At 67.5% G+C, this 56971-nt stretch carries 53 protein-coding genes, 1 pseudogene and 1 riboswitch (2 of these 55 running past the window's edge); of the genes and pseudogenes, 20 read left to right on the forward strand and 34 right to left on the reverse strand.

The genetic code is table 11. The features are described from left to right. A riboswitch (cyclic di-AMP (ydaO/yuaA leader) is annotated at positions 1 to 151 on the forward strand; it begins 18 nt to the left of the window's first position. 16 nt (positions 152 to 167) lie between these two features. Further along, on the forward strand, positions 168 to 821 hold the full coding sequence (locus IT779_RS19930) for a C40 family peptidase (protein ID WP_332838881.1): 654 nt from the start codon (positions 168 to 170) through the stop codon (positions 819 to 821). A gap of 8 nt (positions 822 to 829) precedes the next feature. After that, positions 830 to 1225: an RNA-binding S4 domain-containing protein gene (locus tag IT779_RS19935; RefSeq protein ID WP_196150880.1), complete on the forward strand. Its 396-nt coding sequence runs from the start codon at positions 830 to 832 to the stop codon at positions 1223 to 1225. Between the two features lie 202 nt (positions 1226 to 1427). Here IT779_RS19935 and IT779_RS19940 read toward each other — a convergent pair whose 3' ends face one another. From IT779_RS19940 to IT779_RS19955, 4 genes are all read right to left on the reverse strand, one after another. Beyond that, positions 1428 to 1817: a hypothetical protein gene (locus tag IT779_RS19940; RefSeq protein WP_196150881.1), complete on the reverse strand. Its 390-nt coding sequence runs from the start codon at positions 1815 to 1817 to the stop codon at positions 1428 to 1430. A gap of 51 nt (positions 1818 to 1868) precedes the next feature. Continuing rightward, entirely contained in the window at positions 1869 to 3563 is a 1695-nt protein-coding gene (locus tag IT779_RS19945; RefSeq protein WP_196150882.1) for a fatty acyl-AMP ligase, read from the reverse strand. 205 nt (positions 3564 to 3768) lie between these two features. After that, entirely contained in the window at positions 3769 to 9390 is a 5622-nt protein-coding gene (locus tag IT779_RS19950; RefSeq protein WP_196150883.1) for a type I polyketide synthase, read from the reverse strand. Continuing rightward, positions 9387 to 9668, reverse strand: a complete 282-nt coding sequence (locus IT779_RS19955; RefSeq protein WP_196150884.1) for an acyl carrier protein — start codon at positions 9666 to 9668, stop codon at positions 9387 to 9389. Before IT779_RS19955 ends, IT779_RS19950 begins: the two co-directional genes overlap by 4 nt. Before the next feature lie 385 nt (positions 9669 to 10053). Here IT779_RS19955 and IT779_RS19960 point away from each other — a divergent pair, with 385 nt between their 5' ends. Then, positions 10054 to 10662 carry a TetR/AcrR family transcriptional regulator gene (locus IT779_RS19960; RefSeq protein ID WP_196150885.1) on the forward strand — a complete coding sequence of 203 codons (609 nt, stop codon included), beginning with the start codon at positions 10054 to 10056 and terminating at the stop codon, positions 10660 to 10662. A gap of 90 nt (positions 10663 to 10752) precedes the next feature. Here the strand turns inward: IT779_RS19960 and IT779_RS19965 are convergent, their stop codons facing one another. Both IT779_RS19965 and fadD5 read right to left on the reverse strand, forming a co-directional pair. Continuing rightward, entirely contained in the window at positions 10753 to 11358 is a 606-nt protein-coding gene (locus tag IT779_RS19965; protein WP_196150886.1) for a cysteine hydrolase, read from the reverse strand. A 96-nt stretch (positions 11359 to 11454) separates the two neighbouring features. Further along, positions 11455 to 13026, reverse strand: coding sequence for a fatty-acid--CoA ligase FadD5 (gene fadD5 / locus IT779_RS19970; protein ID WP_196150887.1), 1572 nt, complete (start codon positions 13024 to 13026; stop codon positions 11455 to 11457). A gap of 391 nt (positions 13027 to 13417) precedes the next feature. On the opposite strand from fadD5, the gene IT779_RS19975 reads away from it, so the two are divergent. After that, positions 13418 to 14395 (forward strand): NAD(P)H-dependent flavin oxidoreductase, encoded by a 978-nt coding sequence (locus IT779_RS19975; RefSeq protein ID WP_196150888.1) that lies wholly within the window; start codon positions 13418 to 13420, stop codon positions 14393 to 14395. A 51-nt stretch (positions 14396 to 14446) separates the two neighbouring features. Here the strand turns inward: IT779_RS19975 and IT779_RS19980 are convergent, their stop codons facing one another. The 4 genes from IT779_RS19980 to IT779_RS19995 form a co-directional block, all read right to left on the reverse strand. Continuing rightward, on the reverse strand, positions 14447 to 16819 hold the full coding sequence (locus IT779_RS19980) for a lysylphosphatidylglycerol synthase transmembrane domain-containing protein (RefSeq protein WP_196150889.1): 2373 nt from the start codon (positions 16817 to 16819) through the stop codon (positions 14447 to 14449). A gap of 239 nt (positions 16820 to 17058) precedes the next feature. Beyond that, on the reverse strand, positions 17059 to 17805 hold the full coding sequence (locus tag IT779_RS19985; RefSeq protein ID WP_196150890.1) for an SDR family NAD(P)-dependent oxidoreductase: 747 nt from the start codon (positions 17803 to 17805) through the stop codon (positions 17059 to 17061). After that, positions 17792 to 18445: a 2OG-Fe(II) oxygenase gene (locus tag IT779_RS19990; protein ID WP_196150891.1), complete on the reverse strand. Its 654-nt coding sequence runs from the start codon at positions 18443 to 18445 to the stop codon at positions 17792 to 17794. The genes IT779_RS19985 and IT779_RS19990 overlap by 14 nt, the downstream gene beginning before the upstream one ends. Before the next feature lie 125 nt (positions 18446 to 18570). Further along, positions 18571 to 20067 carry an ABC1 kinase family protein gene (locus IT779_RS19995; RefSeq protein WP_198428730.1) on the reverse strand — a complete coding sequence of 499 codons (1497 nt, stop codon included), beginning with the start codon at positions 20065 to 20067 and terminating at the stop codon, positions 18571 to 18573. 122 nt (positions 20068 to 20189) lie between these two features. Between IT779_RS19995 and IT779_RS20000 the strand changes: the two genes are divergently transcribed. Further along, on the forward strand, positions 20190 to 20963 hold the full coding sequence (locus IT779_RS20000) for a GntR family transcriptional regulator (RefSeq protein WP_196150892.1): 774 nt from the start codon (positions 20190 to 20192) through the stop codon (positions 20961 to 20963). A gap of 111 nt (positions 20964 to 21074) precedes the next feature. Beyond that, on the forward strand, positions 21075 to 22076 hold the full coding sequence (locus IT779_RS20005) for a DUF5996 family protein (RefSeq protein ID WP_196150893.1): 1002 nt from the start codon (positions 21075 to 21077) through the stop codon (positions 22074 to 22076). Here IT779_RS20005 and IT779_RS20010 read toward each other — a convergent pair. The 4 genes from IT779_RS20010 to IT779_RS20025 all read right to left on the reverse strand — a co-directional run bounded on the left by IT779_RS20010 (position 22063) and on the right by IT779_RS20025 (position 25911). Continuing rightward, positions 22063 to 23184, reverse strand: a complete 1122-nt coding sequence (locus tag IT779_RS20010) for an NAD(P)H-dependent flavin oxidoreductase (protein ID WP_196150894.1) — start codon at positions 23182 to 23184, stop codon at positions 22063 to 22065. The two genes, IT779_RS20005 and IT779_RS20010, sit on opposite strands and share 14 nt — an antisense overlap. 230 nt (positions 23185 to 23414) lie before the next feature. After that, positions 23415 to 24764, reverse strand: coding sequence for a WS/DGAT/MGAT family O-acyltransferase (locus IT779_RS20015; RefSeq protein WP_196150895.1), 1350 nt, complete (start codon positions 24762 to 24764; stop codon positions 23415 to 23417). Positions 24765 to 24829: 65 nt separating this feature from the next. Then, on the reverse strand, positions 24830 to 25444 hold the full coding sequence (locus tag IT779_RS20020) for a class I SAM-dependent methyltransferase (RefSeq protein ID WP_198428731.1): 615 nt from the start codon (positions 25442 to 25444) through the stop codon (positions 24830 to 24832). Between the two features lie 26 nt (positions 25445 to 25470). Continuing rightward, on the reverse strand, positions 25471 to 25911 hold the full coding sequence (locus IT779_RS20025) for a MarR family winged helix-turn-helix transcriptional regulator (protein WP_332838882.1): 441 nt from the start codon (positions 25909 to 25911) through the stop codon (positions 25471 to 25473). Positions 25912 to 25996: 85 nt separating this feature from the next. On the opposite strand from IT779_RS20025, the gene IT779_RS20030 reads away from it, so the two are divergent. Beyond that, entirely contained in the window at positions 25997 to 27217 is a 1221-nt protein-coding gene (locus IT779_RS20030; protein WP_196150897.1) for an epoxide hydrolase family protein, read from the forward strand. 223 nt (positions 27218 to 27440) lie between these two features. Here IT779_RS20030 and IT779_RS38540 read toward each other — a convergent pair whose 3' ends face one another. Together IT779_RS38540 and IT779_RS20035 are read right to left on the reverse strand one after the other, a co-directional pair. Then, entirely contained in the window at positions 27441 to 27575 is a 135-nt protein-coding gene (locus IT779_RS38540; protein ID WP_269781617.1) for a hypothetical protein, read from the reverse strand. Positions 27576 to 27623: 48 nt separating this feature from the next. Further along, positions 27624 to 28004 (reverse strand): hypothetical protein, encoded by a 381-nt coding sequence (locus tag IT779_RS20035; RefSeq protein ID WP_196150898.1) that lies wholly within the window; start codon positions 28002 to 28004, stop codon positions 27624 to 27626. A 205-nt stretch (positions 28005 to 28209) separates the two neighbouring features. Here IT779_RS20035 and IT779_RS20040 point away from each other — a divergent pair, with 205 nt between their 5' ends. The 4 genes from IT779_RS20040 to IT779_RS20055 are packed head-to-tail and all read left to right on the forward strand — an operon-like array spanning position 28210 to position 30637. Continuing rightward, positions 28210 to 28524, forward strand: a complete 315-nt coding sequence (locus IT779_RS20040; RefSeq protein ID WP_196150899.1) for a WXG100 family type VII secretion target — start codon at positions 28210 to 28212, stop codon at positions 28522 to 28524. A 58-nt stretch (positions 28525 to 28582) separates the two neighbouring features. Beyond that, positions 28583 to 28885, forward strand: a complete 303-nt coding sequence (locus IT779_RS20045) for a WXG100 family type VII secretion target (protein WP_196150900.1) — start codon at positions 28583 to 28585, stop codon at positions 28883 to 28885. Positions 28886 to 28891: 6 nt separating this feature from the next. Then, a complete protein-coding gene (locus IT779_RS20050; protein WP_196150901.1) occupies positions 28892 to 30361 on the forward strand; it encodes an ADP-ribosyltransferase in 1470 nt (489 codons plus the stop codon). Positions 30362 to 30370: 9 nt separating this feature from the next. Then, positions 30371 to 30637: a hypothetical protein gene (locus IT779_RS20055; protein ID WP_196150902.1), complete on the forward strand. Its 267-nt coding sequence runs from the start codon at positions 30371 to 30373 to the stop codon at positions 30635 to 30637. Positions 30638 to 31087: 450 nt separating this feature from the next. Here the strand turns inward: IT779_RS20055 and IT779_RS20060 are convergent, their stop codons facing one another. The 3 genes from IT779_RS20060 to IT779_RS20070 all read right to left on the reverse strand — a co-directional run bounded on the left by IT779_RS20060 (position 31088) and on the right by IT779_RS20070 (position 32045). Next, entirely contained in the window at positions 31088 to 31417 is a 330-nt protein-coding gene (locus IT779_RS20060; protein ID WP_196150903.1) for a hypothetical protein, read from the reverse strand. Between the two features lie 114 nt (positions 31418 to 31531). Continuing rightward, complete coding sequence (locus IT779_RS20065; RefSeq protein ID WP_196150904.1) at positions 31532 to 31744, reverse strand: hypothetical protein; 213 nt, start codon at positions 31742 to 31744, stop codon at positions 31532 to 31534. A gap of 133 nt (positions 31745 to 31877) precedes the next feature. Beyond that, positions 31878 to 32045: a hypothetical protein gene (locus tag IT779_RS20070; protein WP_196150905.1), complete on the reverse strand. Its 168-nt coding sequence runs from the start codon at positions 32043 to 32045 to the stop codon at positions 31878 to 31880. Between the two features lie 159 nt (positions 32046 to 32204). On the opposite strand from IT779_RS20070, the gene IT779_RS20075 reads away from it, so the two are divergent. Both IT779_RS20075 and IT779_RS20080 read left to right on the forward strand, forming a co-directional pair. Continuing rightward, positions 32205 to 32540: a hypothetical protein gene (locus tag IT779_RS20075; RefSeq protein WP_196150906.1), complete on the forward strand. Its 336-nt coding sequence runs from the start codon at positions 32205 to 32207 to the stop codon at positions 32538 to 32540. A gap of 871 nt (positions 32541 to 33411) precedes the next feature. After that, a complete protein-coding gene (locus tag IT779_RS20080) occupies positions 33412 to 33981 on the forward strand; it encodes a hypothetical protein (RefSeq protein WP_196150907.1) in 570 nt (189 codons plus the stop codon). Between the two features lie 75 nt (positions 33982 to 34056). On the opposite strand, the gene IT779_RS20085 is transcribed toward IT779_RS20080, so the two are convergent. From IT779_RS20085 to rpsF, 7 genes are all read right to left on the reverse strand, one after another. Then, complete coding sequence (locus IT779_RS20085) at positions 34057 to 34266, reverse strand: hypothetical protein (RefSeq protein WP_196150908.1); 210 nt, start codon at positions 34264 to 34266, stop codon at positions 34057 to 34059. Positions 34267 to 34417: 151 nt separating this feature from the next. Next, positions 34418 to 36181 carry a cutinase family protein gene (locus tag IT779_RS20090; protein WP_196150909.1) on the reverse strand — a complete coding sequence of 588 codons (1764 nt, stop codon included), beginning with the start codon at positions 36179 to 36181 and terminating at the stop codon, positions 34418 to 34420. A gap of 206 nt (positions 36182 to 36387) precedes the next feature. After that, positions 36388 to 38763: a replicative DNA helicase gene (gene dnaB, locus IT779_RS20095; RefSeq protein WP_332838883.1), complete on the reverse strand. Its 2376-nt coding sequence runs from the start codon at positions 38761 to 38763 to the stop codon at positions 36388 to 36390. Positions 38764 to 39459: 696 nt separating this feature from the next. Then, the gene (gene rplI / locus IT779_RS20100) at positions 39460 to 39915 is read right to left on the reverse strand and encodes a 50S ribosomal protein L9 (RefSeq protein WP_196150910.1); all 456 of its coding nucleotides are present in this window, start codon (positions 39913 to 39915) and stop codon (positions 39460 to 39462) included. 17 nt (positions 39916 to 39932) lie between these two features. Continuing rightward, positions 39933 to 40184 carry a 30S ribosomal protein S18 gene (gene rpsR / locus IT779_RS20105; RefSeq protein ID WP_196150911.1) on the reverse strand — a complete coding sequence of 84 codons (252 nt, stop codon included), beginning with the start codon at positions 40182 to 40184 and terminating at the stop codon, positions 39933 to 39935. 58 nt (positions 40185 to 40242) lie between these two features. Next, positions 40243 to 40830 carry a single-stranded DNA-binding protein gene (locus IT779_RS20110; protein ID WP_196150912.1) on the reverse strand — a complete coding sequence of 196 codons (588 nt, stop codon included), beginning with the start codon at positions 40828 to 40830 and terminating at the stop codon, positions 40243 to 40245. A gap of 96 nt (positions 40831 to 40926) precedes the next feature. Further along, positions 40927 to 41214, reverse strand: coding sequence for a 30S ribosomal protein S6 (rpsF, locus tag IT779_RS20115; RefSeq protein WP_196150913.1), 288 nt, complete (start codon positions 41212 to 41214; stop codon positions 40927 to 40929). 135 nt (positions 41215 to 41349) lie between these two features. Here rpsF and IT779_RS20120 point away from each other — a divergent pair, with 135 nt between their 5' ends. Beyond that, positions 41350 to 42849, forward strand: a complete 1500-nt coding sequence (locus IT779_RS20120) for a glycosyltransferase family 87 protein (RefSeq protein WP_232541917.1) — start codon at positions 41350 to 41352, stop codon at positions 42847 to 42849. On the opposite strand, the pseudogene IT779_RS20125 reads toward IT779_RS20120, so the two are convergent. Continuing rightward, positions 42754 to 43230 (reverse strand): annotated as a pseudogene (locus IT779_RS20125) (CGNR zinc finger domain-containing protein); the annotation flags it as partial. The gene IT779_RS20120 and the pseudogene IT779_RS20125 overlap by 96 nt on opposite strands. A 75-nt stretch (positions 43231 to 43305) precedes the next feature. Here IT779_RS20125 and IT779_RS20130 point away from each other — a divergent pair. After that, positions 43306 to 44226: a DMT family transporter gene (locus IT779_RS20130; protein ID WP_196150915.1), complete on the forward strand. Its 921-nt coding sequence runs from the start codon at positions 43306 to 43308 to the stop codon at positions 44224 to 44226. A 47-nt stretch (positions 44227 to 44273) separates the two neighbouring features. Here the strand turns inward: IT779_RS20130 and IT779_RS20135 are convergent, their stop codons facing one another. The 3 genes from IT779_RS20135 to IT779_RS20145 form a co-directional block, all read right to left on the reverse strand. Beyond that, complete coding sequence (locus IT779_RS20135; protein WP_196150916.1) at positions 44274 to 44888, reverse strand: TerD family protein; 615 nt, start codon at positions 44886 to 44888, stop codon at positions 44274 to 44276. Positions 44889 to 45002: 114 nt separating this feature from the next. Then, complete coding sequence (locus tag IT779_RS20140) at positions 45003 to 46103, reverse strand: DUF475 domain-containing protein (RefSeq protein WP_196150917.1); 1101 nt, start codon at positions 46101 to 46103, stop codon at positions 45003 to 45005. A 168-nt stretch (positions 46104 to 46271) separates the two neighbouring features. After that, positions 46272 to 46847 carry a TerD family protein gene (locus IT779_RS20145; RefSeq protein WP_196150918.1) on the reverse strand — a complete coding sequence of 192 codons (576 nt, stop codon included), beginning with the start codon at positions 46845 to 46847 and terminating at the stop codon, positions 46272 to 46274. A gap of 190 nt (positions 46848 to 47037) precedes the next feature. Here IT779_RS20145 and IT779_RS20150 point away from each other — a divergent pair, with 190 nt between their 5' ends. The 5 genes from IT779_RS20150 to IT779_RS20170 all read left to right on the forward strand — a co-directional run bounded on the left by IT779_RS20150 (position 47038) and on the right by IT779_RS20170 (position 52913). After that, complete coding sequence (locus IT779_RS20150; RefSeq protein ID WP_196150919.1) at positions 47038 to 48273, forward strand: hypothetical protein; 1236 nt, start codon at positions 47038 to 47040, stop codon at positions 48271 to 48273. Positions 48274 to 48286: 13 nt separating this feature from the next. Continuing rightward, positions 48287 to 49498 (forward strand): HpcH/HpaI aldolase/citrate lyase family protein, encoded by a 1212-nt coding sequence (locus IT779_RS20155; RefSeq protein ID WP_196150920.1) that lies wholly within the window; start codon positions 48287 to 48289, stop codon positions 49496 to 49498. Then, a complete protein-coding gene (locus tag IT779_RS20160; RefSeq protein ID WP_196150921.1) occupies positions 49495 to 50880 on the forward strand; it encodes a phosphoribosyltransferase family protein in 1386 nt (461 codons plus the stop codon). The genes IT779_RS20155 and IT779_RS20160 overlap by 4 nt, the downstream gene beginning before the upstream one ends. Continuing rightward, the gene (locus IT779_RS20165; protein WP_196150922.1) at positions 50877 to 52025 is read left to right on the forward strand and encodes a cysteine protease StiP family protein; all 1149 of its coding nucleotides are present in this window, start codon (positions 50877 to 50879) and stop codon (positions 52023 to 52025) included. The genes IT779_RS20160 and IT779_RS20165 overlap by 4 nt, the downstream gene beginning before the upstream one ends. A 105-nt stretch (positions 52026 to 52130) precedes the next feature. After that, a complete protein-coding gene (locus IT779_RS20170) occupies positions 52131 to 52913 on the forward strand; it encodes an HAD family hydrolase (protein WP_196151182.1) in 783 nt (260 codons plus the stop codon). Positions 52914 to 52931: 18 nt separating this feature from the next. Here IT779_RS20170 and IT779_RS20175 read toward each other — a convergent pair whose 3' ends face one another. The 4 genes from IT779_RS20175 to IT779_RS20190 form a co-directional block, all read right to left on the reverse strand. Then, positions 52932 to 53981: an alpha/beta hydrolase gene (locus IT779_RS20175; RefSeq protein WP_196150923.1), complete on the reverse strand. Its 1050-nt coding sequence runs from the start codon at positions 53979 to 53981 to the stop codon at positions 52932 to 52934. Positions 53982 to 54080: 99 nt separating this feature from the next. Continuing rightward, the gene (locus IT779_RS20180; RefSeq protein WP_196150924.1) at positions 54081 to 55559 is read right to left on the reverse strand and encodes an NHL repeat-containing protein; all 1479 of its coding nucleotides are present in this window, start codon (positions 55557 to 55559) and stop codon (positions 54081 to 54083) included. Positions 55560 to 55596: 37 nt separating this feature from the next. Next, entirely contained in the window at positions 55597 to 56358 is a 762-nt protein-coding gene (locus tag IT779_RS20185; protein ID WP_196150925.1) for an AIM24 family protein, read from the reverse strand. 2 nt (positions 56359 to 56360) lie between these two features. Beyond that, positions 56361 to 56971, reverse strand: the 3' portion of a protein-coding gene (locus tag IT779_RS20190; protein ID WP_196150926.1) for an AIM24 family protein. It continues 88 nt past the right edge of the window; the window shows 611 of its 699 coding nt (coding positions 89–699); its start codon lies off the right edge, out of view; its stop codon occupies positions 56361 to 56363.

Raw genomic sequence — 56971 nt, forward strand, 5'->3', positions numbered from 1 at the left:
CGGCTGTCGGGGCTAATGTTCCGGCTGTCGAGCCGGGGACCCACAGGTTCGTCTGGGGTGAATCCGCAACGGTATAGTCGCCGGCGCGGTAGGGCCGATCTTCCCGGCCCGAACCCGTCAGCTAACTCGGTCGGCGGGATGAGCAGGAAGATCGGAGACTCAGCTCGGTGGGTAAACACAGCTTGCAGCGGGAATCCCGGCTGTCGAATTCCGTCAAGGGCGCGCTCGTCCTGGGCGCGGCGGCCGCGACGACCGGTGCCATGCCCGCGATCAACGCGACGGCGGCCACCATCAACATCCCCGGCATCGGCGGTATCGACGTTCCGGTTCCCCAGGAATTCGACGCTCCGGTCCAGGAACTGAACAAGCAGCTGGAGCAGGCGCTTTCCGCCGCCCCCGCGATCCCGCCCGCCTCGCTGGGCACGCTGCCCCAGGTCCCGCAGGGTGGCTTGTTCGGCAACGTGCAGGAACACCAGACCCCCGCCGTCAAGGCTCTCGACGCCGCCAGGAGCAAGGTCGGCGCCCAGTACTCCTGGGGCGCCGCGGGTCCCGCGCGATTCGACTGCTCCGGCCTCGTGCAGTGGGCCTACCGCCAGGCCGGTATCGAACTGCCGCGCACAAGCTTCGAGCAGTCCCATGTCGGCGCTCCGGTGGCCTTCCAGAACCTGCAGCCGGGTGACATCGTCATCACCAACGGCGGCGGTCACGTCGGCATCTACGCGGGCGACGGCAAACTGCTCAACGCCGTCCAGTCCGGCACCCCGGTCTCCTACACCACCCTCAGCCCCGACGACGTCGTCACCGCGCGCCGCGTCTCCTGACGGGTTCTTTGGCCGAGCGGGCGTCACCCTCGCAAGCCCGCGTCGATTCGTGGACGTGGTCGGTACGCCTGTTCAAGACGAGGTCGGCTGCCGCCGAGGCGTGCCGTGGCGGACATGTCCGCGTCAACGGCACCGCAGCCAAGCCCGCTCAGCAGGTCAAGCTCGGTGACGAGGTTCGTATTCGGGTGAGCGGTGTGGAACGCATCGTGATCGTGGAGCGGATCGTCACCAAACGGGTCAGCGCCCCCATCGCGGCGCAGTGCCTGATCGATCGGAGCCCGCCTCCGCCGCCGCGTGAGATCCTGGCCGTCATGCCTCGCCGTGATCGTGGCGCCGGGCGACCTACCAAGCGTGAACGTCGCGAGACCGACCGTCTCCTCGGTCGCGACGTGCCGCCGACGTAGTGCCCGGCGTTTCCTGGACCGGCGGGGTTCGAAACGTCGCCGAGCGGCTCGACGCAGGCGCCGCGATTGCGGTTGTCACCGATGCTCCGAGCGCGACTCGTTGTGAACCGACACATGTGATCGGATTCCGACGGTCACGACCCGCCGCTCGACTTGCCGTAGCCAGAAGATTGCCCGACTAACCGGACTGGCGTCGGGAAGGTCATGGCAGGTCGGCGATCTTGGCCGGAATCTCGATGTCCTCGTCGGCCCAGTGGATCGCGCAGACCCGGTGGTACCCGTCCGCGATCACGGTCGGCACGGCCCGCCGGAAGTCTCCGCGCACCAGCAGGACCGGTGACAGCGCCTTCCCATTGTTGATCTTGATGAGATCTCGCCGGACGTGCGGATTGTCGGCGGACAGCAGCTCGAGCCCGGCGGCGCGCAGAATGTCCTTGGCCTTCTTGTGCACGATCGGCGCGTCCCGCAACCGCGCGACCACGGTATCGACCAGTTCCTGGTCGCCGAGCAGTTCGAGGTAGTCGGCGGCGGCCGGATAGTCGTGTTCGTCCGGATGGTTCTTCCAGGTGACGGCGATGGTTTCGGAGGTCATAGCTCATCATCGCCCCCGGGCCGCCTGATCCCGGATACCGACGGCGGCGCGTCAGTCGGGCGCGGCGAGTGGTCGTTTCCCTGCGGTGGCGAGCGCGGGTAGTCGGCCCGCGTCGAACAGCGCGCGGCAGTCGGCGCGGCGCACCTTTCCGCTCGAGGTCCGAGGGATCGCGCCAGGTGCGACCATGACCACGGACTCCGGCATCACCGCGTGCACATCCGCCACCGCGCTGCGCACGCACACCGCGATCGCGGCGGCATCGGCGGCTTCGTCGGCGTTATGCAGTTCGGCGACGATCACCAGACTCTCGCGCACGCCGTCGTCGTGCCCGAACGCCGTGAGATATCCCGCGCGGAGGTGCGCGCCCGCGGCGACGGCGGTCGCCTCGATATCGGCCGGATAGTGATTGCGGCCGTCGACCACGATGAGATCCTTGCGCCGCCCGGTGACGTAGAGGCCGGTCTCGTGGCGGAAACCCAGGTCGCCTGTGCGCAGCCAGTGTCCGTCGTCGCCCGTGAGGACCGCGCCGAACGTGTCCGCGCTCGCCGACGGATTCCCGTGATAACCCGCGCCGACGTTCGGACCCGATACCCAGATCTCGCCGACCGCCCCCTCCGGCAGTTCGACGCGGCGCTCCGGATCGACCACCGCGACCCGCTGTCCCACCGGAAATCCACAGGCAACCAACGTGATACCCGTGTCGGCGGGCACGGCTTCGCCCGCGTTCAGTGCCGTGCGATCGAAGCGCCGCGTGACCGGATCGGCCTCGAGGTCGGCGATGGTGACCGCGAGCGTCGCCTCGGCCAGTCCGTAACCGGGGGTGTGCGCGCGGTGCCGGAATCCGTGGGGGGTGAAGGTATGGGTGAAATCGTTCAGCGCGTCCGCTCGCACGTGTTCCGCGCCGTTCAGAATCGCGTCGAGGCCGGACAGGTCCAACCCGGCGCGTTCCTGTTCGGACGTGCCCGAAACGACCAGAGACAGGCCGAAATTGGGGCTCGCGGTGATTCCCGCGCGATAGTCGGAGCAGGCCCGAGGCCAGCGGATCGGCCGTTTGACGAAATCCTGCGGCGACAGCGTCACCCCGTGCACGCCGCGGAAGAGCGGGAGCGAGAGGCCGAGTACCAAACCCATATCGTGGAAGAAGGGCAACCAGGTCACGATGGGCCGGTCGCCGACGGGAACGGCCGCGTGCAACTGGGTCAGTCCCGCGATCAGGTTGCCGTGCGTGATGCGCACGCCCGCGGGAGATTTAGTCGATCCCGAGGTGTATTGCAGATAGGCGAGGTCGGTGGTCTCGATATCGGGGCGTTCGGCGTGCGCGTCCGGATCGGGAGACAGGATCGCGCTCGCGTGTCCCGCGAGCGCGTCCGCGGTGACGGAGTCCGCCGCCGAAACCAGTAGCAGCCTCGGCCCGGCGTCGGCGAGCGCGCTGTCGATCCTTTCGGTACTGCGAGCCCCGGTGACCTGCGGCAACGGCACCGCGACGCGTCCACTGTAGAGGCAGGCGAGAAAAGCGATCACGTAGTCGAGACCCTGTTCGCACAGAATCGCGACGCGGTCCCCGACCTGGCTTTCCGCGCACAGTCGTCGCGCCAGCGCCGAGGCCGCGCCGTGTAGTCGGGCGTAGGAGAGAGTGTGCGGCGAGCAGGCCGCGCCCCGGTATCGCAGCGCGGTGAACGCCGGATCATCGGGCCTGGTCCGCGCCAACAGCGCGACACGATCGCCCAGCGTTCCCGGTGGATTCACGAGGCGGCGCCGGAGCCGAGGGCGGCCGGACCAGCAGACACTTCCGGTGGTTCCACGAGGTGGCCGATGTCGGCGGTGGCGATCTGATCGTCCAGCGTTCCCGTGGGTTTCATGAGGCGGTGTCGGTGATCGCCCGGCTTCTCCGGTGGTCTCGCGAAGTCGCCGGTGTCGTTCGCGGCCCGATTACTCAGCGTTCCCGGTGGTTTCACGAGGCTGCGCCGGTATCGGTGGCGGCGACCCGTTCGGCGAGTGCTGCGCTGAGCGCCGCGACCGTGGGGTGGCGGAAGAGTTCGGCGGTGGAGATGGCGATGCTCAGCCTGGTCTCCAGTGCGCGGCGCAATTCGATGGCGAGCAGTGAGCTCAGGCCGAGTTCGTTGAAATCGGCGGTGGTTTCGATGGATTCGGTGGGGCGGTCGATGGTGGCGGCGAGTACCCGTCGCACGGTCGCGGTGAGCGGTTCGGGCGTGAGCGGCGGGCGCGTCGCCTCGATCGGTTCGGGTCGGCGGGCGGGCGAATCCCGTTGCGCGGTGAGCAGATTCCGCAGTCGAGCGGCGACCGGGGAGCCGTCGCCGGTCGGCGCGTAGTCGACGGCGAGCAGATAGGGTTCGCTGTGGCACAGTGCGGCGGTGAGCAGTTCCGCACCGCGCCGGGGATCCACGGCGGCGATGCCGGCTCGCCGCAGGTGGATCGCGTCGCCCGCCGCTTCGCTGAGCCCGGATTCCCACACACCCCAGCCGACGCTGACCACCCGGCGCCGCCCGAAGACCTCGGCGGGGAAGGGGTCACCGAACGCGCCCGATGTTCTGCCGGTTCGCGAGATTCCTCGGGGGCCCGCTGTCCAGGCACTCTGCTGTGCGGTCGAGTCCGATCTCCGACCATTCCCGACACCGATTCCCGATGCGACCTCTGCCGCCGGGACAGCCGCTTCGCCTGTCCCGGAACCGGTTTCGGAACCCGCCTGCCAGGCTTGTCGCGCGCCGACTCCCGCTTCGATATCCGCGCCGCGGGCAGCCCTGCCGCCGGATCGCGCTGCGGCTCCGGCCACCGCGTCCATGGCCGCGTTGGCCGCGGCATAGGCGGCCTGTCCCGGTGCGCCGAGCGCGCCGGTGGCCGAGGAGCACAGCAGGAGGAAATCGAGGGGATCGGAGTCGGTGAGTTCGAGCAGGTCGGCGGCCGCGGTGACCTTGGGCGCCGACATGCGCGCCAACTGATCGGGGGTGACCGAGTCGAATGCCGCGTCCTCCAGCGCGCCCGCCGCGTGCACGACACCCCTGATGGTCGAACCGCATTCGCGGATGTCGCGCAACGCGTTGTCCAGGTCACCGCGGTCGGCGGCGTCGCAGCGGACCACGACGATGCGGTCCTCGAGCCCGTCGAGCAGGGCGGGCACCGGGCGCGGCGAGCGGGTGAGCACCACCACATCGCGGGCGCCGCCGTCGAGCAGCCAACGCACCGCGACCGCGCCGACCGCGCCGAGTCCGCCGGTCACCACGTAGGTCCCGTTCGGGTCGATGGGCGGCGCCGCGGTATTCGCCTTCGCGAGGGTGAACCGCCGCACCGCGAGATCGCCGCCGCTGACTCGGATCTCCTCGGGCAGCGCGACTTCGGGGCCCGCGGTGACGAGGTCGGCGAGTATCGCGGTGCTGCCTGCTCGGTGATCGGCCCACGCCAGTCGGATGACGCGCCCCGATTCCAACTGCACCGACCGCACGAGCGCGGCGGTGGCGTGCGCGTTGCGCGAATATCCCTCGGGCAGTACGACGGTCAGCGTCGCGACCGCGTCGTGGGCGCGCACGTGCTGGAGTAGTCGGAGAATCCGGCCGAGCGCGGCTACCGATTCGTCGGCGGAATCCGCGGGCCAGACCAGTGCGACCGCGATCCGCTCGGCGGCGGTGCGGCGCAGCAGCGCCGAGGTCAGGACGGCCGTCGCCGCGTCGGGTTCGCGGGCGACGCGCTCGGTGGGCACGGTCGACTCGAGTGCGCGCGCGAGCCGGACGGCATGCTCGGATTCGCCGACGACGAGCACCCGGCGCGGATATCCCGCGCGCGCGTCGATACCCGCGCCGATCACGTCGGGGTGCAGCGGATGCCAGGTTTCGCGCCGGAAGGCCGGGAGCGCGGTGGTATCGGCGAGGGTGGTCGGCAGGGTGCGGGTGGCGCCGTCGGTGAATCGGATGCGCACGCCGGACATGGCGAGTACCGGCACGCCGTGCTGGTCGGTGCCGACGACGTCGCCGACGAGTCCGGTCGCGGTGCGTTCGGTGACGAGCGCGTGCCCTTCGAGCACCACCCGGTCGGGTTCGCTGGACAGCCAAGCGGATTCGATGCCGATGGGCAGCGGCAGCACGTCGTCGGGCAGGTCGTCGTAGCAGGCCGCGGCGAGCAGGTGCAGGCAGCCGTCGAGGGTCGCGGTGCTGTGCGGGTCGGCGTTCTCGAAGGTGCCGAGCGCCCGGTCCGGCGCGGTCGCGATGCGGCGCAGCGGGCGGAAGCGCGGGCCGTATTCGAGGTGCCGGGCGCGCAGTTGCGCGTAGAAGTAGCCCGCTTCGAGGCGGTGCATCCGGTGGTGGAGTGCGCGATTGGCGTCGGCGAGGCGCATCCACGCGACGATATCGGCGGGTGTCGGACCCGTGCCGAGACGCGCGGATGCCGGTCCGCGGGCACCGTCGGCGAGTACCCGAAGTCGTGCGCCGTCTTCGACGTGGTAGCCGATCCGCGGCAGCGCGCTCACCTCGGTCAACTCGTCGATGACGAAATCACTGATGACAGCGACGGATTCGCCGCGCGCCAGATGCAGCAGCCTGCGCAGCCAGTACACGGCGGGCACGATCGGCACGCCCTGCACGATGTGGTCGTCCAGCGGATCGGTGACGAATTCGTCTGCCGGGGTCGCGGTCTCGGTGGCGGCGACCGGCGCGAAGTAGCGTCGGCGCCATTCGCGGCGGTGCACGGGTCCTTCGAAACGACCGAGCGCCGACCAGTTCGGTGTCCGCCCTTCGGTGTGCAGTCGTGCCACGCAGTCCAGGAACGCGCCGGATTCGTCGTCGCGGGTCGCGCCCGCACGGGTGGATTCGCGGAATTCACCGTATTCGCGGACCGCGGGGACGAGCACCGGATGCGGTGCGATCTCCACCACGCTGGTGAATCCGTCGTCGGCGGCGAGTTCCAGCGCGGCCGCGAGTTCGACGGTGCCCGAGGCATTGTCGGCCCAGTAGTCGGCGGACAGGGTTGAGGTCCGCACCACGAGTCCGCGCCGCGCGGTGGAGTACAGCCGGATCTCAGGGGTGCGCGGCGTGAGATCGGCGAGCGCGTCGACCATTTCCGGCAGCACAGCAGTGACCTGCGGACTGTGCGCGGCGAAATCCACCGCGACCCGGCTGGCGTAGATGTCGCGGCGCCTGGCCCGGCGCACCACGGTCTCCACGTAGCGCGGTTCTCCGGACACCACCACCGAACGCGGCCCGTTCACCGCCGCGATTCCGACGCTGGCCCGCATCGGCTCAACCAGGTATTCGACCTCATGCGGCGCCGCTTCGAGCAACGCCATCGCGCCGTGACCGTCCAGCGAACCGAGGCATCGGCTGCGCCACACCGCGATCCGCGCGGCGTCGGCGAGCGTCAGCGCCCCGCTCACCGCCGCACCCGCGATCTCGCCGAGACTGTGTCCGATAACGGCGTCCGGCCGCACTCCCCAGTCGGCGAACAACTGGGCCAGCGCGACCTGGTAGGCGAAGACCGAAGGCTGCACGACCGCGGTACCCGAATCCGCCCCGAGCTGCCCGAATCCGTGACGCGGGGTCCACACCTTCGGCCCGCCCGCCGCCACGATCGCGTCGGTGGCGGCGGTGAGGGCCCGCGCGAACACCGGATAGCGCGCGGCCAACGCCCGACCCATCCGCGCGTGCTGTCCCCCCTGCCCGGAGAAGAGGAACAGCAGTCCGCCGCGTCGCCGTGACGCGCTCGGCCCGATGATGCCGGGACCGGACTCGCCCGCCGCGAGCCCGCGCAGCCGGTCGACGGCACTGTCGCGATCCTCGGCGAGCACGGCCGCACGCACATGTTCGGGCATGGTCCGCGCGGCCGCCACCGCGACCTGCCGCAATGTCGGTTCGTCCGGCCCACCCATCACATCGGCGCCCCGTCGCGAGGTCGGTTGGTCCGTACCGCTCGGCAGGTCGGCACCTCGTCGCGAGGCTGGTTGATCCGTACCGCTCACCAGGTTGGTGCTCTGTCGCGTTGTCGGTTGGTCCGGCGCGCTCACCAGGTCGGTGTTCCGCGGCGTCGTCGGTTGGTCCGGACCGTTCAGCGGGTCAGCGCCGCGTTGCGAGGTTGGTCGGTCCGTACCGCTGAACGGGTCGGCACCCTGTCGCGTGGTTGGTTCGTTCGGCGCGCTCAGCAGGTTGGTGCCCCGTCGCGTCGTCGGTTGGTTCGGCGCGCTCAGCGGTTCGGCGTCGCGCCGCGAGGTTGGTTCATCGGGTCCACTCAACAGGTCGGCGAGTCGCGCGGCGCGGGCGCGCAGGTCGGCGATGTCGCGTCCGGTCACCGGTATCGGCACCGGAGCCGCTTGCGCCCGATCCCGCGACACGGGCGCCACACCGCGCACTACGACGTGCGCATTGGTCCCGCCGAATCCGAACGAACTGACCCCCGCGTACCGCAGCGCGACGGGCGTCGAACTCCAGTCGACGGCCTCGGTCGGCACCCGCAACCCGTGCCGGTCCAGCTCGAGCAGCGGGTTCTCGGCCTGGAAGTTGATGGTGGGCGGGATGATCCCGTGCCGGACGGACAGCACCGCTTTGATCAACCCCGCGACCCCGGCCGCCGCCTCCAGGTGACCGAAATTGGATTTCGCCGAGCCGATCCAGATCGGCGCGGCCTCGGGTGCACGGGCGAGCACCGCCGCCAGCGCGCCGACTTCGACGGCGTCACCCAACGCGGTTCCGGTGCCGTGGCATTCGATATAGCCCGCGTGACGCGGATCGAGCCCGGCCCGCCGCCACGCCGCGCGGACGGTGTCGCGCTGGGCGCGGCCGTTGGGGGCGTAGAGACCGTTGGACCGCCCGTCCGATCCGACGGCGACGCCCGCGATCTCGGCGTGCACGCGTTCACCGGCGCGCCGCGCGTCCTCGGCGCGGCGCAGGATCAGCACGCCGCAGCCGTCGCCGCGGGTGTAGCCGTCGGCGGCGGCGTCGAAGGGTTTGCAGCGTCCGTCCTCGGCGAGGAATCCGCTGTCGGCCAGATAGTCCGAGGTGTGCGGGAGCAGGGTGAGGTTGACGCCGCCGACGATCGCGAACGGTATCGACGGGTCGGCGAGCAGCCGAGTCGCCACGTCGATCGCGGCCAGGGACGACGAGCAGGCGCTGTCCACGACCAGGCTCGGTCCGCGCAGGTCGAGCACGTAGGACAGCCGGTTGGCGATGATGCTGAGCGCGGATCCGGTCACCGCGTAGGGTGCGTCGCGTTCACCGTCGCCGAGCACGGTGACGCCGTGGTCGTACCCGCAGGCGCCGAACACAACGGCGGCTTCGCTACCGCGCACGCGATAGCCGATGCCCGCGTCATCGATGGCTTCCACGGCGACTTCGAGCGCGAGCCGCTGTTGCGGGTCCATGATCGCGGCCTCGCGCGCGGAGATCGCGAACCAGTCGTTGTCGAAGTGGTCGATATCGTCGAGGTACCCGCCGCGCCGGGTGAGCGCCCGCCCGCGCGGCGGTTCGCCGGTGGCGTCGCGGCCGTCGAGCAGCAGTTGCCAGAACCCTTCGGTGCTGTGCGCGCCGGGCAGCCTGCAGGCCATGCCGACGATGGAGATCGCAGGTTCGGGGCTGTTCATCGCATCGCGAGATGCTCGACAAGTTGTTCGATATCCGGATGGTCGTAGATGGCGGTGAGCGTCACCTCGACCCCCATGGCGTCCTCCAACTGGGCTGTCAGCCGGGCGAGTTGGATGGAACTCAACCCGAGATCGCTGAACGGCACACCGGTCGCGACGCTGTCGGGTGCGACGCCGAGGAGGTCGGCCACGGCGGTGACGGCGGCGGTGAGCAGTGTCGTGTGCCGACCCCGCCGGCCGTCCGCACCGCCGTGGTCCTCCGGCAGATCCGGCCGCATCGCGTCCTCCCTCTCCGCTGACTCGGTCCCGCGGGGCCGGTAACGGCGCCCTCGCCCGGAACCGCTGGAACAGCGCCCGCCGTGGTCCCGAAAGCGATTATGCAGTACAAGTATGCGGTTTCCGGTGTCCGCCTGCCCCTTTCGTGGCCGATTCACGCTGGTGCAACGGTGCGGCGATATCGGGTGCCAGGATGCTTCAGCGGCGAACGGGTTGTCTGTTTCGGGCCAAGTGTCCATGATCGTTGGGGTATCACCAGCTCGACCAGGCGTGGCGCCGACTCGCGGTCGCGGGGCGTGCGCGCGTAACCGGAGGACTTATGCACCCTGCACGACCAGCAACCGACCCCCGAGATCCGCGATGGCCGTCGCGCGCGTCTGAGCGGCGATGAGCAAGGGAACGGACCGCAGAGTCCGCCGCACCCGCGCCCTGCTGCACAACGCGCTGCTCGAACTGATGGTGGAAGGCTCCTACGAGCGCATCTCCGTCGGCGACATCCTGGAACGCGCCGACATCGGCCGCTCCACCTTCTACGCCCACTTCCGCGACAAGGACGATCTGCTGCTGGTCAGCAGCACCGAATACCTGCGGGCCACCATCATGGCCGCCCGCCCCGATCCCGAGGACCCGGCCGCGCCGCCGATCTCCGCGCCGCTGGCCCCCGTCTACACCCTGTTCGTGACCGCCGCCGAGAATCCCGAGATCTACCGGGCTTTACTGGGCGCGAAGGCGAACGCGGCGTTGCTGCGCGCGGCGCGCGGCATGGTCGCCAAGATCATCGCCGAACGGCTCACCGACACCTTCGACGTCGAGGAGGATGAACTCGCCGCCCCGGTGACGTTCCTGTCCTGGGGCATCGTCGGCCTGCTCGGCATGATCGCCGACGCCGACCCGCCGCTCACCGCGGCCGACGCGTACCGGCAACTCGAGGATATGGTCGCGCCCGGACTCGATCGCCTGGTCGATGAACAGGAGCGCACCGAATCCGTCGGCTGAGGCGGCGCGCCGTGGACAAGTCGCGGCGCGGTATGCGTTGCCGCCGCATCCGGTGCGCCGACTCGATGCGCGCGGTGCGCCGGATTCGGCTCAGGGTTGGGCGAACATCGCCAACGCGGTCTCGGCGTCGACATTGCCGGCGGTGACGAGTCCCAGATTCGTCACCGATGCCTCGTGCGCGGCGGCGTCGGCGGCCGCGACGCAGTCGGTGACGGTGTGCACGGTGAATCCGAGGTCGGTGCCGTGCCGCGCGGTCTGCTCGACGGTGAGGTTGGTCGCGACCCCGGTGAGGAACAGCGTGTCGATGCCCTGCGCGCCGAGCCAGGCCGCGAGGCCGCCGCCCGCGAGTCCGGATAATCGCTGGTTGTCGAAGACCCCGCCCGCCTGCGCGGCCATCTCGGCGATGATCCGCGCGCCCGGCGCGTCGGGACGGAATTCGGTCTGCGCCGCGGCCACCGAGCGCATGAAGCCGGTGTTGCGGACCAGCTCGCCCTCGCCGACGGGAATCGTGAACCGGGTGAAAAGCACCGGCACATCGGCTTTCGCGGCGGCGCCGTGGAATCGGGCCGCCCGTCCCACCACTCCGCTCGCCGCGACCGGCGCGGCCAGCATCGGCCCGAAAAACCCTTCGGGCCGAATGACATTCACCTGCCAGTGCAGCGCGAGTACCGCGGCGCGGATGCGTCGAATCGCCATGGGCTGATCCTGACGCATCCGCACCGCCCCCGCACCCGTTTTCCGCGACCCAGTTCACGGAAACGGGATGTGCGCCCCGCCGTCACACCGTCGAGTCTAGGACGAGAAGTCCTTGCGCAACTGGAGTTTCACGACCTTGCCGCTGGCATTGCGCGGCAGTTCCGCGACCACGACCAGTTCCTTGGGGTGCTTGTAGCGCGCCAGGTTCTCGTCGAGGAACGGCGCGATGTCGGCGATCGCGAGTTCGGAGTCCGGATCCACCAGTGCGACAACGGCCACCGGCACCTCGCCCCACTTCTCGTGCGCGCGTCCGATGACCGCGGCCTCGCGGATCTTCGGGTGCGCGAACAGCACGTTCTCCACTTCGGCACAGTAGATGTTCTCGCCGCCGGAGATGATCATGTCCTTCTTGCGGTCGACCACGTAGATGAAACCCTCGTCGTCCCGGCGGACCAGGTCGCCGGAGTGGAACCAGCCGCCCGCGAAGGCCTCGGCGGTGGCTTCGGGCTTGTTCCAGTAGCCCTGCATGAGTGTCGGTCCGCGGTAGACGATTTCGCCGATCTCGCCGGGCGCGACATCGTTCATCTCGTCGTCGACGATGCGGGTCTGGATGGTGGGGATCGGCTTGCCGACCGACCCGAGTTTGCGGATCGCGTCCTTGCCTTCGAGTACGCAGGTGATCGGCGACATCTCGGTCTGCCCGAACACCGCGACGTTGAACGAATGCGGGAAGCAGTCCGCCATCGCCTTCAGCACCGTGTCCGAGGCGGGCGCCGCGCCCCAGCTCAACGCCTCCAACGCCAGATTGCGTTGTTTGACGGTGGGTTCGGCGCAGATCAGCTGCCATTGCGCGGGCACGCAGAAGGCGGTGGTGGCCTGTTCGGCTTCGACGGCGTCGAGGAATTCGGTGGCGTCGAAGGCGCCGAGCGGGTGCAGCACGGTTTTGGATCCGAGCATGAAAGCGGGTGCGAGGCTGCCGAGTCCGGCGATGTGGAACAGCGGCGAGGTGCAGAATCCGATGGATTCCTGTTCGATGGCGAGCGCGCGGATACAGGTCAGCGCCTGGGCGTTCATATTCGCGTGCGAGAGGATCGCGCCCTTGGGGCTGCCCGTGGTGCCCGAGGTGTACATGATCAGGGACGGGGTGTCTTCGGGGATATCGAGCGGGGTGTGCGCCTGCCCCGTTTCGGCCAGCAGATCGTCGAAGCCGAGGACGCCGTCGCCGCTGCCGCCGCCGATGACGATCACGGTCTCGAGCGCGGGTGACTGCGCGCGCACGGCCGTGGCCAGCGGCTGCAGCAAAGTGTCGGTGACCACGGCTTTCGCGCCGCTGTCGCTCACGATGTAGGCGACCTCGGGCGGGGTGAGCCGGAAGTTCACCGGCACCGCGATGGCGCCGAGCGCGGTGATGCCGAAGACGGCTTCCAGATATTCGGTGTAGTTCAGCGCGAGGATCAGCACCCGGTCGCCGAAGCCGACGCCGCGGCGGGCGAGCGCGTCGGCGAATTTCAGCGAGCGGTCGTTGAGCTGCTTCCAGGTGGTGTCGACGCCACGGAACCGCACGGCGACAGCGTCGGGACGCATCAGCGCGTGTGTCGCGATGTGATTGTTCCAGTGGTTGCGCCGGGACCGGATCGGCTCCGCGAGCGCGTGTACACCAGTGGTCATGCCACCAACTCCTTGGCTGTGCTGTTCCGCGCGAACTCCGGGCGACTCCACGTGGCCGCTCCGTAGGTCCCGTCTTCGGCGCCGGGGGTGACCCGATCAGGTGAGCGGTCCGACTGAGACGAGAATAACAACTAACTTAAACCGACGGCAAGCTCTCCGGAGATGAATCGGCGTTAATCGGCGCGGGGTGGATGTTCCACCGATAAATCAGCTCGGATCTGCCATTTTAAGGCTCCGGCGGGCAGTTGGCGGATGGTCAAGTAGTCCACACATGCGAACCGAAATGCGAATCTCGGCTTACTTACTGCTTGTACAGGCGGTGATCGGCGTGTCACGATCAACCCGGAAGGGCGGGGACCGATACGCCCGCTCGGAATAGAGGAGTAGCGCAATGCTGCGTACCAGGTTCACCGAGACGTTCGGCGTCGAGCATCCGATCGTGCAGGGCGGCATGATGTGGGTGGGGCGGGCCGAACTCGTGGCGGCCGTCGCGAACGCGGGCGGGCTCGGGTTCATCACGGCTCTCACCCAGCCCACCCCCGACGATCTGCGCGCCGAGATCGCGCGTACCAGGGAACTCACCGACAAACCCTTCGGTGTCAACGTGACGATTCTGCCGTCCATCAACCCGCCGCCCTACGCCGAGTACGCGCAGGCGATCATCGAAAGCGGCATCAAGATCGTGGAGACAGCGGGCTCCAATCCCGAACCGTTCCTCCCGCACTACCACGGTGCGGGCATCAAGGTCCTGCACAAATGCACCAGCGTGCGGCACGCGCTCAAGGCGCAGCGCATCGGCGTCGACGGCGTCAGCATCGACGGCTTCGAATGCGCGGGACATCCCGGCGAGGACGACATCCCCGGCCTTGTCCTGATCCCGGCGGCGGCCCGCGCACTCGACATCCCCATGATCGCCTCCGGCGGCATCGCCGACGCGCGCGGACTCGTTGCCGCGCTCGCGCTCGGCGCCGACGGCGTCAACATGGGCACCCGTTTCTTGTGCACCGCGGAATCCTCGATCGACCAGAAGGTCAAGGAACAGATCGTCGCCAACAGCGAACTCGACACCCAACTGATCTTCCGCACCCTGCGCAACACCGCCAGGGTCGCCGACAACGCGATCAGCCGCAAGGTCGTCGAAATCGAGAAGTCCGGCGGCACCTTCGAAGACGTGCGCGAACTCGTCGCGGGCGCCCGAGGCCGCAAGGTCTTCGAGGAAGGCGATCTCGACGCGGGCATCTGGACCACCGGCCTCGCCCAGGGCCTCATCAACGACATCCCCACCTGCGCCGACCTGATAACCCGCATGATCACCGAAGCCGAACAACTCATCACCGAACGCCTGGCCGACACCGTCGTCCCCGCTTGACCTTCGGCGTGAGATCCCCGGAAACCGTTCGGTATCCGGGGATCTCGCGTATCAGATCATGTCGCGGGCGGTCATCCAGCGCATGGTGAACCAGCCGCAGAAGACCGGGAGCCAGCAGGTCAGGACGCGGTAGAGCAGGACCGAGGGGACGGCGATGGTGGCGGGGACGCCGAAGGCGGCGAGGCCGCCGATGAGGGCGGCTTCGACCGCGCCGACGCCGCCGGGTGTCGGTGCGGCCGAGGCCAGGGTGCCGCCGATCATGGTGACGATGGTGACGGTCACGAAATTCGTTCCGCCGCCGAAGGCTTCGATGCTCGCCCAGAGGGCGCCCGCCTGGCCGAGGGTGATCGCGGCGCAACCGGCGATGATGATCGTGAAACGTTTCGGGTCGCGGGCGAGCTGCGCGAGTTCGCTCAGCACTTCCTGGAGTTGGGGGCGCAGCGAGGTGTTCAGCCAGGTGCGCAGTTTCGGCACGAACATGAACGTGCCGATGATGCCGACCGTGAGTCCGACCGCGAGATAGATCACCATCGCGTCCGGCACGAAATGCGACAGATCCGCCGAGGTGCCCGCGACGATGCTGAACAGCAGGAGCAGGCTCAGGTGCGTGATGATCTGCACCGCCTGCTGCAACGCCACCGCGGCGGTCGCGCGCACCGCCCCGAGCCCGGCCTTCTGCAGGAACCGAACGCTCAACGCGAGACCGCCGACGCGCGCGGGCGTCGTGGTGGCGGCGAAGGTGTTGGCGATCTGCATGATCACCAGGTTCGTGAAACTCACCAGCCCCGACGCGCACGCCCACAACGCCGCCGCCGCACCGATGTAGGTGAGCGCGGAGACCCCGAGACCGAGCAGCGCCCACCACCAGTTCGCCGTCTTCAGCTGGGTGAAGAAGGTCGGCACCGCGCTGATGAACGGATAGGCCACGTAGACCAGGCCGATCAGCAGCACCAACTGGATGAGTTGGTTGCGGGAGAACCGGGTGATCTGATCGGCCTCGATCTTGTCCTGACCGGTCTGCTTGCGGATCTCCTCGCGGGCCCGCGACACCACCGAACCCCAGTCGGCCACCGATTTGCGGATGCCACTCGGCATGGCGGTCTTGGTGAGTCGCCGCGAGGCCAGCAGGATCGCCTGCTCGCCGAGCGCGTCGATGGCGGCGCGCACGGCGGTCTCCTTGCCGAAGACGGCGGTCGTGGTGACGAGCAGCTGCGCGATATCGGATTGGATCTGGGTGTCCGACGGTCCGAATTCGGCGCTGGCGAAACCCGCGAACAGGGTGTCGCCGTTCTCGATCCTGATCTCGGCGGGCCGCAGGTCGCCGTGCGAGATCTGGCCGCTGTGCAGCAGGTCGAGCGCGGTCCACACGGCGGGCAGCACCGAATCGGGGTGCTCGGCCAGTGGGGTGCCGCGCGGGGCGCTGTGCGCGTACAGGAACCAGCCGCGATCCAGCGCGGCGACGGTGGCGGCGGTCTGCGCGGCCAAGCCGAGGTCGTCGGCGGCGATGGTCATCAGCGCCCGATGTTCGACCGCGCGATGCATCGACCCGTGCAGCGCCGCGGTCTCACCTCTGCGGAAGGTGAGCAACCGCCACAGCGTGCGCAGCGCGCCCGAACTGCGCTGATTCTTGCCGTACAGCTCGACCGTCAACTCCCGCTCCGGGCCGTCGACGGTGGCGGCGAGCGTCAGCGATCCCGGGCCGGTCGGGCGAACGACGGTGAGCGCGTTCACGGTGTGCCCGCGCCTTGCCAGCACCCGCACCGCGGCGTCGAGCGGCACCTCGAGCGCGGGCGTCCCGACCACCCACACGATGATCGCGCCGACCAGCCAGCCGACGGCGAGCCCGAACATGGCGCGCGCGGGCACCACCGTGCTGACCACGAGATGGATCGGCGCGAACGCAAGCAGCAGGAACCACAGCCAGCGGCGCGGCCGGGTCGGCAGCCACGGACTCGACACCGTGAGCACCGCCGCCAGCATCGCTATCCAGCGCGGATCGTCGAGGAACTGGGACAGGAAGGTGTCGAGCCGTTCCGGCACTTGCAGATGCCACTTCGGCGCGGAAAGGCCGGTCCCGGTGATGGAGAGCAGCAGCACGGCGAGCAACCCGGCCGCCGCGTACCCGGCGAGCAGTTTCCACTGCCTGCCGATGACGAGTTCGATGAGGATCGCGAACGGCAGGATCAGGATCGCGACGCCGTAGATGAGATAGACCAGATTCGACTGGTCGGGGGTGAGGAATCCGACGATGTCGGAGACCGAGCGTTCCAGGGCGAGCCATTCGGGCCTGGTGATCACGGAGGCGGCGATGACGACGGTCAGCCACAGCGCCGCGAGGACGACACGGACGATGTCAGTGGTCCGCCGGATCAGCGGTTGTAGCAGGCTGCCCGTGACCGGGATGTCCCGCCCGTCGACTCGCATGTCGTATCGGCACTTTCGGATCGAGTTGGAGCTGCACCGGCCACCCGCATCGCGTAGAGCGTGAGTATGCGGCAGGTCACCGCACCCGGTCGACATCAACACGCCGCGGCGGTTCGACGACGCGCGGATGCCGCTCGGGCGTTGCTCAGCCTGCCAGAGCCTGCGGCGATCCCGCCGAGCACCCCGGCGCGGACTCTCTCGAGGCTGGTCGGCCCGCTGATCGCGGTGGCGCGAGCCGTTCAGGACGCGTGCCTGCCCGGCGCCTCCGCCCGCGCGCCGACGCTGAACACCGAACCGGACATCTCGCCGCGATCGAGTTCGAGGATCGCGCCGATCACCGTCTCGGTTGGCACCTCGGCCGGGAACGCGTTCGGTGCGACGCCGTTGACCCGCACCCCGAACTCGGCGAACTCGACCGCGAGATCCTTGGTGAGCTGATTCAACGCCGCCTTGGACGCCGCGAAGACCGTTCGTCCGGCCGGGTGCGCGTCGGGCAGCGCCGAGATATTGACGACATTGCGGTTGCGCGCCCGGTTCACCCCGCCGGCGTGCAGCCAGCACTGTTGCGCCAGCCTTGTCGAAAGCCGCAGCGGCACGGCGACATTGAGGGCGAAGGTGGGGTCGAACGCGTCGAGCGCGGTGTCGCCGTCGACCACGCCGTGCGGCAGTACCGGTGTCCGCGCGGCGGCGTTGACCAGCAGATCCACTCCACCGAAGCGGGCGATGGCGAGTTCGACGACCCGCTCCACCGCGCCCGGTTCGGTGAGGTCGGCCTCGATCAGATACACCCGGGAGGCGTTGTCCGGGATCGCGGCGCGCGGGGCGAAGGGATCGACCAGCCATTCGTGCTGTGACGGAACGGCGGGCACGCGACCGCGATGCACGGCGACGATGTCGTAATGCCGGTACAGCGTGCGGCAGAAGGCGTCGCCGAGGGCGCCGCCCGCCCCGGTGAGCAGGCAGACCCGCCGTTCAGGCTCGGTCAAGGCGGTTACCTCTCCGTGGTGGCCGGTGCAGCGACATCCGCACGTGATGGTGTGCGGCGGCGTTGCCGCCCGCGACGGTGTGCCAGGTGCGCGGCGCGCATTCGAAGACCAGGATCGAATTGTCCAGCGGCGGTACGAGTACCGCCGGTTCCGGTGCGTCGCCCGCGATGTCCGCGTAGAGGGCGGTCTCCCCGCCGCCGCCGGGTCGCCAGTCGGGATTGTTCAGGTAGAACATCGCCCGCACCGTGCCCGACCCGAATTCCGCTCCGGCGCTCGGCAGCCCGTGGCTCGGCCGCTCCCATCGCGCGCCCGCCGGATGCTCGCGCACCGAACCCTCGATATCTCCGGCCTCGGTGACCCCGGTCACACCGGTGACGAGCGCGCGCCATTCCGCGGTCGTGAACAACGCGAGGGGGCCGTCCCGCAGGTCCGCGAGCGGAATTCCGCCGTGCTCGTGCCCGTACTCCTCGGCATGCACCCGCGCGTACTCCGCTACGAGCCGCCCGTAGAAGTCGGCGGTGAACACGTCTCGCGCGTACACGTGCGGAAACGGTCGCGTACGCCGAACCCAGCGTCGATGGGCGAACAGCTCGGTGAACCACCCCGGCCACACGGGCGGATCCCCCGATTCCCCTGCCATCTCACTCCCTCCCGAACGAACACCGCGATCCTATTGACTCCGCCGTCCGCATTCGACCCCGGCTCCGGTGGGTGGGACCGGTATTCGCTACACATTTGCGGGGACAGTTTGTCTCAGACAATTTGTCACGGGGTGCGTCTGATCCCGGCTCCACTGCCCACCGACCGGGCCGCGCGGCGCTCGCGAACCGCGCGAAGGTCGACGGGTTCGGGTTCACGCTGGTCGAGACGGTCGAAGACCTCGGCGAGCGCCGGAAAGGATCGCACTACCTCGTCGCGGTAGGAACCCTCCGCTTCCAGTTGCGCGAGCGCGCCGAGAAGCGTCACCGTGGCGCGGGCGAAAGGCGTGAAATACACGGGTATGTCGCAGTCGCGCGCCACATTGGTCAGGTGCGGTCGCGTCGCGCGCACCACTTGGCGGCGCAGCCACGGCGAGGACATGCGAAAAGTACGATGCCGCAACGGTTCACCGTAGGACAGCGCCGCAGCGTACAACGCGTTCACATCGAAAACCCTTTCGGCTCGCACGAATCCGTGCCGCCTGCTCGTCGAGGCGAGTTCGTGCGGGTCACCCTCGAACACGGCGCGGCAGTAGTCGAGCGCCATGTCCTCGAAGCCGTCCGGCGACCACGTGCGGCACGCGCCGAAATCGACGACGCCGAGTCTGCCGTCGGGCAGCAGCAGGAAGTTGCCCGGATGCGGGTCGCTGTAGAGCAGTTCCGTTCTGGCGCAACCATCCAAGACGAAACGCACCATGAGCATGCCGACCCGGTCACGGTCGCGCCGCGCGCCCGAGGCCGCGACGCGCGGCGCGGGTGTGCCGTCCAGCCATTCCGAGATCAGCACGTCACCGCGCTGCTCGACGACCTCGGGCACCCGGAAGTCCGGATCGTCGGCGTATGCCGCGGCGAAGGCGCGCTGGCAGCGCGCCTCCTCCGCGTAGTCGAGTTCGGCCAGCAGGCAGGCGCACAGTTCCTCGGTCAACGCCCGCACATCCGCGCCGGGCATGAAAACCGCGGCCAGCGTCGATATTCCGCGCAGTTGCGCCAGGTCGCCCCGCACCGATTCGCGGGCGCCGGGATACATGAGTTTGACCGCGACCGTCCGGCCGTCGTGCCAAACCGCCCGGTGCACTTGCCCGATGGATGCCGGTGCGGCGCGGCGTTCGTCGAATTCGCGGAATCGGGAACGCCAATCGTGCCCGAAGTGCTGGGCCATGACCATCCGCACGGTCGCGGGCAGCATGGCGGGCGCGGAATCCTGGAGTCGGCCCAGCGCGATCTTGTACGACTCGGCCAACTTCGGCGGTAGCGCGAGTTCGTAAATGGCGAGAACTTGGCCGAGTTTCGTGGCGCAGCCCTTGAGTTCGCCGAGCACCTCGAAGATGTGTTGTGCGGTGCGCGCGCCGATTTCGCGATCGACTTCGGCGGCGGAGCGACCCAGCGCGCGTTTGCCCAGGCCAAGGGCCTGACGGCCCGCGAATGCCACGGGCAGCGCGGCGAGTTTGGCATTGCGGACCGCCGCGTGGACCGGCGGATTGCCCGGCGCGCGAATTCCGGATATGCGGGTGTGCCCTCCGGTCGATCCGCCGCCCGGCTGGTCGAATCCGCGTCGAATGGTCATGAATCACCTCACATTGTGCGCGGATCAGTGTTACACAGGTGCAGGCGCAGAACTCTCGGCCTACACTGTCTGGGACGTAGCTGGGATGTGTCAGGAATTTGAGAGACGAAAGGGTGGAATCGATGGGATCCCACACGGTAGTCGCCGACGTCGCCGACGAATTGGCGCGCCGGGTTGCCGCAGGGGAATATCAACCGGGGGAACTGATGCCTTCGGTCCGTCAGGTGGCCGAGGAATTCGAGATGAATCGGGCCACCGCGCAATTGACCCTCGGCAGGCTGGAATCCTACGGATTCGTCGAGGCCCGCCGCGGTAAGGGTTTCACCATTCGCGAGGTCCGCGAGGCCGGCGGCATGGACGTGTACCGGCACCTGTTCCGCTACTCGATCCCGATGCCGGAGGTCGCCGTCGAGATGTTCCGCGACGTGGTCGAGGTGGAGCGCGGCATCGTCATGGGCGCGCTGCTCTCCTACACCGAAAGCCCGCACGGCATCGAACCGGCCGAACTGAAGGCCACCATCGACAAACTGGAAACGCTGGCGCGCCAAGAGGTTCCGGACTACCACCGGATGCTGGCGGTCGAGGTCGCGCTGGTCCGCGAGCTGCTCACCGTGCAGGGCTCGAGCATGCAGCGGGCTATTCTCAATTCCATCGGCGAGATGGTGCTCGAGGTGCCGCACGCGGTGGCTGCGTACTTCGCGGGCGCCGCGGATCTGCACGTGCTGATCTGGCGCGCGCTCGTGGCCGTGTGGGAATCCGGTTCCGGCCCTTCGGAAGCGCAGTTGGCCCTGTTCGACGACCTGTTCGGCATGTATCACGAGAAGGTGATCGCCCGGTTCGAGGAACTGGTCGACTTCGCGGGCAGCGCCGAGGAAGGTCACGCCGCGACCGCGTGACGCGACTCGCGACGACAACTGTCTGAGACGATCTTCGGTGCGCGAATCGGTTCGGCTGTCGGTTCTGGCAAACTGTTGGCATACGTGTCCGGTCGAACGTACCGTTGGGCTATGACCGAGTCGTTGCCCGCCATGCCCTACGAGTCGTGGCGCCCCACCAAGGAGACGCTGCACCGATTCACGCAGATCGTCGGCAAGGTCGCCCTCGCCGAGGGCATCCGCCGCAACCACTGGTGGCACATCACCTACCGGCTCACCGCCCGCGGCCTGCGCACCGTGCCGCTCGGCGCCGCTCGGCGCGGACCCGTATTCGACTGCGCCTTCGACTTTTTCGATCACGTCCTGCGCATCGCCGACGACCGGGGCACCACGGTGGAGATCGACATGCCGAACCGCTCGGTGGCCGATTTCTACACCGACGTCAGAAGCGGGCTCGCCGAACTCGGCGTCGACATGGCCATGCCGCATCCGCATCCGTTCGACCTCCCGGACGCCGAGCGCCCCTTCGCCCGCGACATCGAACACGCCGACTACGACCCCGACCAGGCCCGGGCCGCGTTCGGCGTGCTCAGCCAGGTCGGACGAATTCTGGAGGAGTTCTCCGCGACCTACTCCGGCAAGGTCAGCCCGGTCCAATTCTTCTGGCACACCTTCGATCTTGCCGTACAGCGCTTCTCCGACCGGCATGTCGAAATGCCACCGACGGTGGATTCGGTTACCCGCGAGGCATATTCGCGCGAGGAGATCAGCGCGGGCTTCTGGTTCGGCGACCCCGACGTGCCCGCCCCCACCTTCTACTCCTACGTCGCGCCCGAACCCGACGGGCTCACCGAGCGCCCGCTGTCCGGCGGAGGCCGTTGGGTCACTGCGGGATCCGGGCATTCGGCCTACCTGGACTACGACGACGCGCGCCGCGCCGACGATCCGGTCGGCGCGGCGCTGGCCTTCTATCAATCGGTGTACGCGGCGGGTTCGCAGCTGTGCGAATGGGACACCGACCGACTGGCGTGCTGGGGCGGTGTCACCGACCCGATCCTGGCGCGTACCCACCCGAGGTGGCCGGAATGGCCGACGCGATCCGCCTCGGATCCGGTCGAACTCAGATCCCGTTGAGCTTGTTCAGCCGTTCGCAGGCCTCCACGTACTCCTGGATCAGCCGCGCCACTACGTCGGCGGAACGCTCGACCTTGTTCATCAGCCCGACCACCTGGCCGACCGGGTTGAAGTTCACGTCCTTGGCGGCCTCCGGATAGCGGTGCCCGCGTTTCACGCCGTCGAGGGCGACCATCATCTGCAGCGGCATGGGCAGCGGCTTGGGATTGTCCGGGTTCTCCCACGCTTCGGTCCAGTCGTTCTTGAGCATGCGGGCGGGCTTGCCGGTCCACGCCCGCGAGCGCACGGTGTCGTGGCTGGTGGCGTCGATATAGGACTGCATCTGCGCGGGCGGCACATTGGCCTCCTCAACGGTCAGCCACACCGATCCGGTCCACGCGCCCGCCGCGCCCATCGCCAAGGCGGCCGCGACCTGGCGACCGTTGCCGATACCGCCCGCCGCGAGCACCGGCAGGTCGCCGACGGCGTCGATCACCTGCGGCCACAGCACCAGCGAGCTGACCTCGCCGCAGTGCCCGCCGCCCTCGGTGCCCTGGCAGACCACGAAGTCCAGACCCGCGTTCTTGTGGTTGATCGCGTGTTTGACCGACCCGCAGAGCGCGCCGATGAGCCTGCCCGATTCCTGGATCACGGACACGAACTCCGGCGGCGGGGTGCCGAGCGCGTTCGCGACCAGCTTCGCTTTCGGATGACGCAGGATCACCTCGATCTGCGGCGCCACGGTGGTGGCCGTCCAGCCGAGCAGCTGATTGTGGTGCTCGCCTTCGGGCAGCGGCGGCACGCCGTGGTCGGCGAGGAGCTTCTCGGCGAAGTCGCGATGACCCTGCGGAACCAGTTCGGCGAGTTTGGCTTCCAGTTCCTCCGGACTCAGTCCGTCGATGCCCTTGCCCTCGTATTTGGACGGGATGACCAGGTCGACGCCGTATACGCCGGTGACGTGCTCGTCGAGCCACGCCAGCTCGACCTCCAGCTGTTCGGCGGTGAAACCGACCGCGCCGAGTACGCCGATGCCGCCGGCATTGCTGACCGCGGCCGCGACGTCACGGCAGTGGGTGAAGGCGAAGATGGGGAATTCGATCCCCAGCCGGTCGCAGATTTCGGTACGCATCGGTGCTGGTCTCCCTTACTTGCTCCGCGGTCGCGGCCTGCGACTCGCTAGAACGAGTTACATGATTCTCGCGCGGTATCCGGGCGGGTTCGAGGTGCGTCCGTGCCGCTGAACGGCGCGCGTATCGCAGGTATCGCCATGACGCGGCAGCGCGCCGTTCGGCTGGCGGGTGCACCATATTTCGACAGTAACACGTTCTAGTTTTGCCGGAGCCGAAGTCGGCGAAACCGTCAGATCGCCTCCTCGAGCTCCGCGAGGCCCGCCTCGAGGTGATCGAGAATGCGATCCATGCCCGGCACGCTGCTCCGGCATCCGACGATCCCGAAATCGAGATGCTCGCCGACCGTGGTCAGCGTGATGTTGACCGCCTGGCCGTCGAACGGGATCGACAGCGGATACCCCGCGTCCAGCCGTGCGCCACCCCAGTACAGCGGCGCGCGCGGTCCGGGCACATTGGAGATGATCAGGTTGAACGGCGGCGCCGCCACCGAACTCAACGCGGGCAGCACCGACGTCACGATCGGACTCAGCGTCAGCGCCGACAACGCCATCGCCTGCGTACTGGACAGGCTCTGATACACCTGCTTGTTGCGCCGCGTCGACTCGCGAATAGTGTCCAGTCGCGCCACCGGATCGGCCAGATCGGTAGCCAGATTGCACAGGATCGCGCAGATCTTATTGCCGCCCGGCTCGCTATCGTCGGGCGCGCGCAACGACATCGGTACCAACGCGATCAGCGGCTTGTCCGGCAGCGCGCCACGCTCGGTGAGAAAACGCCGCAACGCGCCCGCCGACATCGCCAGCACCACATCGTTCACGGTCGCGCCCGCGGTCTTGCCGACCTGCTCGAGCCGCTCCAACGGCCAGGACCGCACCGCCACCCGACGCGCGCCGCCGATCGGCGCGTTGAACATCGTGCGCGGCGCCGCGAACGGCATCGTCAACTGCTGACGCAGCAGCGCGTCGCCGATCGCGCGAGCCAGCGCGGGGGCCGAGGTCGCCGCCGACCACAGATCCCGCGCGAAACCCAGCGTCGAACCGGTCCGCTCCGGCTTCGACCGACCCGTGCGCGGCGGATTCCACGGCGCGCCGAGATGGTCGGAAGCCGGATCCTCGGTCATGGCGCGCCGGAGCAGACGCTGACCGGACACGCCGTCGATGAGCGCGTGATGCATCTTCGTGTAGAGGGCGAATCGGCCGTCCGCGAGCCCTTCGATCAGATGCACCTCCCACAGCGGGCGGTGGCGGTCGAGCAGCGAACCGTGCAATCGCGACGCCAAGTCGAGCAGTTGCCCGTGTCCACCCGGCGCGGGCAGGGCCGAACGCCGCACGTGATAGGGGAGTTCGATATCCGACTCGCGGGTCCAGCCGAGCTGCGGCGTGCTCAACAGCGTCGCCGGACGTTTCCGGAAGGTCGGATGCACGGTGTCCTGCTCGAGCAACCTCCGGTGCAGCAGGCTCGGATGATCGGGACCCGCGTCCTCGGGCGGCTCGAACAGCATGAGCCCGCCCACGTGCATGGGATGTTCGCGGGACTCGGCGAGCAGGAACAAGGCATCTATCGGTGAAACGAACTCCATGGACGGTCGCCCCCTGACGGCGGTGAGTTTTTCTATCGGCGGGATCGACCACGTTGTCGAGGCAGTCACCGCTCCTTGGCGAGCAATAGATACACCTGGGGGGACCGCTCATCCGGATCGGGTCGGCGCACCATCCGGCACACTTCGTGCAATCCGTGCTCGCGCGCCGCATCCGACAACCGTCGCGCCGGCCACAGCCACGCGGGTGTCACCCTGTGGTCGTAGGCGGTGACGTCCGGTGCTTCGGTCGACTGAAAGGCCAACAGTGCCTGCCCTCCAAGACGGAGTACCCGCGCGAATTCGGATAACACGCCCGGCATCCGCTCCGGCGGCAGGTGGATCAGCGAATACCAGGCGAGCAGCCCCGCGAGCGTACCGTCCGCGAAGTCGAGGCTTTCGATCGTGCCCTCCCGGAACCGCAGGTCGGGGTGCTGTTCACGGGCCGTCTCGATCATCCGCGGCGACAGATCCATGCCCTCGACATCGAGTCCGCGATCAGCCAGGTACCGGGTGATTCGTCCAGGTCCGCAGCCCAGATCGGCCACCGGCCCCGCGGCGCCGACCTTTTCGACGAAGATGTCGAGCATGGCCCGGTCGAAGGTCTGCCCCTCCAGGTGACCCCGCACGTGTTCGACGTATAGCTCGATCATCGCGTCGTAGGCGGCTGCGACCTCGCGCATGTTCGCTCCGTTCGATGGGATTGGTGTCATCGGGATTCGCGGCCGAGTTCGGCCAGTCGGTTCAGTGCGGGCAGTGCGCGGGTCAGGGCGCGGCGCTGTTCGGCGGTCAATCGGTCGATCAATGGGCCGAGATGGCGCAGGCGGTCCTCGCGCCGGGATCGGCCGACGCGGCGGCCCGCCTCGGTGATCCGGACGAGGACGGCGCGGCCGTCGGTGGGGTCCGGTGCGCGTTCCACGAGTCCGTCGCGTTCGAGTCGGGTGATCAGCTGGGTGATGGCGGGTTGGGTGACCTGTTCGGAACGGGTGAGGTCGGTGAGCCGCAGCGGGCGCGGGCTGGTGGCGAGGGTGTCGAGGACCGAGAGCGTCGTGAACGAGAGTGCTTCCAGCGTCGGGAGTCTGATGTAGAAGCGGTTGAAGCTCTCGATGGCGTCCGCGAAGGCGTCGGCGTCGAGGTCGGATGTCTGCACCCCTGCGAATATAGAGGGCAATCTATTTAAGAAGTTTATATAATCTTCTTATATTACCCGTTCGTGCCGCAGGGAGATCCAGACCGTGGGCCCACAACCATTGCCGCAGCGCCCGATTCACGTACCCGACATCGTGCTAGACGACCTGCGCCGCCGCCTCGCCGACACCCGCTGGCCCGAGGACGCGGGCAATCGCGATGGACACTACGGCGTCGACCGCGTCCTCCTGCACACCCTCGCCGACTACTGGCGCACCGAATTCGACTGGCGCGCGGCCGAATCCGCCATCAATGCCTACGACAACCATCTCGTCGAGATCGACGGCGCACCCATCCACTTCCTCCGCAGACCCGGCGCGGGCCCGAACCCGACCCCGCTCATCCTCACCCACGGCTGGCCGTGGACCTTCTGGCACTGGGCCAAGGTCATCGACCCGCTCGCCGACCCCGCCCGCTACGGCGGCGACCCCGCCGAATCCTTCGACGTGATCGTTCCGTCCTTCCCCGGCTTCGGCTTCTCCACCCCGCTGACCGAACGCCCGGACATGAACTTCTGGAAAGTCGCCGACCTGTGGCACATCCTCATGCGCGAAGTCCTCGGATACGAGCGCTACGCGGCCGCCGGATGCGATGTGGGAGCGATGGTCACCGGTCAACTCGGGCACAAATACCCCGACGAGCTGTACGCGATCCACATCGGTTCCGGCCAGAAACTCACCCTCTTCGAAGGTGAACGCGCCTGGGACGTCACCGGCGGACAACCCGTGCCGCCCGGTCTGCCCGCCGCTACCCACGCCAGGATGATCGAACTCGAACACCGCTTCGCCGTACACCTCGCCGCGCACGTCCTCGAACCGAGCACCCTGGCCTACGGATTGTCCGACTCCCCGGTCGGGCTGCTCGCCTGGCTGCTGCAACGCTGGATCGCCTGGAGCGACTGCGGCGGCGACATCCACACCGTGTTCACCCCCGACGAACTGCTCACCCACGCCACGATCTACTGGGTCACCAACAGCATCGGCACCTCGATCCGCACCTACGCCAACAACAATCGCTACCCGTGGACCCCCGCGCACGACCGGCGACCGCCCATCGAAGCGCCCACCGGTCTCACCTTCGTCGGCTACGAGAACCCGCCCGGTGTCCGCACCGACGAGCGCGTCGAGCACTTCCGCAACAGTGAACGCGGAAGTTGGTACAACCTGGTCGAACTCACCGCCCACGAGCACGGCGGTCACTTCATACCGTGGGAGATACCGGGAGAATGGGTCGCCGACTTGCGCAGGACCATGCGAGGTCGGGTGTGAGCTTCGAATCACGTGACGATCCGAACCCGTTGTCAGGGGTTGGGGCGCATCCGGGAGGAAAGTCGCGCCAAGCGGGCTGAATCGGGATTGTTTGCAACGCGGATCAAGCGGTTCTGCCTGGCCGGCGCAGACCTGACTCCTCAGCGACTCGCTGATCCCGGATCCGCTCGCGGTCGGTGCCCGTCGACCGGGTCTCGCTCATGCGCTCCGACCACTCGGACGGCTACAATGCCGCGCTGCTCTCGCGGCGGCAGTACAGCCAGATCTCGCTCGCCCACTCGGTGAGCACGTCGACCGACCAGGGCATGACCGTCAGCACGCTGCGCTGTTCCTCCGGAGGCGCACTGTTGTCGTGCACCCCCGGAGTTGGTTGTCCCACCAGTTCTGGTGGCACGGGTGGGAGCGGTCAGGGCTTCTGGGCGAGTTCGTCTGCGACCGGCCCGGTGCGCACCGTGGTGACTGTGACCGGCTTGTCGGTGCCGATCGTCGCCGCCTGCACGGGGGCAGGTTGTCGAGCACGGCTTGGCGCAGCTGCTCGATGGTCAACGACTTCCCCGCCGGCCACACCCGCGCGAGGAACGATCGCGGATCCGCGAGCACCGCGGCGAGCAGGTGCTCCTCGGCCAGATAGCATGTCGCCGTAGAAGCCGTGGATGCAGGTGTACTGGCCGTTCTGCTCCAGGATGACTATGCCCCCACCGTTTTCGCAATCGATCCACGTCACCGTCGAGGCCGGCGCCGCGTCGGCGGCCGCCACGGCGACCGCCGGGGTCACTGCGGCCAGCATCAGGGCAGCAAGACCGTAGGTCCCACTACGGACCACATAGATTGCGAATAGATTGCCTACGAGGCTGCGTCGTCGAAACAGAGTGCACGCCCGGTGAATTAGCCAGGCTGGCTGTGCGCCGGTTGTGCCGCATATGGAACCGTGGCTGTCGCTAGCACGTCAAACCGTCCGTACCCCAATGTGTACTTCGTCGAAAGGAGGCCCTATGGCCGACACCGCTGCCACGTTCGCTGTGGTGCCCGACCACGTCCGAGACGCCGGCCGATATCTGCAAGAGACCGCCGCTGCTCTCACGGCAGGAATGCGCTCGGCCACGGCTGATGTCGATTCCCTGCTGTCGACATGGCGGGGGCTGGCGGCCACCGCCTACGGCGGGGCATGGGATTCGGTGGCCGCCGAGGCTTTCGTGATCTTCGACGCCTTGGCCGACATGGCCGAGACCATGGGGGTGGTGGTCGACCGCGCCCAAGCCGTGGACTACTCGCGCGCCGGAACGTTCGGCTCGCTGGACCTACCTTGACCCGCCGGAAGTCCGGGCAGGCAACTCACCACACGACGACCTCGGGGAGACAACAGCGATGACCGAAGACACCAGCTACCGCGTAGATCTGGCACGGCTGGACGAAGCCACCGATCAAGCCGCGCAGCTATACGCCTTCGTCACCCAGTCGCTGACCGAGATCCAAGAGCGTATGACCGCTGTGCGGGACCGATGGGACGGCCAAGCCGCTGATGCCCAGGCCGCCGCGATGCAACAGTGGACCCGCAGCGCGGAACGAATGGCCACAGCAATAGAGAAGATGCGCGCGGCCACCGCCGCCGCGCACATCGCCTACACCGAGGCCGGGGCCGCCAACCTGCGCATACTCGGACGCGGGTAGGCGCCGGTGAGCACGGTTGTCGACGTCAGCACCGCTGTCTACTACGACACCGCCACGCGACTGTTCGACGCCGCCGCCGCGTTCTTCGCCGCCGTCGACGCCGAATGGCCGGAACTGGCCAAGGCCGCCGAGATGGCGGGCAGCTACGCCGAGGCTCAGACCTGGGCCGATATCTACGATCGTCAGGCCCAGGAAACCCTGGACCTGGTGAGCCGCACCGCCAACGCGGTGCACAACTACGGAACGATCCTGCTGGAGTCGGGCTACCAACACGCGCTCGCCGACCACACGGCGAATCTGGATCCCGGCCCCGAACCCACCAAACCGGCCGCGCCGCAGATCCCGGTGTTCGTCTGCCGCGTTCCGCTCCCAGCCGCCGGTGGACCCGGCAACGGCCTGTCCGGAGACCAATCCAGCCTGGTCCGTGACGCACTGGGACTGGCCGACAAGATCGGTATCACCATCCCCGACGGCGACGCCACGAAGATGTCCAACGCGGCGGCGGTCTGGGAAAGGATGGCTGCCGCCGGGGCCGTCGCGGGCCTGGTCGGCACCCTCGAGGCCGCCGCGCGCGCGTTCGACGACGTGACCGCCGCCGAATCCGCGTTCATCGATGAGGATCTGCGCGCGGCCGCCGCCGCGGCCGCCGCCGTCGTGGCGGCCATGCTCGAACTGGCCGCCTCCACCCGCGAACACCGTGCCGACCTGGACGGATTGCGAACCCAGCTGGTCGATCACCTGACCTCTATCGCCAATGCCCTCATGGCCGAACTGGCCATCAACGCGGCCGTATCCGTGGCCTCGAGTTGGGTCACCTTCGGCGTGTCCATCGCGGCGGGCATCGCCGCGGCCGCCGCCATCGCGGCCCGCTACGCGCGCCCCATCCGCGCCACGATCGAGGCTTGGCGTACCGCGCGCCGCGCCAAGAACACCGCGCGGGCCTCGGCGAACACCCTGGCCAACCACGCCAAGGAAATGCGCCGCCTCGAGGAACTGGGGGGCAGTGCGAAGACACCGACGCCTACGGCCGCGCGACCGCTCACCGAGGCCGACAAGAATGCACTCGCGGATTACAGCGCATACGGGTCTCGTCTCAACAATGCCATGCGGGAGGGGCGAATCACCGAAGAACAGCAGGGTCGTATAAACGAGCTGAATTCGGCTCTGGATAAATTGCCCAACCACGAGGGACTTGTGGTACGGCGAACAGCGCTTCCCGACGACGTACTAGCTCAATACCAGAAAGGCACAAATGTATCAGACCCCGCGTTCACAAGCGCCAGCACCGGATCAGGGTTCACCGGACCTGTGGAATTTCAGATAATGTCGAGAACCGGAAAGGATATTTCCGGTCAAGTACCCACTGCATATGCCCCCGAGGCGGAAGTGCTGTTCAAGAGCGGAACGAACTTCAATGTTGTCGACCGGTTCGTCACCGCAGACGGTCGCACCATCATCCAGATGACAGAATCGTAGGATCGGATCATGCCTAGAAAGATCGGCGGCAAGATTTTCACATCACGCGAGGAACTGCCGCCGGAAAAACGGATGTCGGACGCCGAGATGGAGGCCGCCCGACAGATGTTCGCCGAGGCCAACGCGCGTCGTGAACGCGAACTGGGCGATCGGCCGTCACTGCCTAAAACCGAGGCCAACCGTCGGATGTGGGACGACCTCGGCGGCACCGAATACGAGGACTGGACCTATCCAGGCGACGACCGACCACCCCGCCCCAGCCACGAGCCGCAGTGAGCGACCCACCGCCACATGCGCAGAGACCGCCCTTGCCCCGACGCGCCGGCCACAGGTTCGGTGGGAAGACCAGAGCCGTGCTCGACGGCCTGCTCAATCACGTCGAGGACGCCGTCCCGACCCCTCGAAAGCGTGCGCTCGATCGGATGGCGAGGAGGTCTCTTGCTCGGCGGTGCTCACGCCGGGGGACCCCTCCGTAGCGTGCCGGATGGCTCTCGGGCGATCACCTGAGCGCAGCGCGACATGACGAACCCGGCTCTCGCAGGCGCGTTTCCGCTGCGATAACGAGGGCCGCACGCTGGGGAGTGGTTTCAGTCGAGCGCCAACTGCGCGCGCACCCACCCGGCGCGTTCGGCTTCCATCATCTCCCCCGCGACGCCGGTCGAGGAAGGAGTGCTCTGGGAGAGGTTTCCGCCGCGGTCGTCCTCGGGTCGCGGTCGCGGCCGGTGTTCAGTCTTCGGGTCCGGCGACCAGATACTCCTTCAGCAGGAAGGCGCCGGGGTTGAGATCGGGGAACTCGCGCTCGATCGGGCCGCTGATGAACTGGATCTTGATGTAGGTGCTCGGGTCGAGGTGAGCAAACGGCACCAGCGAGAACCGCTGTTTCACCTGGAAGCCGTCGAGGAGTTCGATCTCCATGTCCTCGCTGCCTTCCACACCGTACTTCGCGAGGAGGCTGCCCAGGGTGGGGGGTTTGTGAGCATCGTCGACGACCTGGGTGTAGCGACTCATGGACGCTTCATCGGTCGCTTCGCCAATGACTTGGATTTTGGTAATCACCGGTCGGCCCTTCGATAGCGGACGAGAACAAAGCTGGTGTCGATCCGACGAACAGCCTCCGCGTTGCGCACGAGTCGGTACGCGGAGGCTGTTCATCGGGTGATCAGGCCGAGACTAGCCCACCTGGGTGCGGATGATGAGCCCGCCGCAGTTCTCCACGGCCCAGACCGAGCCGTCGGAGTAGGTCTCGACACCGACTGCCACGCAGGGCAGCTGCGTGAGGACCGCCGGACTCGCCTGCGCGACGGCGACGCCGAAAGTCGTCAGGCCCGCACCGCCGACGGCTAGTAGTATCGCGCTGGCAGAGATCAGCTTGCGAAGAGTCATGTGGAGCTCCAATCGTTAGTTGTTGAAACTGTTCGGCCGCGCTGTTCGCGCAGCTCCTGGGCGGAGAGTTGTCCCTCACCGCCCCGGGTCTGTCGAGGTCGCACTCCCCCTCGCCACTTGGCGGCGTCTAGGGTCAGCGCTCGCTGGCGGGGCTCGGTGCGTAGAAGACCTCCACCGTGCCGTCGTCGTGGTAGGTGGTGCAGATGTAGTGCATGTTCGGGTGTCCGACGATGTGTTCGCTGTACTGGCAGTCCACCGTCGGCGCCGCGTGGGCGGCCGCCACGGCGACCGCCGGGGTCACCGCGGCCAGCATCAGGGCAGCAAGAACTACAGATCTCCTCAATGAATCCCCCAAGGTCGGCGGTGTGCTCCGCTGTAGCGATCGGTCCGAGTCCGGACCTCTCACCACCCTTCGACGGCGCTGTGGTCGGTTCGGTTCCATCCGACCATTTCGATCCTCATGGATCCTGTTGTCGTCTCGAAAGGTGAGAGGGGACGGAAAGTGCAGGCAGCTCCAGGGGAACTTCGCGCGTTGGCAGCCTCGATGAACGACGTCGGTGTCGGGATCGAGACCATCCGGGCGCAGCTCGACCTGTCGATGATCGATTCGGCGTTCGCTGGTTCGATGCTGAAGCGAGTCGGTGACGAGGCGAACTCTGTTGTGACGGACACGTGGTCACGGATGGCCGCGCGCTGGATTTCGATCACCGCCCTCATCGAGGCCAGTGCCTCGGCCCTGGAAGCCGCCGACGTCGGGTTCGCCGACAGGCTCGACACCCTCGGTGGTGTCTTATGAGGTCGCAGGCTTCGCCGACGCTGTCACAGGTCCGGTCCTGGCAGCCGTGGCTCATGGCCGAGGCCGGTCAGCAGATGCGGCGGCGCGGCGAGGAGTGCGTGGCGTTGGTCGAACACGCCGCCACCCGGATCCGTGACGCGAGCTCCTACTGGCAGGGCGAGGCCTACTACGCCGTCTACGACCGTGTCGCCGAGGACCGCGACCTGGCGAAGAAGGCATCCCAGGAGATCGAGACGCTCGCGCAGAGGCTGACCGAGGGCGCCGACCTGCTGACCGGCTACCGCCAGGCGTTGCTGGACAAGGTCACCGACGCCGCCATCGCGGGTTTCACCGTCACCGAGGACTGGACCGTCACCGCGGCATCCAGCCACGACAACGAACGACTGCACACACACACCGCACCGCGGTCGCAACCGCACTCAACGAAATGCTGGGTGTCCAGTCCACAGCGGCGGCCAGGATCGACCAAGCCAACACCGACGTCACAACCCGAGCCGCACAGATCGGCCCCGCCCCGCAATCCGCCTCACCGGTATCTCGAGCACTCGGGAGCACCCGGGGTGTCCAAGGGGATACCGCACCCGCCGCGACCTCACCCGGCTCGTCGTCCGCTGTTCCCGCGACCGATGCGAAGACCCCCGACTCCAGCAGCAAACCGCTATCGGGCAGTTCCACCGCCACACAGAACCAGACCCGGACCGCCGAAACGGGCACCGCCACAGGTGCCCACATCGGTGCCGCGAATTCCGCCGCGGCCGGCGCGGCGCGGACCGATCCCAAATCCGGCGCCACCAACCCGGGCGCTACACCGAGATCGGGCACCCTCAACACCGGCACCTCCCCGAACTCGAACGCCGCAGCGGCGCCGAGCATGGACAAGGGCAAGCCCGGAGAGTGGCGGCCCGGAGACATCAGTGACCTAATCAAAGCGGTCAGCAGCATCACCGGCAACATCCCCGACCTGATCGAGAGCAGCGGCGAATTCCTCAAGGACACCAGCGAACTGATCAAGACCAGCGGCGAAGCCGTCACCAAGATCACCGACTCGGTCACCGAACTCGTCACCGCCGTCGACCACGCAGCCCACCCCGCCACCAGCGGGCAGCCCGCAACCGAACACCCCACCGGTACACAGAACTCGGACAAGAACACAACCACCGCCACACCGCCGTCGTCGGACAAAACCACAAGCGCGGCACCGACCACCCCCGACCCCGCCAAGACCCGGTCAGCCGACTGGACTCCACATGCCTCTACCCCAATCGCCGCCATCCCGACAGGGGACACCCCCAACCACAACTCCGCACCCACCAACCAACCGATGCTCGCCCCCGGCTTTCCGGCTTCGCCCGCAACACGCCGCAACTCCAACACCGAACGCGCATACCCCACTTGGAGCCTGGACCTACCGAACCCAGCCACACAGAAACAACCAGCCTGAAAACCAATCAGACAGCACCTGGAACCACTGCACACCAGCCAATCACGACCGAGAACGATCACCAGGAAATACCGGCTACTGAACCAGACCGTTGTCGGCACGCATGACCTGCTCGACATCGGCGTCCAACCGGGCCGCGACCTCCCGGTAGGCGGCGTCCAGCGCGACGGTGTGTTGCTTGTCGATATCCCACGCCGCGGCGCCCGGCGGATTGACGCGGTCATGCTCCGAACCAGCGGGTTGCATGCCGAGTCGAACTTGCGCCAGGGTCAGTTTCGCGAGCACAGCTGTCGAGTTGCCGCACAGTGTGCGGCATCTGCGGTGACACGCTGAGCGTGACTTTTCTCCCCGACCCCCTTGTCCAACTATGCGTCTCTCCCGCACATGACAGCGCACCCGCCTCGGGATTCGAAGCGGGTGCGCGGTGTTCACGTGACTATCGGGTAGTCGATTGCGTGCTGGATTCGGTTGTCGTCGGAGCGGTTGTCGTCGTGGTCGGCGGCGCCGCGGTCAGCGGAGCCGGAACCGCGTCGGCGACCGAATTCCGTGCCGGAGCCTGGGGCGTCGTCTCGCTCTGTTTCGTCGTCTGGGTCTGCGACGGCGTGACCGGTGCGGGGGTGGTGGTCGGCGCAGTGGTCGGCTCGGTTGTCGTCGGAGCGGTCGTGGTCGATGTCGCCTGGGTCGTGGTGAGCGCCGTGGTGGTGGGCGCTGTCGTGGTCGGCGCCGTGGTGGACGTGGTCGTGGTCGTGGTCGGCGCGGTGGTGGTGGCCTGCGCCTTCGAGGTGGTCTCGACGGCCGCGCGCTGCACCGCCGCCATATCGGTCTGATTCGGCTTGGCCGACTTGTCGACCGGCTCGCCCGCCTGCGCCTGCTTGGCCAGATGGGTCAGCCAGGCCGCCGCGTACTCAGCCGACGTCGTCGGCTTGCCGTTGGCGGGGTCCGAGTCTTCCCAGTAGTCGAAGTGATGTCCGGAGTGATTCGGGCCGAGGGTGAGCTGATACGGATCGCTCATGACCACCGGAATCGTGTTCTGATTCGTCACGATCAGGCCGATGATCTCGTTGAACACCTTCTGCGGCAGGTAGGCCAGCGGTGACATGTCGTCCTTGGCGATCGAATCCGCCTTCGCCGCCTCCTGCTTCGGCGCACCCGGCTTGTAGTTCGGGTCCGACACCCGCAGCAGCACCTCGAGGAAGGTTTCGTCGCTCGCCATCCAATTGTCCTGCGACTGGATATCGGCGAACGCCGTCAAGGCGATCTTGCCGAGCGTGACCGCCACATCCTGGCCCGTCGCGGGCGTGAGCCCGTCGCGTTCCAGCGCGTCGACATTCAACTGCCTCGCGACATTCACCACCAGTTGCAGCAGCGAAATGTTCTCCGGGGCCGCGCAGGTGAGGTCGCCGTCGGAGCAGAACGAGGCGATCTTGCCGTTCAGCGCGCCGAAATCACCGCTGGTACCGGGCAGCGCGCCCTTACCCGAGGCCGTGTTCTTACCGCTCTGGTACTTCTGATCGAAATTGTCGGGACTGGCGTACGGGTTCTCCGCGCCGATGAACGGCCCGTCACCCGCCGAACGACCGGCGTCGGCGAGAATGACCACACCGACCACATCGTCGGGGTCGACCACCTCGTATCTGCCGTCCGCCCCGGCCTCCTGATTCCCGATCTTCATAGCGACCCGACGCACCACATCCGCGCCCTCGCTGTACCCGACGATCGAGAACCGGGTATCCGGACAAGCCTGCGCGATCTCCCGCATCACCCGCTCGGTATTCGCGACCCCGGTGTTCACCGCGTCCTCGTAGGTCGCCATATTCGCCGGATACGCGATATAGACCGCGGCATAAGCATCCGGCCCGACCTCCCCCGCGGGCGCGTTCACCACCGGATCAACCCACTCGCTGTGATGATCCCCCGCCATCGCCGCGGGTAGCGCGTTCCCGTTCGCGTCGACCAGCATCCTGGTCGTCCCCTCCACCGGCGTGTCCCCCCGCCCCGCGACCGAGATCGTCACCATGTCACGGCACTCCGTCACCGAAGTCGTGAGCACCGTATCCGCGGTACGCGGCCCCGCCGTCAACGCCAACGAAGCAGCCACCACCGCCACCACCCCCAACACCGCAGGCGCAGCCACCGCCGAAGCCACCCGATGCCGAGCGAAGAACGCCCGAGAGCCGGCCAAGTAGTCACCGAAAGCCATGCCCAGATCCCCAATCCATAGACCGATACGTGGATGGACAAGGCCCCCCCGAGGGCCATGTTCACGAGGAACGTCGTGGTAGCGAACCCGCGCGTTACTCGACTGCGATCAGTGACACATCACCTACCCTCGGCTGCCGCATCCGCGATCCCGGTCACATCGCCCGCTCATGTGGCACCGCCACAGCCGACCCGCTGCTTCCTCGATCAGCCGCGCGCCATATCCACGAATCGTGAAAGATGGAGTTGATGGGCGACGGTTATTGTTGCGGTGGGGCCATTTCGGTGTTTGCCTACGATGAGGTCGGCTTCGCCGCCGCGAGGGTCGTCGCGTTCGAATGCGTCGGGGCGATGCAGAAGAATCACCATGTCCGCATCTTGTTCCAAAGATCCGGATTCGCGCAGGTCGGAGACCATGGGACGTTTATCTGTTCGTTGTTCGGGGCCGCGGTTCAGCTGGCTTATCGCGACTACCGGGACTTCTAATTCCTTGGCGAGAAGTTTCAGGTTCCGGGAGAAATCCGAGACTTCCTGTTGGCGGGACTCGACTTTCTTGCCCGAGGTCATCAGCTGGAGGTAGTCGACCACGACGAGTTTGAGGTCGTGGCGTTGTTTGAGCCTGCGGGCCTTGGCACGGATCTCCATCATGGTGAGGTTCGGCGAATCGTCCACGAACAGCGGCGCTTCGCTGATCTCGCTCATCCGCCGCGCCAGCTTCGTCCAGTCGTCGTCACTCATCCGGCCCGACCGCATATCCCCGAGCTTGATCTTCGCCTCCGCCGAGAGCAACCGCATCACGATCTCGGTCCGACTCATCTCCAACGAGAAGATCACACTCGCCAACCCGTGCTTCACCGAAGCACTCCGCATGAAGTCCATGCCGAGCGTGGAATTGTGCGTCGGGATCATGGATCTGCCCGCGAGGTAGAGATGGCGGGGGTTGTCCACCTCGACGCAGCGCACCGGCACGCTCGCGACCGGTCGCACATCCACGATGAAACGCGAGCGCGCGTCGCCGCGATCCGCTCGGCGCTCCTTGTGCAGTAGCGCTTTGCGGTACAGACCGAATACCTCGTCTTCGGTCGCGAAAGTAAGTGTGTGGGTGGTCGAGGATTTCTCGGTGCGACCCGGAACTCGTTTCCGCGAAACCCCGCACCGATATCCGAGGCCGACGATCAGCTCGCGCACATCCTGGGCCAGCCGCTCGTTGGTCACCGCGAACCGCACGGAACCGCCCTGCGTGACTGTGCCGTCGGTATCGAGAAGCCCGGCGAGCAGCGCGCGCCGCTGCGATTCATCGGCCCGCAGATACCGCACCGGAATGTGCTTGTTCTCCAACACCCCGATAGTGCGCAACCGTGCTTGCACACTGCCTACGTCGGCGGCCGACTCCTCGGCTTCGATTCGTGCGCCGATCTCCGGGTCGAGGGCGGCCGTCGAGGTGCCTTCGCCCAACCAGGCGCCGAGGGTGTATGGCGGTACGAGTAGGTCGGCCGTCGGTAATCGCAGCGGTTCGGTGTTCGTCACGGAGTGTTCGAGGCGGCGGTCGGCAGTTGCGCGGCGCAGGGTGCGGGCGATTTCGGCCGTGGTGCGGACTTCGGCGAAGGTGCGTTGATCGCGATACCGGTTGTAGCCGGTCGCGGCCTGCTGCGCCGAGCGCCGGGAGGCGCGGGTCTCGGTGAGCCAGCGGTGGTTCTCGTCGGCGACGATCACGGTGCCGTCGGAGAATTCGACCTCGTAGCAGGGGCGCCCGTGCATCACCTCGGTGGCCGCGACGACACGGGTGGGGAGGCCGTGCGCGTCGAACAGTTCGTCGCCGACGCGCACTTCACCCATGGTGGTCCAGCCGGTCGGCGTCGGCAGGGGGGTGTCGAGCGCGAGGGCCTTGCCGACGCCAGGGCGGGCGGCGACGATGATCATCTGGCCGGGATGAAGGCCGTTGGTGAGTTCGTCGAGTTCGGTGAAGCCGGTGGGGACGCCGAGGGAGATTCCGCCTCGGGAGGCGATGGAATCTATTTCGTCCATGGTGGGTTGGAGGAGTTCCTCCAAGGGGAGGAAGTCTTCGGTGGTGCGGCGTTCGGTGACCTCGTAGACCTCGGCTTGGGCGCGGTCGACTACTTCGGCGATGTCCTGGCCGTCGGCGCCCGCGTAGCCGTACTGCACGATGCGGGTGCCCGCTTCCACCAGGCGGCGCAGGATCGCCTTCTCGGCGACGATCTCGGCGTAGTAGCCCGCGTTGGCGGCGGTGGGGACCGTTTGGGTGAGGGTCACCAGGTAGGGGGCGCCGCCGATGCGTTTGAGTTCGCCGCGGCGGTCGAGACCGGCGGCGACGGTGACGGGGTCGGCGGGTTCGCCGCGGCCGTACAGGTCGAGGATGGTGTCGTAGACGGCCTGGTGGGCGGGGCGGTAGAAATCGCCGGGGCGGAGCACCTCGAGTACATCGGCGATGGCGTCCTTGCTCAGCAGCATGCCGCCGAGCACCGACTGTTCGGCGGCCATGTCATGTGGTGGTTGGCGGCCGAAATCCTCACCGGGCGGGTCTGGCGGATAGTCGGTATGCCCGCGGTCATCGGTGGCTGTCACCAGACTCGACCGTCCTCTCTGCCCAACGACCGGGTTCGGCACCCGAGACGAGTTCTAGTTCTACCTCCGGACACCGACACATTCCTTCGCCGCCCGACCGGAATCCAGCAAACCGCCACGAGACGCTTCGAGCTTCGTGTTCCCCGTGTTCGCTCACGAGGATGCGACGAACTTAGGCGACGAGATGCGGGCTCGCCAAGAGGGACTGTGTACACAACTGTGGATAACCTGGGGACTGTTTACCCAACCGTGTGCACCCCCTGTGGACAACTTGGGGAAAAACCAGGTCAGTGGCGGCAAACCCGCAGATAGGCAGTGATTTGACTAACTATCCGCGTGTGGATTAAGGAAGTCTCGGCGTGTCGGTCGAGTTGAACAGTCGGGCGTGTTGGGTTAACGGCACGTAGACGGGGTATGGCCTGGATCACATTTCGATCGGTTGGTTTCATCGGTCATCCACAGGGTGAATAACCAGTGGTAGAAGGGCCGCCGAATTCGCCTGTCTGTGTCCCACGGCATACGGGAACCGCCTCCCGCATGGGGAACGGTCTTCTGGCAAACATTCCGCTATTGACATTTCCGGTGATACGCGGGCACAGCCGGTGACACCCGAGCACAGCCGAAGACCACTCCGGCGCCGATGGCGGGGAGTGGTCTTCGACCGAGGGGATCGCGACCGTGCGGCCGCGCCCGAAATCAGCTGTTGGCCGCGACCTGCAGGTCGAACTTTGCGGCCACATCCGGATGCAGATGCACCACGATGCGGTGCTTGCCGGTGCTCTTGATGTGCGACTTCGGCAGCTCGATGCTGCGCTTGTCGATGATCGGCCCGCCCGCGGTCTTGATGGCGGCGGCCACATCGGACGGGGTCACCGAACCGAAGAGCTTGCCGGTGCCCGCGGTCTTCACGGTCAGCGAGACCGCTTCCAGGCCCTCGATGGCTTGCTTCAGTTCGTTGGCGTGATCGAGGTCGCGCACCCGACGCGCGTCCTGCGCCCGGCGGATACCCTCGACCTGCTTCTGCGCGCCACGGGTCGCGACGATCGCGAGCCCGCGCGGCAGCAGGTAGTTGCGGCCGTAGCCGTCCTTGACCTCGACGGTGTCGCCGGGCGCGCCGAGGTTGTCGACATCAGCAGTCAGAATGAGCTTCATGTGCGTGTCTCCCTTTCTCAGCGAGCCGTCGACACATAAGGCAGCAGGGCCACCTCACGAGAGTTCTTGACGGCAACGGCGACATCGCGCTGATGCTGCACGCAGTTGCCGGTGACACGGCGGGCACGGATCTTGCCCCGGTCGCTGACGTACTTGCGCAGCAGCGTCGTGTCCTTGTAGTCGATCGAAACGGTGCCGGACTTGCTCTCCTTGCAGAAAGAGCACGCCTTCTTCTTCAGCACCTTTTCGCGCGCGGGCGCCTTGGGCATGGTCTGTTACTCCATTACGTGTGTTGGTCCGCCGCGAGCGGACCGATATGAGCCGTTCTCAGAACGGCGGTTCGTCGTCTACGCGGCCGCCGCCCCCGAAGGAGGAGCCTGCCGCAGGCGCACTGCCCCACGGATCGTCGTCGCCGGATCGGCCACCGCCACCGGAGGAGGCGTTGGCATTGCCGCCACCACCGCCGCCGTAGTTGCCGCCACCGCCGCCGCCGCCGTAATTTCCGCCGCCACCGCCGGAACCGAATCCACCACCGCCGCCACCGCCGCGATTGGCCTTGTTGACCTTGGCGGTCGCGTAACGCAGCGAGGGCCCGACCTCGTCGACCTCGAGCTCGACGACCGTGCGCTTCTCACCCTCGCGGGTTTCGTAGGAGCGCTGCTTGAGCCTGCCGCTCACGATCACGCGAGAGCCTCGGGTGAGGCTTTCCGCGACGTTCTCCGCGGCTTCCCGCCAGATGTTGCAGCGCAGGAAAAGCGCTTCGCCGTCTTTCCATTCATTGGTATTACGGTCGAAGACACGGGGAGTCGACGCGACGGTGAAGTTCGCCACCGCGGCGCCCGCCGGCGTGAATCGAAGCTCGGGATCGGCCGTCAGATTACCGATGACGGTGATGACGGTATCGCCTGCTGCCATGTGGTTCCTCCTGCTCGGGGTGCAGTTCCGCCCTACACTCGCTTGTCGGGCACGAGCCTAGAGCCAGGCGCCGACGTGTACGAGGTATGGAATGAACTACTTGTCGTGGCGCAGGACCTTGGTGCGCAGCACCGACTCGTTCAGACCGAGCTGGCGGTCGAGTTCGCTCACCGTGGCGGGGGTCGCGGTCAGATCGATCACCGCGTAGATGCCCTCGGCCTGCTTGCGGATCTCGTAGGCGAGCCTGCGACGGCCCCAGATGTCGACCTTGTCGACCTTGCCGCCTTCGCTCTTGACGACGTTGAGCATGTTGTCCAGCGACGGACCAACAGTGCGCTCGTCCAGGCTCGGGTCGAGGATGACCATCACTTCATAATGACGCACGGACCAATCACCTCCTGTGGACTAGGAAACGGCCACGGACGGTCCGTGGCAGGAGGGTCGTTGCGTCAGCAACCCGGATAGGCTACATGACCAGGCCGTCTACCTCGAAATCGGCCCTGCTCTAGGGTGGATTCCATGTCGATCGGCCCCGCTTCGAGCGCGCTGTTCGCGGGTCGGGTGGCCCGCCGCCGGGCCTTCGCCGTCGCGGTGCTGCTGCTGTGCGGGCTGACCTTGGCCTTCGGCTACGCGAACAAGGCCAGATGCGCGGGCGCGCCCTTCGAGGACAACGGGCGCAGCGTCGTCTTCGACATGATCAAGGATTCGGATGTCTGCTATTCCGATATCCAGTTGCTGTGGCTCGGCCGCGATATCGATCGGCACGTGTTCCCGTATATCGACGGCGGTATCACCGAGGACGGCGCCCTGACCGGCGGCGCGGTCGAATATCCGGTGCTCAGTGGCGTTCTCATGTGGCTCGGCGCGCTCGGAGCGCACGACGACGCCGAATTCCTGGCCCGCTCGGCTCTGCTGCTCGCACCCTTCGCCCTGCTCACCGCCTGGTTGCTGTATCGAATGGCGGGCCGGGCGGCATTGTTGTGGGCGGCGGGTCCGCCGTTGGTGCTCTACGCCTTTCACAATTGGGAACTGCCCGTGGTGTGCGCGGCGGTGGCCGCCGTCTATGTGATGGCTTTCGCGACACGCTATTCGGTGCGGACCAGGGCGGTGGTCGCCGCGATATTGCTCGGGCTTGGTTTCTGTCTGAAGTTGTATCCCGGAATCTTCGTGCTGCCACTGATGGCCTATGTGCTGACCAGCGCCGAACCGTCCGAGAACGGAACGCGCCGCCTCGATGTGCGCGGCGCGGCGCTGACGGCGGTCGCGGCGGCGGTGACCGTGGTCGCGGTGAATCTGCCGTTCGCGCTGGCCGGTTACGAGGGGTGGCGCGCCTCGATCACATTCCAGCAGTTGCGGCAGGCCGATATCACCACCAATTCCATCTGGTACTGGGGTCTGCGGCAGATGTTCGACGCGGAGTCCGACGGCGAGGCCGTATTCCAGGATGTCGTGTCGTTCGCCTCGCCCACGCTGATACTGCTGTCGTTCGCGCTGGCGATGTGGTTGGGGTGGCGGCGTTATTCGGCGACGGGCGCCTTTCCGTGGGTGGGCGTCAGCGGCGCGATGTTGTGCGGATTCCTGCTGTTCCACAAGGTCCATTCGCCGCAGTACACGCTGTGGCTGATTCCTTTTCTGGTGCTGCTCACCGTGCCGTGGCCGCTGATCGCCGGGTATCTGCTCGCCGACGCCGCGGTCGGGGTCGGGGTGTTCCGCTATTTCCACGCGATCAATTCGGGCGCGCCGGTCGAGGTGGTGCAGAGCGTCGTGCAGTTCGGAGTGTGGGGCCGCGCGATTCTGCTCGTAGTGCTGTACGTGCTGTTCATTCGCGCCGAACCCCGCGGGCCCGCGCTACTGGTCGTTCGCGTGTCTGGCGCGAAAGTTCGCGCTCTTGGCCCGGTTTCCGCAGCGTGCCATATCGCACCAGCGCCGGGAACCGCCGCGGGAGGTGTCGACGTAGAGGCGGGTGCATGCGGGGCGTCCGCAGGTCTTGACGCGGCGACGGTCCGGTCCGCCGAGTAGTTCGATGGCCGCGCGCGCGACGGCGGTGAGCGCGGCGCGCGCGGTTCCCGACCGACTCGCGGTGTCGTCGGCGCGCAGGGTCAGTTCGGGGAGTTCGCCGCGGGCGGCGGCGTTGACGAGGTCGCGGTCCTCGGTGGCGTTGGGTGCGCCGTTGGCGGCGGCCAGCGCCATGCGGTAGACGGCTTCGCGCAGGAGTACGGCGTGCTCGAAGGTGGCCGGGTCGCATGGTGGCGCCGTGTCGAGCAGTTCGGCGGCGACCAGCCAGTTCGCCAGATCGTCGGCCGTGGTCATGTCGTCCTGGAAGTCGGTTGACCTGTACCGCACCGTGCCCGCGAAGTCGAGGGCGAGATTCCCGCTGACGAAGTGGAACATACCTCTCATCGTAACTGCCTTGACAGGTTACTGCCGGCGGTGCGACGGTGATAACCACCTTGAACGGTTACTTCGGGAGGGATCATGCGCGACCGCCTGCTCGTCGCCGCACAGCCGCTGTTCGTGCTCATGTGGAGCAGCGCCTTCATCGCGGGCACCATCGGAGTCGGGGCGGCGCCGCCACTGGCGCTGCTGTTCGGCCGCTTCGCCATCGCGGGCGTCCTGCTCGTGCTGTACGCCGCGGCGGTGCGCGCCGAGTGGCCGCGCGGCGCGGAACTCGGACACGTCGCGGTCGCGGGCCTGCTCGTTCAGGTCGTCCAGTTCGGCGCGTTCTACACCGCCATGAGCCACCACGTATCGGCCGCGGTGATCGCCCTGGTCCAGGGCCTCAACCCGGTCGTGATCGCGCTGTGCGCGGGCTTGCTCGGCGAGACCGTCACGACGCGGCAGTGGTTCGGATTCGGAATCGGCGGTGTCGGTGTGGCATTGGCCGTACTCGACCGGTCCGACTTCGCGGTGTACGGCGTGATCCTGTGCGTCGTCGGACTACTCGGCTTGAGCCTCGGCACGGTGTATCAGAAACGCTGTGCGCCCGAGGTCGATTCGCGCGCCGCGACCGCCATTCACGTCGTCGTCAGCGCACCCGTGGCCGGACTGCTCGCGTGCGGCGCCGGTCAATTGCACGTGTGGGACACCGGCCGCTACGCCGCGACGCTGACCTGGATGGTGCTGATCAACGCGGGCGCGGCCTTCCTGCTGCTCAACGCGATGCTGCGGCGCTGGGACGCGACGCGGGTCGGCAGGCTGTTCTTCGCGACGCCCGCCGTCACCGCGCTGCTGGCCTGGCTCGTCGTCGACCAACCGCTGCACCCGCTGACCGTCGCGGGCTTGGCGGTCGGACTGCTCGGCCTCGTGCTCGCGGGACGTCGCCCAGAACCCGCGTCCGATCCCGTCGACGTGGCCGAATCCGCACGCGTCGAGCAGGATTCGGGCGCGGTCCGGTGACAGCTCCCGATTATTCGGCGGCAGAGCTTATTCGGTGGCGCCGTCGCCTATTTGGTGGTGCTGTGCCACTCCATACCCCACCGGTACGCCTGATCGATATGGCGCTGGGTCCCGTTGATGTAGTTCACTTCCCGATTCACCGTGATGCCGTGCCCGTGATTCTCCAGCAGCGCCACCGCGCACGACCGCGCGTCGTTCACCGGGGAATCCAACCGGACCTCGACGCGTGGCCCCTGCGTTGGGAACAGCGTGACCACACCGTCGGCGGCCGCCCAGTTCGGGACGCCGTCGTAGATGAACGCGAAAATCAGGACCCGCTTGAACAATTCGGGCCGGGTGAGATCGATGTGCATGGTCTCGCCCGCGCTGTCGGCGCCGCTGCGATCGTCGCCGTCGAGGCGGATGTGGGGCGCGGCGTCGAGAGTGCCGAAGTTCTTCCCGATGGCCTGCACGACGCCCTTGCCGCCGTCGGCCAATTCGTAGAGACAGCCGAGGTCGAGATCGATGGGTCTGGCGCGCCGGAAGAAGCCGCGGCGGCCGCTCGACCAGTTCAGGTTCACCCGCATCACGCCTTGTGACTCACCGGGTTTGGTGAGGTTGATACTCGGCGTGGCCTTCGACAAGGTCACTGTGGCCAGGTTGACGCCGCCGGTCTGGCTCATCGGCGCGATCCCCCCTCGTGCTCGTACGGTGTCGTGAGATCTCGTGCGAAAACGACAGTGGCAGCGGACCGTCCGGAGACGGGGCCGCTGCCACCCTCGTTCGCGTACCGCGGATCAGCCTACCGGCGTGACTTCCGGTTCGTTCTCGACCTCCTTCGAATCGCCTTCCCGGCGATTGCGGATGATGCTGGAGGCGAAGGCCGCGCCGATGAACGCGACACCGACGAGACCGGTGATGATCTCGTTGATGTGCACACCGATCGACACGAGCAGGATCACCGCGAGCGCGCCGATCGCCCAGTGCGCGCCGTGCTCCAGGTACACGTATTCCTGGAGGGTGCCGCGGCGAACCAGGTACACCGTGATGGACCGGACGAACATCGCGCCGATGAGGCCGAGGCCGAGCGCGATGATGATCGGGTCGGAGGTGATGGCGAACGCGCCGATCACGCCGTCGAACGAGAACGACGCGTCGAGGACCTCGAGGTACAGGAACAGGAAGAAGCCTGCCTTACCGGTGGCCTTGACCAGGTCCGACGGCCCGCCTTCGAGATCCTCGGTGTGGAACATGGAGCCGAGCCCGTCCACCGCGATGTAGGTGATCATGCCGAGCAGGCCCGCCGCGAGCACGGTGGCCCGCTTGTCGTCGGCGGCGACGAATTCCGCGATCAGCACCAGGCCGCTGCCCGCGACAACGACCGAGAGCATGTCCAGCTTGCCCGCCTTGGCCAGCGGCTTCTCCAGCCAGCTCAGCCAGGTGATCTCGCGCTCGTCGAAGATGAAGTTGAGGAACAGCAACGCGAGGAACATGCCGCCGAACGCCGCGATCTGCGGGTGCGCGTCGGTGAGCAGCGTCTCGTAGCTGGGGCTGCCGTCGGCGAAGTGCGACGCGTCGTCCGGCGGCGGGTTGAGCGCCAGGTCGAGCGCGTCGGCGGGGTTGAGCCCGGCGGTGATCCACACGATCGCCAGCGGGAACACCAGGCGCATGCCGAATACGGCGATGAGGACGCCGACGGTGAGGAAGATCTTCTGCCAGAATTCGCTCATCCGTTCCAGGACGGTAGCGTTGATGACAGCGTTGTCGAAGGACAGCGACACCTCGAGGATGCCTAGGATGGCGCAGAGGATCAAAGCCTCCGGGCCACCGTAGAGTAACGCCACAACCAGCGACACGACCGTGACGACGCCGGAGAGGCCGAATATACGCAGGACCACGCGGGGACCTTTCGTTACTGGGAAACTGAATCGGCGAAATCGAGAACCAGCGTGGCCGTTGAACCGCCGGATGTCCAATGCTGCGCCTGCCTGCGCCGACGCGGTGATCTGTACGCGCGAGGAGGGGGCTCGTCACCGAGCCCCCTCCCGCACCGAAACGCTTCGTACTTAGACGTTCACGCCGTAGTCGCGGGCGATGCCCGACAGGCCGGAGGCGTAGCCCTGGCCGATGGCGCGGAACTTCCATTCGGCGCCGTTGCGGTACAGCTCGCCGAAGACCATCGCGGTCTCGGTCGAGGCGTCCTCGCTGAGGTCGTAGCGGGCCAGCTCGTTGTTGTTGCTGCGGTCGACGACGCGGATGTAGGCGTTGCGGACCTGGCCGAAGGACTGCTGACGGGTTTCGGCGTCGTAGATCGAGACCGGGAAGAAGATGCTCTCGATCGTGGCCGGGGTGTTGGCCAGGTCGACGTTGATCACCTCGTCGTCGCCTTCGCCCTCGCCGGTGCGGTTGTCGCCCGCGTGCTCGATGGCGCCTTCCGGGGACTTGAGGTTGTTGAAGAACACGAAGTGCTGGTCGGAGACCACCTTCTTGTCCGCACCGGTCGCGATGGCGCTGGCGTCGAGGTCGAAGTCGGTACCGGTAGTGGTCCGAACATCCCACCCCAGCCCGACGGCAACAGCAGTAAGGTTCGGCGCCGCCTTGCTCAGCGATACGTTGCCGCCCTTGGACAGACTGACACCCATGCGGGATTCCCTTTCCTAGTCCGTTAGTGGCCCCAGCATGTCCGAATCGCCGGGTACGAGTTACGACAGTAGTAGGTTTCGGCGAACTTGCGTAGGAACCGGGTCAACCCCCGGCGAACGGGTGCATCTCCTATGGTCCGCAGCCGGACTTCGGCACTGCGCTGTCAGGTTCAGCACCTACCATCGGGGCGTGGCAGGCCGTAGGCGTGGCTGGTTCCGGTCATCACGGGACAGCGAATGGATTCAGCAGACCAGGTCGCGGCTCGCGGACGCGTTCCTCGACATGGATCGGCGACAGAGTGCGGCCGAGACCGCGGTGTTCGCCTCCGACGAGTTGTATCCGGAACGGGGATTCGGCGCGCGTTGGGAACCGGTGCGCACCCGCTGTTACGAGGCGGCGGGCATCTATCTCGCGCTGTCGGAGGAGATGGAGACCGCCGAACGGGACAACACCCCGCTACCGGGCGGGCGCGAGCGCGTGGCGGCGGTGATCGGACAGCTCGGTGACGCGGCGCGGGCGGTGGACGAGTTCTACCGCCGTGATCAGGCGCGTCTCGAAGAAGCGGTCGGGGTGCGCGGCTCGGTGCCGCAGCTGGTCCAGCAGGTGAAGGTGAACGCCGCGCGGGTGCGGCGCGACGCGGCGGAATCGGAATTCGCGACCTATCCGTCGGTGCTGCGGCGCGCGGCGCAAGTGGATGAGGCTCTGCTCACACTGGAGGCGGCGAGCGCGCAGGAGGCGGCGGGTGCGCGTGGCGCGCTCGGGGCGGTGCGCCAGGCCGCGAACCGGTTGGAGGCGCTGGCGCGGGAACTGGCCGACGCCTTGGCACAGGCCCCCTCTCGGCTCGGCGCCGCGAAAACCGCCGTGGCCTCGGTGAACACCAGATTGGCCGCGGTGCGCAACCGCGCGCACGGGCTGGCTCCGGCCTATTCCACCCTGCTGCGCGAGTTCAACGCTGCGAGTTCGGCCGACTTGGCTAACAATGAGCGGGAAAGCCAGCGAGCCATCGACGCCGCGAACGACGCCCTGGACAGGGCGCGTGCGGCATTGGCCGAGAACAATCCGGAGTCCGCGCTTGAACTGACCACATCCGCCAGGGGCAACCTGGCAGAGGCCGAACAGCAGGTCGACGCCGTCACCAAACGGCTGGCGCTGCTGCGTGAGGTCCGTGCCGATCCGCGCGCCACCGCGCAGGCCGTACGATTCCGCCTGCGGGACGCGCAAATGCTCGCTGTGAGCCGCGGCCTCGTCGGTGAATGGGGATCTGTGCTCGACGCACAGGTGGACCGTATCGACCGTATCTCGGAAGCACTGACGGGCAGACATCCCGACTACCTGGCCTATGTGGCCGAACTGGATACCGTCACCGAATTCATAGCCGGTGTGGTGGATCGAATGAGAAAGCATGCAGGACAACGACGAGAATGAGGATGGGCCTTAGATGACCGCAGGCGTCGCCATCCGGCAGGAGATATCCCTGCGGAAGCGAGTGCCGCTTCGCCATTTCCGGCAGCTGCAAGGTCCCGACGCACGGGACCTGTTCTTTCGGCAGCCGGAAGAATTCGGTGCGTACACCGAGAGAGAAGTACTTGCCTACGCGCTCGGCGCCACTTTGTACGCGCCCGCTACCAGGGCGGATCTCGCCGACACCATACGCAGACGCGCCGAACGCGGCGTGTGCTCGATGGTGATCGACCTCGAGGACGCCGTCGCCGACCACGAGGTCGAGATGGCGAAACTGCGAGCGGTGCACACATTGGACGTGCTCGCCACCGACCCGGATCCGAACCCTCTGCTGTTCATCCGGGTCAGGGACGCCGACACCGTCGGCGCGATCGTCGACGCACTCGGCCCTGGCGCGGCCGCGCTGCTCGGCTTCGTGTTCCCGAAATTCGACAGCATCTCGGGACAGAAATACCTGGACGCGCTCGAGTCCGCGGCCGAGAAACTCGACCGGCCGCTGTACGGGATGCCGGTGCTGGAATCGGCGACCCTGGTGCACCGCCAGACCCGCGACCACGAATTGAGCCGGATCGCGGACATGCTCGCCGAACACCGGGAGCGGGTGCTCGCGGTGCGGGTCGGCGCGACCGACATGTGTTCGACCTTCGGCATCCGCCGCGACCGCGACCTCACGATCTACGACGTGCGGGTGGTAGCCGACGTCATCGCCGACATCGTCAACTACCTCGGTCGCGCGGACGGCAGCGGATTCGTGATCACCGGACCGGTGTGGGAGTACTTCGCCGACCACGAACGCATGTTCCGTCCCTTACTGCGCACCGCGCCGTTCGAGGAATCCGACGCCGTGCCGTTCCGGCAGTACCTGGTGTCCCGCGACCTCGACGGTTTACTGCGCGAGATCACCCTGGACCGCGCCAACGGCATCCAGGGCAAAACGGTGATCCACCCCTCGCACGTCGCCGCGGTGCACGCGCTGTCGGTGGTGTCGCACGAGGAATACTCCGACGCGCTCGACATCCTGCAGGTCGATGTGGGCGGTGTCGCGGCGTCGGGATATCGCAACAAGATGAACGAGATGCGGCCGCATCGCAGCTGGGCAAGGCAGACACTGCTGCGCGCCCGCGTGTTCGGTGTGGCCAACAAAGGAGTGTCCTTCGTGGATTTGTTGACGGCGTCGGTGCAGGTATGAGCCTCGATGAGCGGCCTTGGGCGACACGGGCGCTCGGTATCGAACTGCATCACCTGCGATCGCACGGCGATTCGGTCGAGTTACCCATCGATCGGCTGATCCAGCCGGGGCTGCGACGGAATCCGAAGCGCGCGCACCTGCTGGTGTCGACGGTGCTCGGCAAGCATCTGCCCACCGATCCGAGGGCGGTGCTCGGCGCGGGCGAGCGACTCGGCGACCTGGTGCGCGCCGCGCTCGGCGACCGCGCGTTGGAGGTATCGGCGTCGGGCGGTTTCGGAACCGGCGCGGTGGTACTCGGGTTCGCCGAGACCGCGACCGGCCTCGGCCACACCGTCGCCGCGCGGATCGGCGCCCGCTGCTACCTGCATTCCACGCGCCGCGATGTGCCGGATGCCGAAACCCTCACCAGGTTCGAGGAGGGGCATTCGCACGCGACCACCCACCTGTTGCAGCCCGCGCCCGCCGACATCTATCTCAACGATCTGCCTCTGGTGCTGGTGGACGACGAGATCTCCACCGGCGCGACGGCACTCGACGCGATCCGCGCACTGCACGCCTTCGCGCCGCGCCCGCGTTACGTGCTGGCTTCCCTGGTGGACATGCGCGAAGAGGACGACCGGATCCGATTCGACGCGGCCGCCGCGGATCTCGGTGTGCGCATCGACACGGTGTGCCTTGCCTCGGGCCGCACGGGTCTGCCGGACGGCATCGTGGAGTCGGTGCTCGCCCTGCCGGAACCGGCGTTGAATCCGGTCGCGGATCGGCGCGGAACGCACGCGCGTGCGAAGTTGCCGTGGCCGGTCGCGGTTCCGGAGGGCGGGCGGCACGGCATCCTCGCCTCCGACGCCGCCGCGTTCGACACCGCGATCGTCTTCGCGGCCGATGAACTGCACGCGCGGCTCGCGGTGTCGGCGCCGGGGCGTCCGGTGATCGTGATCGGCCATGAGGAGTTGATGTATCTCCCGCTGCGTCTGGCGAACGCGCTGTCCGATTACGGAATACCCACGCTGTTCCAGACCACCACCCGCTCGCCGGCCTATGTGTTGGACGAGCCGGGATATCCGCTGCGCCGCGGATTCCGTTTCACCGCACCGGAATCCGGCCAGTCGGCGCCGCGCTATCTCTACAACGCGCGCTGGCCGGATGGCGAGGCCGCCGACCCGATCCTGGTCGTCGTCCTCGACGCGCCCGCCGATACCGCCGAACTCGTCGCCGAAGGTGGGCTCATCGATGTGCTCACCGCGTCCGGCGCCGATGTGCTGACGGCGGTGTTGTCGGGGGCCGATCCCCGTGTCCTGCACGCCGAACGCGGCGGCACAGTTCTCGTACCCGTCGACGATGCCGGGGTTTCAGCACGTTGGAGCCCGGTGGAGTCCAGTTGACGAATGTTTCGAACACGGCGCTCGAACTTCCCGCGCCGCTGCACGGTCCGTCTTTCGGATCGTATGCGGCGCGGGAGGTTTCGTGGCTGCTGAAGGATCTATCCGAGGTAGATCTGGAGGCAGACGTGGCCGAGCGGGAACGCCGCATCCAGGCGGGCGACGCGCATTACGCGGAGTCGTTGCCGATCGAGTACCAGCCGGGCGAGGCCTATCGTGACCTGTTCGAGCAGGTGCTGGCCGAGAGCGCGCGGCGGTTGGCGCTGGCGGTCGCGACGGTGGCGGAACTGGTGGTCGCCGAACGCGGCGACGATATCGTGTTGGTTTCGCTGGCCAGGGCGGGGACGCCGGTCGGCATTCTGATGAAACGCTGGCTCGAGTCGGGGTTCGGGAGACCAGCTCTCACGGTTCCGCACTACGCGGTGTCGATCGTGCGCGATCGCGGTATCGATGCCGTGGCCTTGGATTACCTTGCGCGCAATCATGATCCGGCGTCCATCGTGTTCGTGGACGGCTGGACCGGCAAGGGCGCGATCACTCGCGAGCTCGCGGAGGCGTTGGACGTCTACCACGCGGCGGGCGGCGCGCGATTCGATCCCGAACTGGCCGTGCTCGCCGATCCGGGACACTGCGTGCGCACCTTCGGCACCCGCGACGATTTCCTCATCGCCTCTGCCTGCCTCAATTCGACGGTGTCGGGTCTGATCTCGCGCACGGTCCTGAACGACACCTTGATCGGTCCCGGTGATTTCCACGGCGCGAAGTTCTACCGGGAACTCGCCGCCGACGATGTCTCGGTGCGGATGCTCGACACCGTCGCCGCGGAATTCGATGCCGTGCGCGCGCGGGTGCCCGCCGAACTGGCCGCGCTCCTTGCCGCCGACCGCACCCCGAACTGGTCGGGGTGGGCTTCGGTGGAGAAGGTGCGCGCCGAGTACGGCATCGGCACCGTGAATTTCGTGAAACCCGGTGTGGGGGAGACGACAAGGGTGCTGTTGCGCCGGGTGCCGTGGCGCGTGCTGGTTCGCGCGGCCGACGCGCCCGAGCACGCCCACATCCGGCTGCTGGCGCGGGCGCGCGGCGTCCCGGTTGAGGTCGTGCCCGATCTCGCCTACTCGTGTATGGGACTGATCAAGGAAGTGCGGTAAATGGCGGACACACGCGACGACGGCGATCTACGCGAGCACGGCTGGCCGCTCGGTCGCGGTCGGCGGCTCAGACAGGCGTTGATCGCCACCGACCTGGATCGCACGATGATCTACTCGCGCAACGCTTTCAGCACCACCGCCGAGGTGCCGACGGTATGCGTGGAACATCTGGAGGGCGCGCCGCTGTCGTTCATGACGACAGCGGCGGCGCTGCGCATGCAGTCGCTCACCGAACCCGCCGCCGTGGTGCCGACGACCACGCGAACCATCAAGCAGTTCAACAGGATTCAACTCCCCGGCGCGCCGTGGCGGTACGCGATCACCAGCAACGGCGGCAATATCCTCGTAGACGGCGTGCCCGATATGCGCTGGCGCATCGACATCGACGCGCGGGTGCGCGCGGGCGGTGCGACTCTGTCCGAGGTGAGCGCGGAACTGCGTGCGCGCGTGGATGATTCGTGGGCGTCGAAGTTCCGGATCGCCGACCACCTGTTCTGCTACCTGGTGGTCAAGCCGAAGGCGGTGCCGGAGGCATTCCTCGCCGAATGGGACGGGTGGTGCCGGGAACGCGGCTGGTCGGCCTCCCAGCAGGGCCGCAAGATCTACACGATGCCGGACGCGGTCTGCAAGAGCGTCGCGGTCGCCGAGGTGCGGCGCAGGCTGCTCGACACCGGCGAACTCGCCGAGGACGCGAAGACCTTGGCGGCGGGCGACGGCGCGCTCGACGCGGAAATGCTGCGCGCCGCCGATTCGGCCATCCGCCCCCGCCACGGCGAACTCGAACTGCTGAACTGGACGAACCCGAATCTCACCGTCACCCGCGCGACCGGAATCCTCGCGGGCGAGGAGATCATCGACTGGTTCATCGAGGCCGCACCCGCCGCGTGACGGGTGCGGCGCACGGGATCAGGGAGCGCCGAACAGGCCCTCGGACAGGACCGGCCACGACGACTTGAGGTCGTCCTGCCAGTAGCCCCACGAGTGGGTGCCGGTGCTGCGGTAGACGAACTTCGCCGGGATGCCGAGTTCGTTCAGGCGGTTGTTCATATTTCGGTTGGACCAGTTGACGCCGCCCTCGATGACCGCGCCGATCGCGACGACCTGCGGGGTCTCCGACGGTTCCTCCATGCGGAACTTGCCGCCCGCCTGGTCGAATTCACCGGGGATGCCGGTTCCGGTGGAGAAGAACAGGTGGGTGCCGCGCAACTTCTCCGCGTTCACCATCGGGTCGTTCTGCCGCCACAGCGGGCTGTCGGTCGGACCCCACATGTTGCGGGTGTCGCCGCCGCCCCAGGTCTCCACGGTCAGTTTCACCATCTGCTGGCCGATGGGGTCGCTGACCTGCGCGATGCCGCTGTAGGCCGCGACGCTGCGGAACAGGCCCGGCTTGGCGATCGCGAAGTTCAGCACCGAGGTGCCCGTCATCGACAGCGCCGCGACCGCGTTCACGCCGTTGGCGCCGAGGGCCGCGTCGACCAGCGGCGGCAGTTCCTCGGTGGTGAAGGTCTGCCACTTGTTGACCCCGAGCACCGGGTCGGGGGCGATCCAGTCGGTGTAGAAGCTCCACGCGCCGCCGACGACCTGGATGACGTTGATGTTCTTGGTGGCCAGGAATTGCAGCGCGTCGGTGTTGCGCTGCCACGAGGCGTCGTCCATGCCGCCGCCCGCGCCGTTGAACAGGTACAGCGACGGTGCGGGCGCCGAGGTATCGGCGGGTCGAAGCACATCGACCGCGACCGTGTTGTTCATGGCCGCCGAGTACACGTACATCCGTAGATTGCGGCTGTCCTTGGTCTCGATGCGCGAGACATACGACCCGTCGGGCGATTTCAGCGACGGCACCGTCACGCCCGGGTTCGACACCGGTTCGGCGGATGCGGGGGATACCCCGATCCCGAGCGATATCGCGCTCACGAACGCCGCCAGCGCGATTCGTCTCCTGGTTCGGTGGTACATCCGCGTCCCTTCCGTACTTCTTTCGATTCGACCTACCGGTCCACGATGCTGATCGAGACCGTGAACAGGCCTGTTACTCATAAAGATTTCGCATGGATCTCAGCGGCCATCTCGCAGTGACATGAGCCCGCCGAGCGAGCCGAGATAGGCCGCGCCGTCCGGGCCGAGCGCGATGCCCGCGTAGTTGTTGTTGAAGCCGAAACCCGCGCCCGCCAGGCGTTTCCACACGAGTGCGCCGGTGCGGAAGTCCAGGGCGGTCCAGTACCACGGGTCGGTGGGTTCGGCCCCCTTGGTGAAGGTGTAGATCAGGCCGGTCGCCAGCGAGAGTTTCGGGACGACGCTCGGCGCGGCCTCGGTGTCCTCGGCCCAGACCCGCGTGCAGCCCGCACCGTCGGGATCGATGTCGACGCGGGCGAAACCGGGCGTCGTCGTCGCGCCGAGCAGGGTCGAACGCGGACCGGTGTAGCCGTAGTTGTTCTCGACGATCAACGCGTTGCCTGCGCCGATCAGCGAGTTCTCGGTGGCGCTCGCCCCGCGCGCGAACACCGGCACCGCGCACACCTCGCGCCGCGCGACCTCGGGCGCGGTGCGGTAGACGACCACGTTCATGGGGTCGGCGTTGTCGGTGATCGCGACGTAGCCGCCGGGCAGCACGGTCGGTGTGGTCCCGGTGCCGTCGTCGACCTGACCCGGTTTGCGCACACCGCTGTTGGCGTAGGTGACTCGCCACGTGACGCTCGGTGCGCCGTCATGACCCGCGTCGAGGCGCAACATTTCGCGGTTGGTCGCGACGTACACATCACCGGATGAGCCCACCGCGAACGAATTCTCGATCTGCCCCTCCGTGCCGGACCCGAGTCGGATCACCTCGGCGACGCCGGACTCCGGGTCGAGGGTGCCGACCACGCCGTTGGTCTTGGCGACGAACCAGATCAGGCCATCGGAATCCGGCAGCGCGGAATTCAGCGTCTCGCCCGGCTGCAGCACCCCGGTCAGGTCGTGGTCACCGACCAGGGTGAATCCGTCGGCGGCTGGGGTTTCGGCGAATATCCGCAGGTGCCCGTCGGAACCGCCGACGACCGCGCGATCCTGACCGTCGAGGTAGAAGTAGCCGCCCCCGCCGAAATTCGAGAAGCCGTCCGGTTTCAGGAACTCACCCGGTTCGCGTCCGGGCAGCGGATAGCGGCCGAGGACGGTCATGGCGGCCGGGTCGATGAGGTAGAGGCCGGGCGCCGCGCCGAGGCAGGTCGTGACGATCCGGCCTGCCCGGTCGAATGCCACCGACCCGCATTCGCTCCCGAGCAGCAGCGAATCGACCCGCGTCGCGTTCCCGAGCGGGCCGGGCCTGGTGTAGGTGTCGCTCATCCAGCCGTCGTTGTGGATGCCGGAATCGCCGTTCGCCGCGAGATGCGGATTGCGCGGCACCGGCGCGACACCGGTGATCGGTGCGGCGATCGCGGGCGCGCCGAGGAATTCGGGGCCGGCGGGCAGCGACGGGATCGGCGCGGCGGCCGAGCCTGGCGCGCAGATCACGACAGCGGCGAGGCAGACGGCCACGGCGGTCAGAGTGCGCGACACGTCTGCACACTAACCGCCGCAGCCCGGATCTGCGCGTTCAGTACTGCTGATGTCCGGCGAGTTGCTGGGTGACCAGAGCCTGGATGCGTTGCAGGCCGCCGACGGTCATGCCGCTCTGCAACTGTCCCTCGATGGTGCGCACCAGCATGGTGTCGCTCATCACCTTCTCGCTGGACTGGATGAGCACCGTGCCCGCGCCGGTGAAATCGAACTGCCGTTCCTCACCGGAGTTCACGCCGAACCTGGCCGCGCCCGCCGCCAGGAAGTTGGACACCCACCGGTGGTCGTAGTGGTGACTCGGCGACGGGCAGTCCGCCCAGCCGACCAGCGACTCCGGATCGACCCGCAGCGGCGGCTCGGCGAACATCACCGGGCCGTTGGACGAGGCGAGGAACTTACCGGTGCCGATGAGGGTGAGATAGCCGGGCACGATCGACTGGTTCAGCGAGAGGCCGGGTTCGAAGGCGAGCAGATTCGCCGCCCGAATGGTGAGGTTGCCGTCCTCGAGGTCATAGGAGTTGATGTTGTAGCCGCGGTCGCCGATGATCAGCTTCCCGTGCCCCTCGACCACCACGTAGTCGCCGGTGAACAGCGGCGCGGAGAACTGCTGCGACACCATGTGCATCAGCCCGCCGTGCAGGCCGTGGGTGAGGGTCTGGAAGTTCATCTGCCCGTAGTAGGCGATCATCGCGCCCTTGCGCATGAACCACGGCTGCGTCAGGTCGATGCAGTACGCGTAATCGTTGCCCGGGATGTTGTCGCTCTCACCGAGATTCATCGGGCTGAATACCTGGGCCATGTCTACAACTTCTCCTCGGAGGCCTGCACGTACACCACGCCCTGACCGACGCAGTGCAACTGCATCGCCTCGCCGGAACCGCGGCCGACCGCGTCCCGCCAGCTGAGCGCCGTCTTCAATTCGGTCTGCACATTGCCGTAGGCGGCGACGAAAGCCTGCGGGTCGACCACGATCGGATTCGGGCCGCCCACCTGCAATTCCAGGAACCCGCCGTGTGCCAGCAGCACCGCGGAACCCTGACCGGTGAGTTGGGTGGTGAACATCCCCTGACCGGTGAGCGCACCCGAGGCGGCGCCGCGCAGCGCACCCATGATGCCGCCGCCACCGCCACCGCCGCCCGAACTCATCACCGAGACGATCGAACTCTGCAGGTTCGCGCTGTTGGCGAGCAGCCGGGACGCCTCGACCCGCAGCGTCGCGCCCGGCTGCATCTGCACCACGTGCACCTCTAGCCCGGCCAGGCCGTAATGCACTTCGCCGTTGCCCTGCGCCAGCATGGTTCGCTCGTGCTCACCGGCCATCATCCGGCCCGCCATGCGCATCAGCCCGCCGCCACCGCCCATGCTCTGCGCGCCCGGGATCTGGTGCGGCGCGAAGGAGATGTCGCCGGTGT

Source organism: Nocardia bovistercoris, from assembly GCF_015674855.1.
In the GTDB taxonomy this organism is placed as follows: domain Bacteria; phylum Actinomycetota; class Actinomycetes; order Mycobacteriales; family Mycobacteriaceae; genus Nocardia; species Nocardia bovistercoris.

Bases quoted from the DNA above. Each gene is read 5' to 3' on its own strand.
- IT779_RS20040 (WP_196150899.1), top strand. From the start codon at position 28,210: ATGGCCGACACCGCTGCCACGTTCGCTGTGGTGCCCGACCACGTCCGA.
- IT779_RS20020 (WP_198428731.1), bottom strand. From the start codon at position 25,444: ATGCGCGAGGTCGCAGCCGCCTACGACGCGATGATCGAGCTATACGTC.
- IT779_RS20005 (WP_196150893.1), top strand. From the start codon at position 21,075: ATGACCGAGTCGTTGCCCGCCATGCCCTACGAGTCGTGGCGCCCCACC.
- IT779_RS19975 (WP_196150888.1), top strand. From the start codon at position 13,418: ATGCTGCGTACCAGGTTCACCGAGACGTTCGGCGTCGAGCATCCGATC.
- IT779_RS20185 (WP_196150925.1), bottom strand. From the start codon at position 56,358: ATGGCCCAGGTATTCAGCCCGATGAATCTCGGTGAGAGCGACAACATC.
- IT779_RS19940 (WP_196150881.1), bottom strand. From the start codon at position 1,817: ATGACCTCCGAAACCATCGCCGTCACCTGGAAGAACCATCCGGACGAA.
- IT779_RS19955 (WP_196150884.1), bottom strand. From the start codon at position 9,668: ATGCGGCCGGATCTGCCGGAGGACCACGGCGGTGCGGACGGCCGGCGG.
- IT779_RS20160 (WP_196150921.1), top strand. From the start codon at position 49,495: ATGAGCCTCGATGAGCGGCCTTGGGCGACACGGGCGCTCGGTATCGAA.
- IT779_RS20035 (WP_196150898.1), bottom strand. From the start codon at position 28,004: ATGCTGGCCGCAGTGACCCCGGCGGTCGCCGTGGCGGCCGCCGACGCG.
- IT779_RS20120 (WP_232541917.1), top strand. From the start codon at position 41,350: ATGTCGATCGGCCCCGCTTCGAGCGCGCTGTTCGCGGGTCGGGTGGCC.
- IT779_RS20170 (WP_196151182.1), top strand. From the start codon at position 52,131: ATGATCTACTCGCGCAACGCTTTCAGCACCACCGCCGAGGTGCCGACG.
- IT779_RS20055 (WP_196150902.1), top strand. From the start codon at position 30,371: ATGCCTAGAAAGATCGGCGGCAAGATTTTCACATCACGCGAGGAACTG.
- IT779_RS19965 (WP_196150886.1), bottom strand. From the start codon at position 11,358: ATGGCGATTCGACGCATCCGCGCCGCGGTACTCGCGCTGCACTGGCAG.
- IT779_RS20045 (WP_196150900.1), top strand. From the start codon at position 28,583: ATGACCGAAGACACCAGCTACCGCGTAGATCTGGCACGGCTGGACGAA.
- IT779_RS19995 (WP_198428730.1), bottom strand. From the start codon at position 20,067: ATGACCATTCGACGCGGATTCGACCAGCCGGGCGGCGGATCGACCGGA.
- rplI (WP_196150910.1), bottom strand. From the start codon at position 39,915: ATGAAGCTCATTCTGACTGCTGATGTCGACAACCTCGGCGCGCCCGGC.
- IT779_RS20080 (WP_196150907.1), top strand. From the start codon at position 33,412: ATGGACAAGGGCAAGCCCGGAGAGTGGCGGCCCGGAGACATCAGTGAC.
- IT779_RS20130 (WP_196150915.1), top strand. From the start codon at position 43,306: ATGCGCGACCGCCTGCTCGTCGCCGCACAGCCGCTGTTCGTGCTCATG.
- rpsR (WP_196150911.1), bottom strand. From the start codon at position 40,184: ATGCCCAAGGCGCCCGCGCGCGAAAAGGTGCTGAAGAAGAAGGCGTGC.
- IT779_RS20145 (WP_196150918.1), bottom strand. From the start codon at position 46,847: ATGGGTGTCAGTCTGTCCAAGGGCGGCAACGTATCGCTGAGCAAGGCG.
- IT779_RS19960 (WP_196150885.1), top strand. From the start codon at position 10,054: ATGAGCAAGGGAACGGACCGCAGAGTCCGCCGCACCCGCGCCCTGCTG.
- IT779_RS19990 (WP_196150891.1), bottom strand. From the start codon at position 18,445: ATGGCAGGGGAATCGGGGGATCCGCCCGTGTGGCCGGGGTGGTTCACC.
- fadD5 (WP_196150887.1), bottom strand. From the start codon at position 13,026: ATGACCACTGGTGTACACGCGCTCGCGGAGCCGATCCGGTCCCGGCGC.
- IT779_RS20110 (WP_196150912.1), bottom strand. From the start codon at position 40,830: ATGGCAGCAGGCGATACCGTCATCACCGTCATCGGTAATCTGACGGCC.
- IT779_RS19980 (WP_196150889.1), bottom strand. From the start codon at position 16,819: ATGCGAGTCGACGGGCGGGACATCCCGGTCACGGGCAGCCTGCTACAA.
- IT779_RS20015 (WP_196150895.1), bottom strand. From the start codon at position 24,764: ATGGAGTTCGTTTCACCGATAGATGCCTTGTTCCTGCTCGCCGAGTCC.
- IT779_RS20090 (WP_196150909.1), bottom strand. From the start codon at position 36,181: ATGGCTTTCGGTGACTACTTGGCCGGCTCTCGGGCGTTCTTCGCTCGG.
- IT779_RS20010 (WP_196150894.1), bottom strand. From the start codon at position 23,184: ATGCGTACCGAAATCTGCGACCGGCTGGGGATCGAATTCCCCATCTTC.
- IT779_RS20135 (WP_196150916.1), bottom strand. From the start codon at position 44,888: ATGAGCCAGACCGGCGGCGTCAACCTGGCCACAGTGACCTTGTCGAAG.
- IT779_RS20155 (WP_196150920.1), top strand. From the start codon at position 48,287: ATGACCGCAGGCGTCGCCATCCGGCAGGAGATATCCCTGCGGAAGCGA.
- IT779_RS20175 (WP_196150923.1), bottom strand. From the start codon at position 53,981: ATGTACCACCGAACCAGGAGACGAATCGCGCTGGCGGCGTTCGTGAGC.
- IT779_RS20075 (WP_196150906.1), top strand. From the start codon at position 32,205: ATGGATCCTGTTGTCGTCTCGAAAGGTGAGAGGGGACGGAAAGTGCAG.
- IT779_RS19950 (WP_196150883.1), bottom strand. From the start codon at position 9,390: ATGAACAGCCCCGAACCTGCGATCTCCATCGTCGGCATGGCCTGCAGG.
- IT779_RS20065 (WP_196150904.1), bottom strand. From the start codon at position 31,744: ATGACTCTTCGCAAGCTGATCTCTGCCAGCGCGATACTACTAGCCGTC.
- IT779_RS20000 (WP_196150892.1), top strand. From the start codon at position 20,190: ATGGGATCCCACACGGTAGTCGCCGACGTCGCCGACGAATTGGCGCGC.